The organism is Planococcus maitriensis, from assembly GCF_003289925.1.
GTDB lineage: Bacteria > Bacillota > Bacilli > Bacillales_A > Planococcaceae > Planococcus > Planococcus maitriensis.
In genome coordinates, this window is the sequence record NZ_QLZQ01000001.1 from 1,211,103 (window position 1) to 1,268,773 (window position 57,671).

Sequence of the window (57,671 nt, forward strand, 5' to 3'; positions counted from 1 at the left end):
GCTTTGGAAACGGCAACCAGACGTTTCAGTTCAGAGAAGATCCTAGCCGAATACGAAACGCTTTACGCGCGCTTGCTGGAAAAGGCCGATAAGCAATGAAACGGGCCAAGTACATCATCGCGCGTTTAAAAGAAGCGGGTTTTGAAGCCTATATGGTCGGGGGGGCGGTACGGGATTATTTGCGCGGAGCCGTGCCCCATGATATCGATGTAGCGACATCCGCGTCGCCCGAGCAAGTGAAAGCCCTGTTCGAACGGTCGATCGACACAGGAATTGAACACGGGACGGTCATGATCCTCATTGAAGGGCAAGGAACTGAAGTCACGACATTCCGCACAGAAAGCGGCTATTCGGATAATCGGCGTCCGGATAAGGTGGAATTCGTCAAATCATTGCATGAAGATCTGAAACGCCGTGATTTCACCATCAATGCGATGGCAATGACTGAGCAAATGGAAATCATCGACCCTTTCGGAGGCAGGGATGATTTGAAAGCAGGCATCATCCGTGCAGTCGGAGTACCGGAAGAGCGTTTTTCGGAAGATGCTTTGCGCATGCTGCGGGCGATCCGTTTTTCGGGCCAGTTGAATTTCCAAATCGATTTAGCGACCAAACAAGCCATCAGCGATTACGCAAAGAACATACAGTCCGTCGCGATGGAGCGCGTCAAGGCGGAATTGGACAAAGTCATGGTTTCCGCAGCCCCGGGCATCAGCATGAAGTATTTGGTCGAGACCCGCTTGACCCGTTTTTTGCCATCCGGCGGCTTATTTGAGCTGGATTGGTCTGGATACACGGCAAGCTTCGATCCGCTATCTGGATGGTTTTACCTATTGCATAAACATGGCGAGGCTTTCAGCGCCATCCGTGACTACCGTTTTTCCAACCAGGACAAAAAAGACCTTCAGCGGGCACTGGAAGCGAGCCGGTTGCCACTGTGGGATGACTGGGTTTATTACAGCTTCACGGAACGCCAGTTGACGATCGCACAGGCCGCAACGCATAAAACGGAAGCGGTGAAAGAGCGGCAGCAGGCATTGCCAATCCAATCGAAATCGGAGCTAGCGGCCAATGGGCGCGACTTGATGGAATGGGCAGGGAAAAAAGCAGGTCCATGGCTGAAAGATTGGACCTTGCGTATTGAAAAAGCAGTGGTCGAACGCCGCTTGGCCAATGATAAAGAACGGATAAAGGACTGGTTTATAGATGAATATCACCGTCACACATAAATTGGCGACACGGCTATTGGAAGCAGGGGCGGAGCCGGTGTCCGGCCAGCAATTGGCAGAAGAATTCGGAGTTTCGAGAACGGCGATTTGGAAACATATGAAGGAACTCGAGGAAATGGGCTATGAAATCGAATCGGTGCGCAAAAAAGGCTACCGCATCCAAAAAAGCCCGGACAGCCTGGAAGCCTTTCTTGTCCAGGCCGGACTCAAGACGGAGAAAATCGGCCGGCGGATCGAATATCTGGAGCAATGCGCCTCGACTCAAATCGTTGCGCATCAATTGGCACAAGAAGGCGCTCCGGATGGAACGGTCGTCATTGCGGAGCTTCAGACTGAAGGCAGGGGACGCTTGATGAGAAAATGGGATTCTGCCAAAGGCCAGGGAATCTGGATGAGCGTCATCCTGCGGCCAGACGTCCCGCCCCATAAAGCTCCCCAATTCACATTGGTCGCAGCGGTGGCGATTGTCCGTGCAATCCAGGCCGTCATCGGGCTGGAAGCATCGATCAAATGGCCGAACGATATCCTGTTCGGAACGAAAAAAGCGACAGGAATCCTGACCGAGCTGCAATCGGATGCAGATGGCATCCAAGCGCTGATCATCGGTATCGGGGTCAATGTCAATCAAGAGCGGGAAGATTTCGATGTTGAGGTCCAGGACATTGCGACATCTTTGCACCTTGAATCCGGGCAGCTAGTAAACCGCAGGAAGTTGGTGCAGGAAATCCTGCATTCCCTTGAAATCTATACACAGATGTATATTGAAGAGGGCTTTGCCCCATTAAAAGAATTATGGGAAGGGCATTCCGCAACAATCGGGAAAGCCGTCCGCGCCCGCATGTCACGCGAAACCTTAGAAGGCATTGCAGAAGGCATAACAGAAGATGGCGTCTTGCAGCTGCGGACGGCGGACGGCAGGCTCCACGGCATCTATTCGGCAGACATCGAGCTGAAGTAATGGATGTAGGCATATCACAGAAATTCTGCTATAGTGAAAATAACGGGCAGTATCCGATGCGAACTGCACCGTGGCACATGAACGGAAGCATTAAATGAATACGATTCTGCCTTGATCATTACATGACAGGGACGGAGGAAACCGAATTGGAATTTTCTGTCCTTCTGTCTTCTGACAGAAGGTTTTTTATATGGTTTTCTCCTAAAAAAGGAGAGGAAAACATGCAAGTCATAAACACGGTTAAGGATTTGAGAAATTGGGTCCGGAGTACAAAAGGCAGCGGGCAATCGATTGGATTGGTGCCGACGATGGGGTTTTTGCACGAAGGGCATCTATCGCTAGTTGAATCCGCAAAATCGGAAAACGGCCAGGTCGTCATTAGCATTTTCGTTAACCCTGCCCAATTCGGGCCGAATGAGGATTATGACCGCTATCCGCGCGATTTTGAACGGGACAGCAAACTCGCTGAAAAAGCGGGCGTCGACGTGGTATTTGCGCCATCGGCAGAAGAGATGTATCCGCGTGAATCGCAAATCACGATGGCAGCGGGAGCGCTTGCGAATGTCATGTGCGGAAAAAGCCGCCCCGGCCATTTCAATGGCGTATTGAAAGTGGTGACGAAATTATTCCATCTCGTCCAGCCCGACACGGCCTATTTCGGCCAGAAGGATGCACAGCAGCTGGCCATCATCGAATCGCTTGTGCGGGATTTCGATTTTCCGCTGGAAATCCGCCGCATCGACACAGTGCGTGAACAGGACGGTCTTGCCAAAAGCTCGCGCAATGTCTATTTGAGCGAAACGGAACGCGCCGAAGCGCCAAAACTTTATCAAGCCCTGCAAGTAGGGGTGACGGCCGCACGCGATGGCAAAGACCCGATCCCGGGTATGGCCCGGTTCATCGAGTCGGCAACATCCGGAACGATCGATTACATCGAGCTGCTGTCCTATCCGGACTTGACTGAAGAACCAAACGGGCAAGCGATCCTCGCACTCGCTGTCCAATTCCAGAAAGCGCGGCTCATCGACAATATCATTTTCAATTTAAAGGAGAACTGACCTATGCTTAGAATGATGCTCAATTCCAAAATCCACCGTGCGACGGTAACTGAAGCCGATTTGAATTATGTCGGCAGCATCACGATTGACCAGGATCTATTAGATGCAGTTGGCATGCTGCCGAATGAGAAAGTCCATATCGTCAATAATAATAATGGCGCCCGTTTCGAAACGTATATCATCGCCGGAGAACGCGGCAGCGGCGTCATCTGTGTCAATGGTGCAGCAGCGCGTCTCGTGCAGCGCGGGGACATCGTCATCATCTTATCGTACGGCTATGTCATGGATAAAGATGCGCGCAGCCATAAACCGACTGTGGCGATTATGGACGCAGACAATTCCATCAAGGAAATCATCCATTACGAACCGGAAGCGACGGTCATGTAGGGATCGATACTTGAACACTCCAAAAGGGGAAAGCTCCCCCTTTTGGAGTGTTTCTTTTTTTGGCGTGTTCCCGCCGGCGAACAGCTGGCGAATATGTTACAATTTTTCCTGAGAGAATCACCTGAGAAAGAGGGGTTATCATGAATTCCCAAAAATATGTCGTTGTCGATATCGAAACAACGGGCCATTCCCCTGCAAAAGGTGACCGGATCATCCAACTGGCGATGGTGGCGATCGAACAAGGAGAAATCGTTGATACATATACGAAATTTATTAATCCGCAACGGAAAATTCCGGCGTTTATACAGGATCTGACCAATATAACGGAGCGCGACGTGGAAGGTGCAGAGCCTTTTGAAGCGTACGCCGAGGAAATCTACAGGCAATTGGAAGGCGCTATTTTCATTGCCCATAACATCCATTTCGATTTACCGTTTTTGCAAGCGGAACTGAGCCGTGCCGGCATGCCGAAATGGCAGGGGCTGGCCATGGATACTGTGGAGCTTTCACGCCTTGTCTATCCGACGGCCTTCAGTTATAAATTGCAGGACATTGCGGCAGAACAAGGCATTCGCTTGAACAACGCGCATCGCGCTGATGATGATGCCTTGGCGACAGCTGAACTGTTTTTACGGGCGAAACATGAACTGGCTGAACTTCCTTATGATACGCTTGTCCTGTTGCATAAGCGGTCTTTCCAATTGAAATCGGACCTGTCGCGTTTGCTGTTTGAAATTACGCAGCAAAAACGCAACGGCCAAGCCGATCGATATGGCCGTTTCCGCGGCATTCCGATTGTCCCGAAAGCGGAGCGCGCGCAAGTCTCCGACGATTCGCCGCAGCAGTCCGCTTGGCGAAAAGGGCTGGAAATGGTCAAGCCGGAATACGAACAGCGGCCGAGCCAAGTCGCGATGATGCAAGCGGTGGAGCGGGCAATCCATGAGCGAAGTGAATTGGTAATTGAAGCATCGACAGGCATGGGCAAGACACTGGGCTACTTGCTGCCGGCTGCGGCTTATGCTAAGGAATCCGGCAAGCAAGTGGTCATCAGTACGTATACGACCCACCTGCAGGACCAGCTCGTCTCCAAGGAAGTCAAGCTCGCAGAAGAGTTTCTCGGAGCAAACATCCACGTCGCGCTCATTAAAGGGTTGTCGCATTATATCGATTTGGGACGCTTTTTCGAGTTGCTTCACGGGGAAGATGAGTCTTATGATGAAACGTTCACGATCATGCAGATCATGGTCTGGCTGGCTTCAACACGGACCGGAGACTTAAACGAATTGAACGTGTCGAGCGGCGGCCAATTGCTGGTCGACAAAGTGCGCCGTTCGCATTTGAGGAAATTGACAAAGCTTGAAAAAACCGTCGATTTCTATGAACATGCATTGACTGAAGCCGAACATGCCCATGTCATTGTGACCAACCATGCATTCCTGTTGAACCCGCATAACCAAAAACGGGCAATATTGAAGAACGTCGAGGCCTATATATGGGATGAAGCGCATCAAGTCGTGCAGGCGGCTGTTGCCCATAAAGAGAAAACTTTCGTCTACACGCAATGGCGCTATGTATTCGGCCAATTGGGCAGTTTTGATGAAAACCAGCTGTTTTCAAAATTCTACCGCGTCGCTGAATCGCACGGCTTTGCCAGGGTACCCGAGCTATTGCAAATGGAATCTTTGTATTTGAAGTACACCAGTTTATTCGATGAAGTGACGCTCTATCTTGCGCAGGCTTTCCAGAACAAATTCCATAATAGCCGCACGCGGAAATGTGCATCTTTATTGGATGAATTGGATTTCGAACGGGAAAGTTTCATGGATTTCCTGAGATTCTTGAATAGTTGGATCGACATCGCCCAGACCATCCTGCAAAAAGCAGAACGCTACACGGAACTGACGATGAATGAACGGCTTGTGCTCGCAGATTTCCGTTATTGGACTGAAGAGCTGATGCTGAAATCGGTGGAGTTCAGTGAGATTTTCCTGTTCCCGAAAGAAGATGAAGTTTCCTGGATCGAAGGTGACCTGCGCAGCATGCCGACGAGCTTGTCCCTTTACAAACGCCCCTATGAAGTCGCGTCGCTTGTCGATAAATTCATCGGCCAGGCGAGAGGCGAAAAAGCGGTCATTTGGCTGTCGGGCACGATGAGCGTTCCGTCGAATGAACGCTTTATCGTCAACCAGCTCGGCATACCGAATCAGGTGCCGATCGAAAAGTTTGAACCTGCCGATCAATTTTACAGCGGCGCAAAAGTCTATATCGTTGAAGACATGCCGGACATCCAGCAAGTGTCCCAACAGGAATACATCGAATCCGTGGCGGACGCGGTCACCCAGACGGTGCTTGTCACCGAAGGGCGCTGTTTTGTCTTGTTCACGTCACAGGACATGCTGAGGAAAACGGTTGATTTGATCCAGGATTCCCAGCTGCTCGATGATTATATGCTGTTTGCGCAAGGCATGTCTTCAGGCAGCCGCATGAAATTATTGAAGTCGTTCCAGCGGTTCCAGAAATCGGTGCTGTTCGGGACGAATAGTTTCTGGGAAGGTGTCGATGTGCCAGGTGATGCGCTGCGCGCCGTCGTCGTCGTGAGGCTGCCCTTTACATCTCCTGAAGAGCCGGTTTTCAAAGCGAAATCACGGATCATCTCCAAGGAAGGCTTCAATCCGTTCATGCATTACGCCTTGCCGGAAGCAGTGCTGCGCTTACGCCAGGGATTCGGGCGGCTGATCCGCTCGAAAAAGGACAAGGGCTTATTTATCGTGCTGGACCGCCGCATTGAAACCAAATCATACGGTGAGGAATTCCTGCATGCTTTGCCTGAGGTACCGGTCGCCAAAGTGTCTTTGGAAAAGATGGTAACCGATATTGAACATTGGTATAATAGGCAAGGATAAAGAGGCGGGAATTGCCCCCCCTCAACCGAAAGGAAGTGCCGAACAATGGAATCCAAGATCGAAGTATTAAACACGGTGCAAGTCGAATATCAATCCGACCTGTACAAAGTGGTCGATGCATTGAACCGGACATTGAAAGATCGCGATTTGATGTTTGGCCTGGCGCTCGATAAAGACGACCAGTCAAAAGCGGTTTTCACAATTTATAAAACCTAGGTGATCATATGAAAGAGTGGATGAAGTTCATCATCGTTTTTCTGTCTTTTTTGGCTGTAGCCATAGTGCTGGTCATTTTATTCCTCGGCAATAAACCGTTCTCGGAAGCGGAACAAGCGGCAGTTGAAAAAGTGGAGGCAGAAGGGCTGCTTGATGAAGTGGAGCGGGCCTATGTCTATTCCAGTTCAACACAATCCGTGACGGTTCTAGGCACGGACGGGGAAGGGCAGATAAAGGCCGCCTTCGTTCCTGATGAAGGGGATATGGAAGTATTGATGCTTGAAGGCCAAGTGACTGCCCAACAAGCGCGCGAGATCGTTCAGGAAGATATGGAAGTCGAGGAAATCCTCCACACGAAGCTCGGCATGGAAGAGGCCGGTGCCGTATGGGAAATCGCCTTTTTGAACGAAGCTGGGCGCTTGAACTACGTCTATCTCCTGGCGGAAGACGGCACTTGGTGGAAACGCATATTGAATTTGTGAAAGGGTTGATCAATTTGTTGAAATTAGCGAACCGCGTACAGACCTTGACGCCATCCACGACTTTGGCGATCACGGCAAAAGCGAATGAACTGAAAGCCCAAGGCGTCGACGTCATAGGGCTCGGGGCAGGGGAGCCGGATTATAATACGCCTCAAAACATCCTCGACGCAGCCGGGCACTCCATGGAACAAGGCAAGACAAAATATACACCTGCCGGCGGTTTGCCTGCATTGAAACAAGCCATCCAGGACAAATTGCAGCGAGATCAGGGACTAAGCTATGACAAAAGTGAAATCATGGTCGGGGTCGGGGCAAAACATGTACTTTATACGCTATTCCAAGTATTGTTGAACGAAGGCGACGAAGTCATCATCCCGATCCCTTACTGGGTCAGCTATCCGGAACAGGTGAAATTGGCTGGGGGCGTGCCGGTATACATAGAGGCAACGGCCGGCCAGTCCTATAAAGCCACCCCGCAACAATTGCGCGAAGCGATCACGGACCGCACGAAAGCCGTCATCATCAACTCACCGAGCAATCCGACGGGCATGCTATATTCGAAGGAAGAACTCGAAGCACTCGCTGAAGTATGCCGCGAAGCGGATATACTCATCGTTTCCGATGAAATCTATGAAAAGTTGATTTATGGCGATGCTGTCCATACTTCCGTGGCTGAACTGTCAGAAGATGCCAAAAACCGCACAGTCATCATCAATGGGGTTTCGAAATCACATTCGATGACCGGATGGCGGATCGGCTATGCGGCAGGCGATAAGGAATTGATCAAGGCCATGACCGACCTGGCGAGCCACTCGACTTCAAATCCGACCACCACTTCGCAATATGCAGCGATTGAAGCATACAATGGGCCGCAGGATGCAGTGGAAGAAATGCGGCAGGCGTTTGAAAGCCGGCTGGAAGCTATTTTCCCGAAACTGGAAGAAATTCCGGGATTCACCGTATTGCGTCCGCAAGGTGCGTTCTACTTATTGCCGGACGTTTCGGAAGCTGTAGCGAAGACCGGGTTTACTTCAGTCGATGACTTTGCGAAAGCATTGCTCGAGGAAGCGAATGTGGCGGTGATTCCAGGGTCTGGATTCGGCGCCCATTCGACTATCCGATTGTCGTATGCGACATCGCTCGAATTATTGGAGCAGGCGGTCGAACGCATCAGCCACTTCGTGCATAAACACTGGAAAGAATAAGCAATATACTTTTGGAGGCTATTTGACAGATGAAAAAAATCACTATCGCCGAAATGGCAAAATATAACGGACAAACCATCAAACTAGGCGCATGGGTCGCCAATAAACGCTCGAGCGGAAAAATCGCCTTTCTTCAATTGCGCGACGGTTCCGGCTTCGTACAGGGCGTTGTTGTCAAAGCGGAAGCGGGCGAAGAGATCTTTGCGAAAGCCAAAGCATTGACGCAAGAAACCTCATTGTATGTGACGGGTGAAGTGAAAGAAGATGAGCGCTCTGCCTTCGGCTATGAGCTGGCGATTTCGGATATCGAAGTGATCCAGGAAGCGAAAGATTTCCCGATTACGCCGAAAGAGCACGGCACGGAGTTCTTGATGGACAACCGCCACCTATGGCTGCGTTCTAGAAAACAGCATGCCATCATGAAAATCCGCAATGAAATCATCCGCGCGACGTATGAATTCTTCAATGACAACGGCTTTGTCAAAGTGGACCCGCCGATCTTGACGGGATCATCGCCGGAAGGCACATCGGAACTGTTTGCAACGAAATACTTCGATGAAGATGCCTATCTGTCACAGTCCGGCCAGCTTTATATGGAAGCGGCTGCGATGGCACTCGGGAAAGTATTCTCATTCGGGCCGACTTTCCGTGCCGAAAAATCGAAAACCCGCCGCCACTTGATCGAATTCTGGATGATCGAACCGGAAATGGCATTCGTGGAACACGCCGAGAGCCTGGAAGTGCAAGAACAATACGTGGCACATATCGTGCAATCCGTCTTGAAGAATTGCAAGCTTGAACTCGAGCGCCTTGGCCGCGACACAACGAAGCTGGAGAAAATCCAGGCGCCATTCCCGCGCGTCACATACGATGAAGCCATCAAATGGCTGAACGATAATGGCTACGATGACATTACATGGGGAGAAGATTTCGGGGCGCCTCACGAAACGGCTTTGGCTGAAAACTACGATCAGCCGATCTTCATCACGCATTACCCGACCGGCATCAAACCGTTCTATATGCAGCCACATCCGGATCGTGACGATGTCGTGCTGTGCGCTGACATGATCGCGCCGGAAGGCTACGGTGAAATCATCGGCGGATCTGAACGCATCCATGATTATGATTTGATGAAACAGCGTATCCAAGAACATAATCTGGATGAAGCTGCATACGAATGGTATTTGGATCTCAGCAAATACGGGGCGGTGCCGCATTCAGGATTCGGTTTAGGGCTTGAGCGCACTGTCGCTTGGATTAGCGGGGCGGAACATGTCCGCGAATCGATTCCATTCCCGCGTTTGTTGAACCGTCTATACCCTTAAAAAGGTTAAACAAGACGATAAGAAGCTGCCTGGCAGAAATCCCTTCAACAGAATTTTGCCGCGGCTGATGAAAAATCGGAGTGTTGAAGAAGCCTGTAATTTGCTGTAGATCAAAAAGAGAATCATCTTTTCTATAATCAAAAATCAGTGTTCTCTCCAAGGATTTGGAGCAGCTTATCGCCCGCTTCCCACCCGCGGGAAGCGAGCGATAAGCTTCGGAAATACAACTTCTTAAATTTCTCGACAAGCTGAAATATCCTGATAGATTTAGACAGCTAGAAATTCGCATATAGAAAGGTGGTTGGGATATGAAACAGTCTGACCGATTGCAGCAATGGATTGAGCAGGGAAATGTGACCATTTCCCAGCTTTTTTTTCAGTTTTACCGGCGCTTGAAAATCAGTGATGAAGAAGCGATCATGCTATTGCAGATCCACTCCTTCCAACAGGCGGGAAATGCATTTCCGACACCCGATGAAATCGCCTCCCGCATGTCTGCAAGCCAGAACGGCGTAACGACGATGCTGCAGAAATTGATGCAGCAAGGCTATTTATCGATACGCCAGGAGACGGCTGATGGCATGCTGACAGAGACGATTTCTCTGCAGCCTTTATGGGACAAGCTCGTGGACTGCCTGGAATTACAAGCGCATACCGAAAAAGAGCATACACAAAAAGAACAGGAAGGCGAGATCTTCCAGCTCTTTGAACAAGAATTCGGGCGCTTTTTATCGCCGATGGAGATCGAGACGATTTCCATGTGGATGGACCAGGACGGCCATACGCCGGAAATCATCCGCATGGCCTTGAAAGAAGCCGTCATTGCGCAGAAGATCAGCTTGCGCTATGTGGACCGCATCTTGTTTGAATGGAAGAAAAAGAACATCCGGACGTCGAGCCAAGTATCGCGGCATGCAAATTCGTTCCGGGAAAAAAACATCCGCATCCAGCCGCAGGAAAGCACAGCGAAAAAAGTGCAATTCTATAATTGGCTGGAAGAACGGAATTAGCAGGTGATAGGATGATGACGAAAAAAGAATGGCTCGCTTGCCTGGAAGAAATGGACCGCATGTTTCCGGATGCCCATTGTGAATTGATCCACCGCAACCCGTTCGATTTGGTCATTGCGGTCTTGCTGTCCGCACAATGCACCGACAAGCTCGTCAACAAAGTGACAGCGGATCTTTTCGAGAAATACCATACGCCGGAAGATTACTTGTCGGTGCCTTTGGAAGAATTGCAAGAAGACATCCGCTCGATCGGCCTGTTCCGCAATAAAGCGAAAAACATCCAGGCGCTCAGCCGCATGCTGATCGAGCAATTCAACGGCCGTGTACCGGAAGACCGCGATGTATTGATGACCTTGCCGGGCGTCGGGAGAAAGACCGCCAATGTGGTCGTTTCCGTGGCATTCAACAAGCCTGCCTTGGCAGTCGACACCCATGTCGAGCGTGTATCAAAACGCCTCGGCCTTTGCCGCTGGAAAGATTCTCCGCTCCAGGTGGAAGAGACGATCATGAAAAAAACGCCCGCAGAGGATTGGTCGAAAACCCATCACCAAATCATTTTCTTCGGCCGCTACCATTGCAAGGCGCAAAATCCCGGCTGTCATGTCTGCCCGCTGTTCGACCGATGCCGGGAAGGGAAAAAACGCGATAAAAAAGGGCTTGTGAAACATGACGCTGTCACGGAAATCAATTGACCAAGCCGTTTCGCCATTTTATGAGGACTGGTCAGCCTTATCGCAAAAGATAGAATCCTGTTTTGTCCAGGAAGCTAGTGGCTGCAGCACGCTCATTGCCGAAGGCTGGCAGCTTTACGAAGCATTGAAGACAGCGCTCTATGGCTTGTTCGGGAACTCTGCGCCATGTCCATTGAATGAAAGCGAGCGGCTGGAGTTTATCAGGAATTCCAGAAGCGCCCATGCAGCTTCAAGCCAGCTAACGCAATTATTCGCAGAGTTGAAGAAAAAGATTGCACGCATAAAAATCGGCTATCCGGCTGAATGAACGAACCCCGGACAGAAAATCCTTCTGTCCGGGGTTTTTTGCGCAATAAAAAAGGCCTGTCCCATAATCGGGGACAGGCCTTTAAAGACTAGGACAGGAAGTCAAGGTTGATCTTCATTGCTTTCCTCGTCTTCGTCATTTGAATTGTTGCCATTGCCGTTCCCATTACCGTTCCCATTACCATTGGACGAGGCATTGCTGCCTGATCCTTCCTCCGGTACTTCCGGCTGCTCTGGAGTGTCTACGGGTTCATCTGGGGTCTCGGCTGGTTCTTCCTCAGCCGGTTCTTCCTCGGCTGGTTCCTCCTCAGCTGGCTCCTCCTCAGCTGGCTCTTCCTCAGCGGGTTCTTCCTCAGCCGGTTCTTCTTCGGCTGGCTCTTCTTCAACCGGCTCTTCTTCAGCCGGTTCTTCTTCCGGTTCTTCCTCAGGCTCCTCTTCAGGAGGAGGCGAAATCTCGATAGTCGTGGAAGCAGGGTCGCTGCGTCTGCCATTTTGAGTGGCGACGACGCGGAAGGTATAAGTTACGCCTTCTTCGAGACCATCATAGGAATAGTTGGTATCGTCTGTCGTCGTCAGCACTTCGCCGTTGACGGAAACCTCGAATGATACATCATCCGAGCCGTGGCTCCAGCTCAAGTTAGCCGTGTTGTCGCTGACGTCTGCCCTCAATCCAGAAGGTCGGTCAGGGTCTGCCACAAATCGCTCTGATACTGTACTGGGCTCCGTCCCCCTAGCGAACAATTCTTCACTGCGCATGCTCCACGGGGTGAACGGGCTTGCCAAGCGAAGCGGTTCAGTGCCGACTTCGATGACTTCCTGTGTCACCGAATCCGGCTGCTGGAAGCTTGCCGTTTCCGGTGAAGAAATCTGGCTCATCACTTGCTTGTACAAGCGCTGTGCAAGCAAGCGTTCATCAGATGCCGTGTCGATCGGTGTTGAAATGGATGGGTATCCACTCCAGACCGAAATGGAATAATCGGTCGTGTAGCCTGCAAACCAGACATCAGGTGCAGAGCTGGAATCGAGGCCGAATTCTTCAAGTTTGTCTTCCGTATAGTTGGATGTACCGGTCTTGCCTGCCATATCCAATCCGCTGATCGCAGCTTCTTTTCCGGTCGATCCGGAAATGCTGGTATCAACGACATCGCGGAGCATGTCGGTCACCATATAAGCGGTACTGTCTTTCATTGCTGTCACCGGTTCAGGGGCGACGACTTCTTCCGTAGAACCGTCACGGAAGACGATTTTCTTGATCGTGTGCGGTTCAGTGAATACGCCGTTATTGCCAAACGCTGCGAAAGCACCGGCCAGTTCGACAGTGGAAATGTTGAATTCCGGAGTACCAAGTGCTGCGGATTCATAAATGCTGCCAAAATCCAATCCGAGTTTTTGAGTGAACTCACTGGCATTATCGGATCCGACTTCCGCTAGCGTCTTGACCGCCGGGATATTGCGCGAGCGGTACAAAGCTTCGCGTGCTGTCATCGGCCCGAGGAATTGGCCGTCGACATTGCGGATTTCCTGGCCGCTGCTATAGGAGTATTCCTCATCGACCAGTGTCTGGCCGGTTGACCAGTCTAAATATTCGATGGCGGGGCCATAGCTGACAAGCGGCTTGATCGTAGAGCCGATCACACGGTCTCTTGACGTGGCGAAGTTCCTGCGCACATCGCCTTCGTATTCACGGGCGGCACCGACTGCGCTGATGCCGCCTGTTTTTGTATCAACGACAGTCATGGCGGATTCGACTTCATCATCGAAGAAGAGATCCGATTCCATCGTTTCATTGACGCGTTCTTGGACATATGGTTCAAGTGTCGTGTAGATCGTCAAGCCTTCATCGAGCGAATAATCGCCTTCAAGCGATTCAAGTTCATCGACAACCATTTCCATGAATGCCGTGTATTCTGTGCTTTCTTCCGGGGAGGTGCGCTCTTCTTCAGGAAGAAGCGTCGATTCGACTGGCGTATTCCACGCTTCTTCTTTTTGCGCTGCATCGATTTTCCCGTGCTGTTCCATCAAATTCAAGACGACATCGCGGCGCTCTTCAGCTGCCTGCGGGTTCTTGAACGGGTTGTAACGGTTCGGGCTCTGCGGCATGCCGGCAAGAAGGGCAGCTTCGTGAAGTTCCAGTTCAGCAGGCGCCTTGCCGAAGAATTGCTCTGCTGCAGTACCGAACCCGTAAGTATTGCCTGACATCAGGATTTTATTGAAATACATCTCGAAAATTTCTTCTTTCGAATATTCCTGCTCCAGCTTGAAAGCCAAATAAGCTTCCTGTGCTTTCCGCTTCAGCGTTTTTTCATTGGAGAGGAACGAGTTCTTGATGACCTGCTGCGTGATGGTACTGGCTCCTTGAGACCCAAAGCCGCCCGTGACGTTGGCGACGACCGCACCGCCAAGGCGGATCAAGTCGATTCCCGAGTGGTCATAGAAACGGTTATCCTCTGTGGCGAGGATTGCATCTTCCATCATTTGGGGAATGTCTTCGTATTCCACGTATTCACGGTTTTGGGCAGTGAAATATGGAATTTCGGTTTCACCGTCGTTGGCCAGGAAAACAGGGCTGATCGGGTCTCTCAACAATTCTTCGTCGAGCTCAGGCGCGCTGGACGCATAGACAGCGAATAGGATGACCCCGAATAGAAAACCGGCGACAGCTAAGGCTGCTATAGCCAGAAGCCCTCTTATGATCCACGTTTTAGCTCCGGCTTTCTTTTGTTTGTTCGAGTTTTTCCGTTGCCGTTCAATTGATTTTCTGCGTTCTTCACGCGATATTTTCTTATCACTCACATGCGCTTCCTCACTTTCATGTATATGCTATTTCATTAGCTGATGGAGCACGGATAAATAGTCGATTCTCGGGAAAGCGCCTGGCTTTACTTCAACCGAAGATTCCTCTACCTCCGCTAAAGTCATTGATTTCCTGCCGCCTGTAACCATTCGTTTCCAATAGGTTTCCAATGTTTCGAATGGCAAGACGAAATAACGGTCGAGCGAAGAAAATCGGATGATCAGAAAGGCCAGGCCCCCGTGGCGGATGATGTCTGCCATATGGTGGACTTGGTGTTCGTGGATGTTCTTCAGCGGGAAAGAAGTCCGGATTTCAGTTTCTTTCGCTTCGAAGTCGATATAGCGGCCTTGCCAGATGCCGTTATAATCGGTCGTAGACGGGGCTTGGAAATAAGCTTCCCGGATGACCGCAGCGCTTCGTGACGGGTATTCGACACGCACGATCTGCACCGGCACGGGCTTTTTATGGATAACGGCTAGCCCGCGCTGCAAATAAAAGCTATTCGTTTCGTTCAGTTCATCTTCCAAGGTTTTCCCTCGATTGCTGAACGAAATATCTTTTTTCTTTTTCTGCACCGGCTGCACCGGCTGATTCTTCGGCGGAGAAAATTTCTTACCGTTTGGGTAATTGATCGCCATTTGTGATACACCTCGCTTACTTTATCATATCACACGCACCTAGACGACAAATATGATGAAAGGTTTCCGAACTTTATCCCTAATGATAGCGGATTTTCGAGCCAGCTCCAACTGAAAAGAATGCCTGTTCGGCAAACTGTATATGGCTTGCCGGATTGTGATAAACTAATGGCTATGGAGGGGAAGAAAATGGACCTCAAACAATTATCAAACAATCTTTACCAGGAATGCGATAGGTGTCTCGCACGCTTCAAGGAAATGCGCGAGCTGGATGCAGATCCTGATTTTTTCCAAGATGTAAAACCGTATGCCGATGAATGGCATGCTGCCATAGATGAATGGAAAGAAGCTTCACTTGCTTTTATCCGGAACGAACGCCCGAAATACGTTCATAAATTGCAAATCGACAATGCAGCGGACGGAATGGGGCAAGTGTTCGTACAAAGTTTCTATAAAGATACGAGCAAAAAACGTTTTGTCCAAACGATACAAGCGGCTCAGTACACGATACAGACCTTGCTTACAGCGATAGAGGAAAAGGGCGATGAGAAACAATGAGAATCAAAAAGACGATACCGGAAATCCTTAAAGAGTGGAAAGTGGAGCCGGAGATGATGGAACGCATTTACCATTGGCATACAAAGCCTGAAAAACCGGCTATCTATGCCGATTTCCCGGAAGCGATGCACGATAGCCTGAAACAGGCTTTGCGCAAAAAAGGCATCGATCAGTTGTATACCCATCAGCGGCAGGCGTTCGATTTGGCGCAAGCGGGTCATTCGTTCACGGCCGTGACGCCGACCGCATCCGGCAAATCGTACTGCTATCACTTGCCGGTGCTGCACAAAATATTGAATGACCCGAATGCGCGGGCCTTGTACTTGTTCCCGACGAAAGCTTTGGCGCAGGACCAGAAAAGCGATTTGCATGATCTGATCGAAAAGACCGAGCAGTCGATCCTGTCCTATACCTATGATGGCGACACGTCCCCGTCGATCCGGACCAAGGTAAGGAAAGCCGGACAAATCGTCATGACCAATCCTGACATGCTCCATTCCGGCATTTTGCCGCATCATACGAAATGGGTGTCTCTTTTTGAGAACCTTCATTATATAGTGATCGATGAGCTGCATACCTATAAAGGGGTCTTCGGTACCCATGTGGCGCACGTCATCCGCCGCCTGAAACGGATCTGCAACTTCTACGGCAGCGACCCGGTCTTTATCTGTACATCGGCGACCATTGCCAATCCGAAGCAGCTGGCCGAAAGCCTGACCAATACCGCCCATGAGTTGATCGACCAAAACGGCGCTCCGGCAGGGAAAAAACATATCCTGTTCTATAATCCGCCGATTGTCCATCCGACATTCGGCGTCCGGCGCAGTGCGGTGCTCGAAGTGCGGGACTTGGCGACGTATCTCGTCAAGCAAGGCGTCCAGACGATCGTTTTTGCTAAATCACGCGTGCGTGTGGAAATGCTGGTAACTTATTTAAACGAAATCACGAAATATAAGTTGCAGGACGAATCGATCAAAGGTTACCGCGGGGGCTATTTGCCGTCGGAGCGGCGAGCCATCGAAAAAGGTTTGCGCGATGGCTCGATCCAATGTGTCGTATCGACAAATGCACTGGAACTCGGCGTCGATATCGGCCAATTGCAGGCATGCATCATGACCGGCTATCCAGGCAATATCGCGAGCGCCTGGCAACAGGCGGGACGTGCGGGCAGGCGGCAGGATGAATCCCTTGTCGTCTATGTCGCGCAATCTACGGCACTTGACCAGTACATCATCAACCATCCGGAATATTTGCTCGACCAATCGCCGGAGGAAGCGCGCATCCATCCTGAGAACATCATCATCCTGATGGATCATTTGAAATGCGCATCATTCGAATTGCCGTTTTCAACGGAAGATATGTATGGGGAGTTCGATGTCCAGTCTTTGCTTGAATACCTTCAAGAAGAAGGGGTCCTTGTGCGGACATCGGACCGCTGGCATTGGATGAGCGACCGTTTTCCGGCGCACGATATTTCCTTGCGTTCGGCGACACAGGAAAACGTCGTCATCGTCGACCAATCGGTTCCGGCCGACACAAAAGTCATCGGCGAAATGGACCGCTTCAGTGCCATGACGCTCCTGCACGAAGAAGCGATCTACCTTCACCAAGGCACCCAGTTCCAAGTGGAGATCCTGGATTGGGAAGAGAAAAAAGCGTATGTGCGCGAAGTGGACGTCGATTATTTCACGGACGCGAACTTGGCGATCGAACTGAAAGTGATCAGCGAAGACAAGCATCGCAAGCTTCACCAGTCCAATGTGTATTACGGCGACGTGGCGGTTCTTGCCATGCCGACGATTTTCAAGAAAATCCGCTTTGATACACACGACAATATTGGCTCAGGGCCGATTTCACTTCCAGCTGAAGAATTGCATACCTCATCGACTTGGCTCAGCTTCGACAAGCCAGCCGATTTCAGCGATTCGGATTTGTCGGATATGATGACCGGTGCGGCTTATGCAATCGAAAGCTTTATCCCGATATTCGTGCAATGTGACCGGAGGGACGTCCACGTCGTACCGCAAGTGAAATCGCCGCATAACGACCAGCCATCGTTTTTCATTCATGATTCCTACCCGGGTGGCATCGGTATCAGCGAACGCATCTATGAGTTATGGCAGCCATTGCTTGAAAAAGCGCGCCAGCACGTCACGGAATGCCCATGCTTTGACGGTTGCCCGTCGTGCATAGGGGCTCAGGATGCGGCGATGGACATGAAAGGGCGCGTCATCGAATTGCTCATGGAATTGGAAAAAGAGGAGTGAGCGTATGTCTTTTGAAAATAAGCTGATGCAGATGAAGGGCATGCTGAACAAAAAACCGGCAGCCCGAAAAGCCCCATCGGCACCTGCACGGCCGCCTCATGAAAAGCAATGGAAAGAAATCGGCTTGACCTTGAAGGAAAATAAATTCGGCTTTGTCTATGAGAAGAAAATCGAGTATCCGCTCAATTACCGTCACGGCAACGTCGTGCTTGGCGAACTGGGCCGGGTGCTTGAGGCTTGGCAGAAAACCGATTACGACCATCCGTTCAAACTGGTTGAAGACACCCCTTTGGTATTTTTCGATACGGAAACGACGGGCCTCGGGGGAACGGGGGCTTATATTTTCCTGCTTGGCATATTGGAGAGGAAACAAGGCCGCTTCGAGATGACCCAATGGATCATGCCGGATCCCTCGCAAGAAGCAGCCTTTCTTTATGAGTCGAATTTATGGCAAGCGGGGGAGTCGGTCATTTTCTCCTATAATGGCAAAAGCTTCGACTGGCCACAGCTTCATTCGCGCTGGATGATGCACCGCGGGACCTTGCCGAAACTGCCGGATCCCAAACAGATCGATTTATTCCACGGCACGAAACGGATCTGGAAAAACGAATTGCAGCGGCTCAAGCTCAGCGTGATCGAGGAAGAGAAGCTCGGCTTTGCCCGCAGCGGGGACGTGCCGGGGTATTTGATTCCCGCGATCTATCTCGATGCCGTCAAGAGCGGATTTCCTGAAGGCTTGGCGAAAGTGCTGTATCATAATGAACTGGACATCCTGTCACTCGTGTCGCTTTATATCCGCTCATCCGATTTGCTGATGGAGGATCTTTCGAGCGAATCGAGCGGCGCCTATACGAATATCGGCAAATGGTATGCGGATTTGAAGCAATTCGACCAAAGCGCTGCCTACCTCGAACATGTGACGCTTGAACGCGGCGACGCCGGGGCGCTAGCGAGATTTCTGCTAGCAGTACAAAAAAAGCGCAAAGGCGATTATGGAGAAGCGCTTCAATTGTTCAAGGAAGCGGCACCCCATCTGAGAGGCCCCGTGGAAGTGGAGGCTTGGGTGCATTTAGCGAAACTCCACGAGCATCAATTCAAGGATCCGGCGCAGGCACTTGTCATGACAGGGTTTGCAAAAGAAGCAGCCAGCCATACGAAAGTCAGGAAGTCCATCTCGGATGACTTAGCCAAGCGCGAAACGCGGCTCGAGGAGAAAAAACGAAAAAAAGCCGCGGAATCCACGGTTGACGGAACACGATAAATAGCGCTTATGCTATACTAGCCGTAAGGAAATAGACATATTTCACGAAGTTTCTTTTAATGGAAGGACGATTCGAATGGATATCAAATATGCAGCAAAAGACATTCTAGAAAAAGACTTTAAAACAGCCATGCGCGGCTACAACCAGGACGAAGTGGATCATTTCCTGGATGAAATCATTCAAGACTATGAACTGTACAACAAAAAAATCGAGCAATTGCAAAATGAAAACCGCCGTTTGCGTGCGGAACTGGAGGAATCGCCAAAAAAGCAAGCGACTCCCGCCCCTGGAACGACCAATTTTGATATTTTGCGCAGATTGTCCCATCTGGAGAATCACGTGTTCGGCAATAAACTCGACAATAGGTAACAAGCTTGTCAACAGCCGCCGAATAGCGTATACTTAGTTAGCCATTTGAAATTCTGGCAATCGCTCCCGCACTCGATGCGGGAGAGGAAAGTCCATGCTCACACGGATCTGCGATGACCGTAGTGATCGCGCCCAGCGAAACAATAAGCTGGGGCAGCAGTTATGCTGACGGCGGGTAGAACGCCTAAGTCTTCGGATATGGCCGAAATACCCTGAAGGTGCCACAGTGACGGAGCTGTATAGGAAACTATGCAGGTGGAACGAGGTAAACCCCGCGAGTGAGAAACCCAAATTATGGTAGGGGCACTTTTCCAAGGGAAATGAACCGACGGAAGAGGCGGAGTGAATCCGCAGATAGATGATTGCCATCCGCCAGTACGAGGCTTCGGCTGTTTGAGTACGCGGAGACAAAACATGGCTTATAGAATTTTGAATGGTCTTAACTTATCTTTTTTGAAAGGCTCTCCTGTCGGGGAGCCTTTCTTCATATGGACGAAGGTGAATGGGAAGCGATCAAATTCCGGAATGAAGCCACCAGCTGCATGTCGGAAGCCGGCCATGCCAGCAAATTGCTTCCATGATGACTAAACAGATGCAAGCAAGACGGAAAGGAAGTTGTTATGACTAGCTATAAATTACTGGCCACAGCAGCGATGGGGCTGGAATCCATCGTGGCGAACGAAGTGAAGGAACTTGGATATGAAACGACGACGGACAATGGCAAAGTGTTTTTCGAAGGCACCGTCCGGGATATCGCAAAAGCGAATCTTTGGCTGCGCACCGCCGACCGTGTGAAATTGATTGCCGGCGAATTCGAAGCGACGACATTCGATGATCTGTTCGAACAGACAAAAGCGATCGAATGGGAGAAATACTTGCCGGTCGATGCGGAGTTCCCCGTACAAGGGAAATCGGTCAAATCGAAACTCCATAGCGTGCCGACCTGCCAGTCGATCGTCAAAAAGGCGATTGTCGAGCGCATGAAAAAAGCGTATCACCGCAATGCCTTCTTGGATGAGTCGGGCCCGCGCTTCAAGATTGAAGTATCGATCCTGAAAGATAAAGTACAATTATCGATCGACACGAGCGGAGCCGGACTCCATAAACGTGGCTATCGCGTTGGGCAAGGCGAAGCGCCGCTCAAGGAAACATTGGCAGCCGCGCTCGTCAAATTATCGCGCTGGACGCCAGACCGCCCGTTCGTCGACCCGTTCTGCGGTTCAGGGACGATCGTCATCGAAGCGGCAATGATCGGGCAGAACATCGCGCCGGGCTATAACCGTGAATTCGATAGCGAACAATGGCCATGGGTCGGCTCCAAGATTTGGGATGAAGTACGCGCTGAAGCGGAAGAACAAGCCGATTACGACCAGCCACTCAATATTCTCGGCACGGACATCGACCATCGCATGATCCAAATTGCCGAAGAAAATGTCATCGAAGCCGGGTTTGCAGGGCTAGTCCGCTTGCAGCAGCGCCAAGTGAAGGATTTCACGACGGCTGAAGAAAACGGTGTTGTCATCGGGAACCCGCCATACGGCGAGCGGATCGGTGAAGTGGAAGTCATCGAAGAAATGATCGGGGATATGGGACAGATATTCTCCAAATACCCGACATGGTCCGTTTATATGCTGTCTTCCATGGAAGGCTTTGAAAAGCTCTACGGGCAGAAAGCGACGAAAAAACGCAAACTGTATAACGGCTTTATCCGCACGGACCTGTTCCAATTCTGGGGAGAACGCCCAAAAAATAAATGAGGAAAACGGAAGGGCGCCAGCCCTTCCGTTTCTCTGTGAGGGGTTTTATATGAGACAAGCTTTGCCATTTCCGTTATCCAAAGACAAAACGTTCTTTGACTCATTGAACGACTGGATCGGGGATATCTTCTACGATATTCTGCCGGAAAAAGGGTATGAACTTCGAGATGAACAGATTTTCATGTCGTTTCAATTGGAAAAAGCGCTGAAAGAACGACAAGTGCTATTTGCAGAAGCCGGTGTCGGGACAGGCAAGACCATGGCCTATTTATTGCCGGCGATTGCATATGCGCGCTACACCGGCAAGCCCGCGCTCATCTCTTGTGCGGATGAGGCATTGATCGAGCAATTGGTGAAAAAAGGCGGGGATATCGACCGTCTGGATGAGTTGTTCAATTTGAACCTGGATGTCCGACTCGCGAAATCGCGCGACCAGTATTTATGCCTGCAGCGCTTCGAAGGGGCGAAAAAACGCAGCGAAGCGGATTTTCTCGACCATATCGAAGATACGCTTCCTGAATTCGTCAACAAAACCTATTCGATGCAGCAAATGTATCCTTATGGCGAACGTTCGAGCTATCCGGAATTGACGGATGACCAGTGGCAGCAAGTCAACTACCATCCGATCCAAAATTGCAATGCCTGCGATATGCGCAATAAATGCGGACAGACACTGCACCGCAACCATTACCGGGAAGCGACCGACCTCGTCATCTGCTCGCATGATTTCCTGATGGAGCATATTTGGACGAAAGAAAACCGCAAGCATGAAGGCCAGGCGCCCTTGCTTCCGGAAGTCTCCCAAATCGTGCTTGATGAAGGGCATTTACTCGAATTCGCAGCCCAGCGTGCCCTCACTTATGAAGTGCAGGAAAGCTCACTGTATGATGTGACGGAAAAAATCATGGTCGACGGCGTCCGCGAAAAGACGCTTGCTCTCATCGAACGTACCATCGACCTGCACACCGAATTTTTCAGCGTATTGCGAAGCAATCTGATCCCGAGCGAGGAAGACCGCAAAGCGATCCAGGAAGACCCGTTGCTGAAACGCATCGGGACGGAATTGATCCGCACTGTCGACAGCCTGTTGGAAGAATTCGTCTTTGAAGGGGAATTGTTCAGCATTCCGGAATATGAACTGAATTTGGCCGAGGAGTATTTCGAGCAGTATAACTTCTCCATGGGCTTGTTTGTCGAAAACGGCGACGCCATCAGCTGGCTCGAAGAAAAAGATGAAATTGAAACATTGGTCATCATGCCGCGCCTTGTGACGGATATTCTCGAGGAGAAATTATTCGATGGCAAACTGCCGATCGTCTTTTCTTCCGCGACATTATCCGTCGCGAAAGATTTCACTTATTTGGCGGATACTTTGGGGATCGACAATTTCGAATCGTTCTCTGTGCCGTCTCCGTTTGAATACGAAGAAGTGATGGAGATCTTCAAGCATCCGGTTCCACAGGACGCAAAAGCGCAAAAAGTACTGGAGTTGGCAGCGGAAGGCGGACAAACCTTGGTGTTGTTCAAATCAAAAGCTGCTATGCAATCTTTCAAACGCGCAGTGCCGACAGACTCTCCACTTGCCATCGAGTTCGAAGGCGACCGTGAGCTATCGTCCGTCGTGCGCAATTTCCAGGAAGGCAAATTCCAAGTGCTGTGTTCCCATCATCTATGGGAAGGGATGGATTTGCCTGGCGATGCCTTGACGAAAGTCATCATCGTCGACTTGCCGATGCCGCCGAGTGATCCGGTATTCGACGCGAAACGTAAATTCAGCGAACATCCGCTAGAAGAGATCGACTTGCCGTTCATGCAGCTGCGCCTGCAGCAAGGCGTCGGACGGCTCATCCGTTCTTCTTCCGACCATGGAGAAATCCACTTGCTATTGACCGAAGAGGAATTGCGCATTGAACACCTCTGGCAGAATGTCTTGCCAGTGCCGGCGAAAAATCGCTAAATAGAATACGTGACGAATCAGCGGGGAAGTTCCCCGCTGATTTTTTGTCTTTTTCCGAAAAGCTGCCTATAGAACTGAAATTTTCAAAAGCTGATGGGGCAGGGAAAAGACTCCTTATGATACAATAGACCGGTAAAGAAGGAGGAATATTGTGTCAATGGAACAACAATTCAGGGAACTACATCAGAAAATGACAAGCTATAACGAAGCCATCTCCTTGCTGTATTGGGATATGCGGACAGGCGCACCGAAAAAAGGCCAAGACTTGCGTTCAGAGACAATCGGGACCTTGTCTTCAGAACTGTTTGCGATGTCGACATCTGAGGAATATGGCAAGCTAATCGCTGAGCTGAAAAAACAGGACGGTTTATCAATTGCAATGCAGCGTTCTGTGGAAGAAGCCGACCGTGAATACCAATTGAACGCCAAAATTCCGCCAAAAGAATACCGCGATTTCGTCATCTTGACGAGCAAAGCGGAATCCGTATGGGAAGAGGCGAAAGAGCAGGAAGATTTCGCCATGTTCCAACCATACCTTGAGCAGCTCGTGGAAACGACTAGACGCTTTGTCGGCTATTGGGGAATGAAAAACGGCAGTGTCTATAATACTTTGCTCGACCAGTATGAGCCAGGCGTCACGACCGAACAACTGGATGAGGTATTCGGGCAATTGAGAGAGCGCATCGTGCCGCTCGTCAAACAAATCCAGGAGTCTGGAAACCAGCCGAACACCGAATTCTTATATGGGCATTTCCCGAAACAAGCCCAGCAGGATTTCAGCTTGGATGTGCTGAACCAATTGGGCTATGACTTCGAAGCCGGACGACTGGATGAAACAGTCCATCCATTCATGATCGCAGTGAACCGTGGCGATGTCCGGGTAACGACGAAATACGATGAAGAGGATTTCCGCACGGCCGTCTTTGGCACGATCCACGAAGCGGGCCATGCTTTATACGAACAAAATATCAGCAGTGATCTGAGCGGATTGCCGGTCGACGGTGGCTCATCGATGGGCATCCATGAATCACAGTCATTGTTCTTTGAAAACTTTGTCGGGCGCAACGAATCATTCTGGCGCCATAATTACGAAAAATTCCTGGCGTATGCACCCGATTCATTCCAGGAAGTAATGCTTGAAGAATTCCTTGAAGCCATCAATGAATCAAAGCCTTCACTGATCCGTATCGAAGCTGATGAATTGACTTATGCACTGCATATCATGATTCGTTATGAATTGGAAAAAGGGCTGTTCGACGGCGATTATGAAGTGAAAGATCTTCCAGCTTTATGGAACGATAAATATGAGGAGTATCTAGGCGTCCGTCCGGCACACGACGGCGAAGGCGTGCTTCAGGACGTCCACTGGGCAGGCGGCAGCTTCGGATATTTCCCATCATATGCACTAGGGCTCCTGTATGCAGCGCAGTTCAAGAATGCCATGAAAAAAGACATCCCGAATTTCGATGAATTGCTGGCAAATGGAGAGATCGGACCGGTCACCGAATGGCTGAATGATAAAGTCCACCGGTACGGAGCTGTCAAGAAGCCGCTTGAGCTTTTGGAAGAAGCGACAGGCGAAGGCTTGAATGGAAATCATTTGGCCGAATACTTGGAATCGAAATACGCCAAAATCTATCAATTGGATTGAAGCAGAAGAAATCTTCTTGCTTGGCAAAAAGATGAATGGAGAATGACTGAAGGAGGAATTGCTTGTGTTGGCATCCTTTCGTTTAGAAGGCAAGACCGCTATCGTTACCGGAGCGGGAAAAGGCATCGGGCGTGCGATTGCATTGGCACTCGGTGAAGCAGGGGCGAATGTACTGCTTGTCGCACGGACCGAAAGCGACCTCGTGCAAGTGATGCAGGAAATGGAGAGCGAGCGCACGTCCTATGCAGTCGCGGATGTGACCGACCGAAACGATATCCAATCAGCGGTCCAAAAGGCAATCGAGCGGTTCGGCGGCGTCGACATCCTGGTCAATAATGCCGGGATGAATATCCGTTCAAAACTGGAGGATGCGACCGACAATGAGTGGCACAAAATCATGGATACCAATGCGCAAAGCGTATTCATGTTTTCCCAGGAAGCGGCAAAATATATGAATAAAGGGGCGTCGATCATCAATGTCAGTTCCGTCGGCGGCGACCGGGCGCTGAAAACAGGCGTCGTCTATGCCGCTTCCAAAGCGGCGATTATTCAAATGACCAAAGTGATGGCGATGGAATGGGGCGGGCGGGGCATCCGCGTCAATGCGATCGGCCCTTGGTATTTCCGCACGCCGCTAACGGAAAACTTGCTGTCGGATCAAGAATACCTGGATTCGATCCTTGCGGTGACGCCGCTCAAACGCGTCGGAGAATTGCCGGAAGTGGCCTCTCCTGTCGTGTTCCTCGCATCCGACGCAGCGGGTTATATCACAGGGCAGACCTTGTTCATCGACGGCGGCATGTCGATCCACGGGTTTTCCTGAGGAAACATCCTTCCAGTGATGGAAGGATGTTTTTCGTTCTGCTGAAAAAATGATATGATGAATGGAAGTAACGGTGAAGGAGATATACATATGACAGCGACAGACCATAAACAGGAATTAATCGAAACAGCGCATCTTTACCGGATTTTCAAGGACAATGAAGACACGGAACGGGAAGAAAAAGCGGAATTATTCGTGCGCAAAATCTTGAAAGACCAATTCATCATCGGGTTTGCCGGCCATTTCTCCTCCGGAAAGTCATCGATGATCAACGCTTTGACGGGCGAGACGCTATTGCCATCGAGCCCGATCCCGACAAGCGCGAACATCGTCAATGTCCACAAGGCAGAAAAAGATTATGCCACCGTCAACCGCAGGGGAGACCGTCCTGTGTATTTTCCGGAGAACTATGATTTCCAGGCCGTAAAGGATTTCTGCAAGAGCGGCGACGTGACTCAAATCGACATCGGACATTCGGGTTCCGTGTTGCCAGAAGGCATTACCGTAATGGATACGCCAGGCGTGGATTCGACGGACGACGCCCATAGGATGTCGACGGAATCAGCTTTGCATGTGGCTGACATGGTGTTCTATGTCATGGATTACAACCATGTGCAATCCGAGCTCAATTTCAATTTCACACGTGAATTGCAGAAGTACACGGATCTTTATTTGATCGTCAACCAGATCGATAAGCATCAGGAAAGCGAAATGCCGTTTGCGGAATTCCAGCAATCGGTCGCGGACAGTTTTGCGGCTTGGGGCGTTGAACCGAAAGGCATCTTTTTCACTTCATTGAAGGTCCATGACTTCCCGGGCAATGAATTTCCCGAAGTGAAACAGCTCGTCTCCTCAGTCATGGACAATTGGCAAGGACACATCGGCGAAGCTTCGGCTTCTGCACTTCGTCAATTGAAAGATGAGCACATCGGCTTTTTGGAAGACGAAAAAGCGGAGCGGCTCGAAGCCTTCGCGAATGTATTGTCTGAAGAAGAATGGGCTGCACGCGAAGACCTGAAAAAAGAACACGAACTGATCAAGCGCCGCAGTTCTGTCCAGGATTACGACAATTGGCGGTCGAATTTCGAGAAAAAGCGCAAAGAGCTGCTTGAAAATGCCAATATCATGCCTTATGAAGTGAGGGATGCGCTGAGTGCTTACATCGAAGCGCGTCAACCTGGATTCAAGGTGGGCTTGTTGTTCAGCGGCAAGAAAACCGAAGAAGAGCGCGAAAACCGTAAAAAAGACCTTCAAGACAAGCTTTCGAAGACGATCGATTCGCAAATGACCGGCCACTTGAAGAAATTGATGAAAACCTCCTTGCGGGAAGCAGGCTTGCTGACGGATACCGAGTCGCTTGAAATCGACAAGATGGAATTCGACTTGCCGTTTGAAGTTGTCGAGAAGAATGTTCCCGAGACTGCTGCGATGACTGCGGATACCGTACTCAATGTCAGCAAAAGCCTGACCTCGCAAGTGCAGCGCTGGCTCATCCAGGAAACCGACCCATGGAAATCCCGGCAGCAGGAAGGCTTCGAAGGGCTTCCGGACGATGCCGGTGTGGAAATCGACATGAAATCCGAGTCGCTCGAACAAAAAGTGCTGGCGATACGCACGCTCGAGGAAATGGACGAAGCAATCGAGAAAGTGAAAAAGTCATTCACTGCCATTTTGCCGAAGCAAATGGAAGCTGCAGAAAAGCAAGTGGCCGACTGGCAAGACGCGTTTCATTTGTCCGCTGAAGACATGGTGGAATTCACGCCATCGATGCTCGAAGAAACAGAAGAACAGCAAGGGGAAGAAGGCGAAAGCGCTCCGAAGCATGATCTGGCATCGTTTGATGAACAGGAAGTGCTGTCGCGCGTGAAGAAAACCGCCGATATTTTAGAGCCCGTGCGAGGGTTTTCGGAAACGGTAGAGTACTTGAAGCGCAAAGCGAAGCGTTTGGAAGGCCAGGAATTCACCATTGCGTTATTCGGCGCGTTCAGTGCCGGGAAATCCTCGTTCTCGAATGCATTGATGGGCGAGACGGTGCTGCCGGTATCACCGAACCCGACGACTGCGACCATCAACCGCATCCGCCCGGTGACTGATGCCCATCCGCATGAAACTGCCGACGTACGTTTAAAAACCGTGTCGGCGATGACAGAGGATGTTAAAAACTCGTTTGCTGTCTTTGGCATGAATGTAGAGACGCTGGAAGAGGCCTATGCGAAAACGGAAATCCTTCCGGAAGATGCAACGTCAGAACAGCAAATCCATAAATCGTTCTTGCTGGCATTCAAAAGCGGTTATGAATCCTTTGCGGGCCATCTCGGGGAAACCCCGCGCGTTGACCGGGAAGAGTTCGGCTTGTATGTCGCCAAAGAAGAACGCAGTTGTTTTGTCGAGGAAATCGATTTTTATTTTGACTGTGAACTGACAAGAAACGGCGTCACCTTGGTGGACACCCCAGGAGCGGATTCCATTAATGCGCGCCACACGAATGTCGCATTCGAATACATCCGCAACGCAGACGCCGTATTATTCATCACGTATTACAACCATGCATTTGCCCGAGCGGACCGCGAATTCCTCATCCAGCTCGGACGCGTAAAAGACGCTTTCGAAATGGATAAGATGTTCTTTGTCGTCAACGCCATCGACTTAGCGAATGATGAGGAAGAAAAGCAGGCAGTCATCGAGTACGTCGGCAATGAATTGCAGCGTTTCGGGATCCGTTTCCCGCGCCTATTCGGGGTTTCGAGCCTGCAAGCCTTGAAAGATCGCGACATTTCAGGGATGCCCGAGTTCGAAGAGAATTTCCAGCATTTCCTGAAAGAAGAGCTGAAAGGGATGGCGGTCCAGTCATTGTCGGAAGAAGAGCAGAAAACGGTTGACCGTTTCCGCAATTTAATCCAGTCGACTGAAAAGAACCTAGAGCGCAAAGATGAACGATTGGAAGAATTAAAGCAATTGGAACAGAAAGTGCGCAAACGCTATAGCGACACGATGGCTCCGGTATTGGAGCGTGAAGCGAGCCAGGAGCTTGGCGAATTGCTGTACTATGTGAAACAGCGGGTATTCTACCGCTTCAACGATTTCTTCAAGGAAGCGTTCAACCCGTCCCTGTTTTCAAGGGAATCCTCGAAGCAAGCGCTCGATGCCGCATTGCGCGATTTGCGCGATATGACGGCTTTTGATTTCCAGCAGGAGATGAGAGTGACCAATCTGCGCCTGGCACGTTTCATCGAGAAGAAGTTGACGGAACGCTTCAAAGATGACGCTGCCAAACTGAAGGACTGGAATCCCGAGTTTTCGTTCCTTCCATATGAAGTGAAGGAAGCGCAGCTGCTCGAAGCGGATCAGCCGTTTGGCGATGCGGATTATTCCACAGCTAAGTCGTATTATAAAAACAATAAGAGCTTTTTCGAGAAAAACGAAAAAGAAGCGATGCGCGACGCCTTGCAGGGAATGATGGAACCGGACGCAAACCGTTACTTGGAGCAGGAAAAAGCGGCAATGATCGAATGGGCGGAATTCTGGATCGAACAGGAAGCGGAAGGGCTTCGCCAGCATCTTTTGCGCCAGGCAATCGAACAGATCGAATCCGAGCGCAGCTTGCTGCAGCAAAGCGAAATTTTGGCGCAATGGAAGCAATTGCATGAAAAATTGATGGAAGGCAGGGGATAATATGACTGTTTTTATTGAAACGATAGATACGGAGAATTACCGTTGGATCGATGCGCGTTTTGACTTGAAGGATCCAGCATGGGGAAGCGAAAGCTTTGCTGCCGAACATGTGGCAGGGGCCATTCACTGGGATTTGGAGAACGATTTATCCGATATGGCGTCCGCGAATGGACGCCATCCGATGCCAAGTAAAGAACAGCTGGCGCAATTGTTCCAAGCAGCAGGGTTGGAATTGACCGATTCGATTGTCATCTATGACCAGGGCGGCTCTCCTTTTGCCGCACGGGCATGGTGGCTGCTTTGCTATGCCGGATTCGAGCAGGCATATATCAGCCGTGTCGGTTTTGAGGAGCTGAAACGCCAGGGCATTGCCACTTCGACAGAAGCAACGCCCTATCCGGCTTCAACCATTACGCCCGAGTTCAACGGTGGCTTGCTTGCGACGCGTAAAGACGTCCAGCAAATCGTCGACGGCAAGGAATTGGGCGTCTTGATCGATGCCCGTTCTCCTGAACGCTACGCTGGCATCAACGAACCGATCGATGCGGTCGCCGGGCGGATTCCGGGCGCACGCAATTACGATTGGTCGCAACTTGTGTCGAATGGAGCATTCCGGACAGATGAAGAGTTCGGCGGCTTGCTGCAGCCGAAAGAGCCGGCGGTCGTCTACTGCGGCAGCGGCGTAACGGCGGCTGCATTATACGCCATGCTTGCCGAAAAACAGCATGAAGGCTTGAAGCTGTATGTCGGCAGCTATTCCGACTGGATCTCCGATGAGGACAATGTCGTCGAAATAGACCGTGACGAGCATCCGGAAGCGGCTGATGACCAGACCAAAGCAGTACTGGCGAAATTGATCGAAGAAGGCTACACTGGCGAGATGCTGATGAAGAAATTCGAATACGAAAAATCGCTCCTGGAAGATAAAAAGTAAATAGAAAAACGGCATTGCTTATGTAGCAATGCCGTTTTTTTATGATTTGTTTTTCTTGTTCAATTGGACAGTGATGATTTGATGGTTTTCCATCTCGCGTACGATAAAGCGGAAATCGGTCAAGTCGATGACGCCGCCTTCTGCGATGTCTGTATCCATCATCTGGACCCAGCCCCCGACAGTGTCGATGTCTTCACTTTCCTCGAATTCGATCGGGAAGCGGGCTTCGAGTTCTGACAGCAGAACCCGGCCGTTAACAAGGAAATTGTGGTGGTCCAGCCGCTTGATATCATCGGTTTCGTCTTGGTCGAATTCGTCGCGGATTTCGCCGACAATTTCTTCAAGAATATCTTCCATGGTGATGACGCCGGCTGTCCCGCCGTATTCATCGACGACAATCGCCATATGGACGTGCTGGCTTTGCATGCGCAGCAATACATCCTGGATCGGCGCCTGGTCATGGACGAACGGCAAATCATGGATCGTCAGGCTTTTCGAGAGATCCCCAGCCGTCGTGTAGCTCGTCAGCAATTCCTTGATATTGACAAAGCCGATGATGGCGTCTTTATCGCCGTCTTCGGTTACCGGATAGCGTGTATATTGATGTTCTTTAATAATCTCCATTAATTCAGCGTGATCCATTTCCAGTGAAATGGTAATCATTTGCGTTCTTGGTAGCATAATGTCTTTGGCGAGCCGTTCATCAAACGAGAAGATATTTTGCATATACGCCAATTCATTCTGGTTGATTTCGCCGCTCTGGTAACTCTCATGCATCAAATGCTTCAAGTCTTCTTCGGAATGGCCGTATTCGGGCTGCAAAGTGCGGATGCCCAGCGGCCGCAGTAGGAGGCGGGCCGCTGCATTGAGCAACCAAAGTACAGGTGCGAATAGACTGCCGGCAAGGCTCAGCGCCGGGGCGAGGCGGAAGGCCGCGCGTTCTGCGTACTGGGCCGCCAATGCTTTCGGCGCCAGTTCCCCGATGATGGCCCGGATGAAAAAGACCAGCAGGAGCACTGTGATATAAGCGATCGGCCCTGCCGCATCCGATCCGGCATTGTCCGCCACTGCCTGTACAGAAGGCAGCTCGGCGATGTTTTTCGACAGCCAGCCCAGTCCGATTGCCGTCACTGCGATGCCAAAGCGTGAAACGGATAAATAATAATCCAGATTATTGCTGATTTTTTCCAGCCAATTGGCATTTCTACGGCCTTCCGATAAAGCTTGTTCGATGCGCGACAAGCGCACACGGATGATGGAAAATTCCGCCCCGACAAAAAAAGCGGTAAAAAATAAAAGAATACTTGCGGTTGCGATATAAAGGTAAAATATACTGTCCAATTCGTCCCCCATGTCCGGGAGCTCACCTCAGCTTTCTAAAGTTGTGCATAGTATATCATAAATGGGGAAGCTTGTATCTGCGGGGAGGCGCAGAAAAATTTAGCCCTTTCCAGCCAAACTTATTGAATGCACTGAAAAATATATTTATGATGAACAAAGAGAAAAGGAGTGGTTCTAGATGAAGGTGCTTATTTATGGGGGACAGATTTATACGATGGCAACAGAAGGAGAGACTGTAGAAGCGGTGCTCGTTTCTGATGACTGCATAGAAAAAACAGGGTCTTACGAAGAATTGCGGCAATTGGCCGATAAGGAAATCGATTTGGCCGGCCGTACCATGTACCCGGGGCTTGTCGACAGCCACCTGCATCTGATCCAGCACGGAGAAAAGCTGATGCGTGTCGATTTATCGAAAATCGACAGTTCAGAAGACATGAAACAGCAATTGATCCGCTCGACGGAAGGCCACTCAGGGGATGAGTGGTTTATCGGTGAAGGATGGAATGAAAACAATTTCCCGGACCGGAAAATCTTCCACCGCAGCGAACTCGATGCCATCTGCGAATCGCCGATGATGCTAAAACGTGTTTGCCGCCATGCGGTACTCGCCAATTCGCGTGCGCTTGAACTGGCAGGCATCACGAAAGAAACCGAAGATCCGGAAGGCGGCGTCATCGTGCGCGATACAAACGGCGAACCGACGGGGTATTTGCTCGATGCAGCACAGGAACTCGTCGCGAATGTCGTGCCGGAAGTGAGCGTCGGCTATTTGACGAAAGCGCTGAAGACTTCTGTCGACGATTTGCTCAAGCTAGGCCTGACAGGAGCACACACGGAAGACATGGGATATTACGGCCATTACTCGCGGCCGCTGCAGGCTTTCCACAATGTGATCGGCAAGGAAACGAAATTCCGCGCCCATTTGCTGCGTGCCCATATCGCCTTTGAGGAAATGATGGAGAACGCCGAGTATTTGGAGCCGTTCATCGATCCAGGCCCGATGAAATTATTCGCGGACGGTTCGATCGGCGGAAGGACGGCTTTGCTTAGCCACCCTTACACAGACGACCCGTCGACTAGCGGCGTGGCGATCCATTCCGATGAAGAACTGAAGCGCCTCGTATCCGTGGCGAGAAAATACGGGGAAGCGGTCGCGATCCACGTCATCGGGGATTTTGCGATGGAAAAAGCGCTTGATGCGATCGAAGCTCATCCAACCCCTCAAGGCAAACGGGACCGGCTCATCCATGCGATGGTGCTGAGAGAAGACTTGCTCGAACGCTTGAAGCGCCTCGATGTTGCACTAGATTTACAGCCGAGTTTCGTGCCTTCGGATTTCCCTTGGGTAGTGGAGCGGCTCGGCGACGACCGTCTCGCGCTATCTTACGCCTGGAAGACACTATTGGATGAAGGCATCATCTGTGCCGGCGGGTCCGATGCGCCGATCGAGGAAGTCGACCCGCGCGAAGGATTGTTTGCGGCTGTCGCGCGCAGGAAGCCTGAAGATACGCATGATGGTTATTTACCTGAACAAAAGCTTAGCCGTTTTGAAGCGATCCGCCTGTACACTTACGGCAGTGCCCAAGCCATATGCATGGAGCATCGCCGGGGATTGATCAAAGAAGGATTCGATGCGGATTTCACCGTGTTCGACCGTGACTTGTTTGAAGGGCCTGAGGAGCAATTGCTTAACGCCGAAGTGGAAATGACGGTCGTCGCAGGCGAAGTCATGTATGAGAAAAATGGAGAGGGGGTGTGAAGATGGAAACGTTTATCATCACCGGTGCTTCAAAAGGCATCGGCCTTGCACTCAGCAAACAATTGGCAGCGTCCGGCCATCAAGTAATCGGCATCGCGCGCTCGAAACCTGAAGACTGGACTGGTGCACGGTTCATCACCCACGATCTGACCGATATCGCAGGGATTTCCCAGGTCATGTCGCAAGCGGCAATAGAAATTTCAGCGGAGGCCAAAGCGGTCACGTTGGTCAATAACGCTGGAACGGTCGAACCGATCGGGTTTGCCGCCGTGAATGATGGACAGGACATCGTGAAGAGCATTACCTTGAATCTGACGGCACCGATGGCTTTGTCTTCCGCTTTCTTGCGCGGAACAGAGTCCTTAAAGACGCGCCGCATCGTCAATATCTCATCAGGTGCCGGCAGAAAACAGGTCAAAGGCTGGAGCGCTTATTGCGCAGGCAAGGCGGGCCTCGATCATTACACGACATGCCTGGATGCTGAATATGAAAACCTTAAAGCGGTTTCGGTTGCGCCGGGCATCATCGATACCGGCATGCAAGAGAAAATCCGGGAAAGCGGGGAAGAGGATTTTCCGCAGATCGAGCATTTCCGCGATTATAAGCGCAGCGGCAAACTCAGCAGCCCGGAAGACACGGCTTCCGGCTTGATCCAGTTGATGCAACGCCCGGATTTCAATGAACTGCCGGTGTTGCTCGATTTAAGGGAGCTGCCGCAATAAAAAGGGGGAAGCCCAATTGGCTACGAAACAGGAAAAGCTGGCAAAATTGCGTGAAGCGGACCAAGCAGGCGTCGATGTGTCGAGCCCAAAAGCCGTTATAACGCATATGCTCGCACAAGGCGATAAAGATGCTGTGCTGTGGTTTTATAAAAAAGGAAGCGTCGAATTCGATTTCGATACTTACCACAAGCTTGTGGCAGAACTGAAAGCGAATTAAGCAAAAACCCCCATTTCACGGCATGTGGATTGGGGGTTTTTAGCTGTCGATTCAGCCGAAAGCAAGGCACTTTCCGGATTGGAATTATGCTATAGTAGCTATAGTTAATTTTAAGAAATGAGTTAATCTTTCAAAAAAAGGATGGAATTCAATGGATACGTTGTTATTTATCGCAATAATTGGGGTGGCGGTTTTTGTCGGGATCGCGTCAAAGAAATACTACGATAAACCCTATATCGTCAATTTCGGAATCGCGGCTTTGATGCTATTGCTTGTCGTTCAGTCGATTTTGATGCAGCCGATTACGATACTTGGCTATATCGCCATTGTGGTCTGTTCGATCGCATTCGTTTTCCAAATGGTGATTGGCTACCGCAATTGGAAAGGCCAGGAATATACAAAAGCATGAAAAAAAGCAGGTGAAGAGAAAGTCTTCACCTGCTTTTTCGTTTCATTAAATTTGTTTTAAGGCGTCTTCGATTTGGCTGTCGCCTGCGGTCAGCTCGAATACTTTGTCTGTAAGATCTGTGGATTCAAGGCACGCGACGATGACAGCTGCGACGTCTTCTCTCGGAATGCTGCCGGGATCGAGTTTCCCGGCTGCAGCAATTTGCCCTGTTCCCGGATCGTCTGTCAATAAGCCGGGCCGGACAATCGTATACGCCAAGCTGCTCGATTGCAAGATGCGATCAGCGTGGTGTTTGGCGATATAGTACGGCGTCATTTCCTTAGTCCAATGGGAGCGGTCATCGGCATGGATGGCGCTGACCATGATGAAGCGCCCGATTCCGGCGCGTTCTGCGGCTTCGACAGCTTTTGCCGCCCCGTCCAAATCGACCGTCAAAGTTTTGTCCGCGCCAGTGGAGGCGCCGCTGCCGGCTGTGAAAACCACTGCATCGCAGCCATCCATCGCTTGCTGCAGTTCCTCGACGCTCCCTTCCAAACTCGCGATCACCGTTTCCGCTTGAAGCCCATCGAAGAACGGGCGCTGTTCTGGGTCGCGGATCATCGCTTTCACCTTATGATCCGGATGTTTCGCAAGCAAGCGTACCAAGTGCTGTCCAATTTTTCCGTTTGCTCCGATGACTAGTGTTTTCATTTCATTAGCCTCCTCGAAAATAAGAATACGTACTTGCTATACCCGAAAAAATGAACGATAGCCAAAATATAGGATATGATGCAAAAAACTAGCATGTTTTCTTTGTGCTGTTTTTAGTATAATTGTAAAAGTAAAATAATTTAAAAATGTTAAATTATAGGAGTGTTAATAGATGAGCAAACAATTCGAGGAAAATGATTTGACCATGCAGGGAAACAATCTAAAAGAAACGCCCCCGGATTTTTCCCAGTTCAAAGGCAAGCGTCTCGACAAGCGGCCGAATCTGTTAGTCGACGGCTTGGTCCATGTCGTATTGACCGGGCTTGGGGCTGCTTTACTGCTGAGCATCGTTTATGTGTTGTTCAATTATATCAATTGGTAAGGAGGAGAGACAATGATCCGCTATCCCGATCGAGCGTTAAGAACCATCGGCGTCACGGCACCTTCTTCAGGGGTGTCCGAAGAACTTCATCATTTGCTTGAAGGAGCTACAGCCCAGTTGGAGAAACAAGGATTTGCTGTCAAAACTACGGCGAATGCCTGGACTCAAAAAGAAGCGAAGTCGTCACCTGCAGCGGTTCGCGCTAAAGAGCTGATCAGCATCTGGCGCGACTCCAAAGTCGATGCGATCATCCCGCCGTGGGGAGGGGAGCTGTTATTGGAAATCCTGGAACATCTGGATTTCCGGAAACTCACCCCGAAATGGCTGCTCGGGTATTCGGATATCAGCTTGCTGTCTTTGGCCGTCACCTTGAACACCGGAATTGCAACAGCGCACGGCACCAATATAATCGACTTGCGCGGCAGTGAAACTGATCCGACTACTGCATGCTGGATAGATGTACTGTCCTCGACAAAAACCTCGGTTATCAAGCAAGTCTCTTCCGAGAAATACCAAAAAAGTTGGGACCATGACAAGCCCACTCCGGCGGTTTTCAATTTGACAGAACCGACCGTGTGGAAGACCGTGTCCGGAAATGCCGAACGGCTGGAAGGCCGTCTTCTCGGCGGATGCATCGATGTAATCCGCCACCTGGTCGGTACTCCATACGGCAATGTCGAAGCTTTCCGGAAGAAATCCATACCGGATGAACCGGTCATCTGGTTTTTGGAAAACTGCGAGATGAACACGGCGGATTTGAAACGCAGCCTGCTGCAGATGAAATATGCAGGCTGGTTCGACAATTGTTCCGGCATCGTATTCGGCAGAAGCGAAGCGAACGAGCCGGTGCAAGGGTATACCGCGGAGATGGTTTATCAGGAACTTGCGGAGCAATTAAAAGTTCCCATTGTTTATGATGCCGATATCGGCCATCAGCCGCCGCAAGTGATTCTGGTCAACGGGGCGCACGCCCTTTTCCACGTTGACGATGGAAAAGGGCGTGTCGTCCAGGAATTCCGTTAAAGAAAGGAAGGGTGTCGTATGGAATATCGCCGATTAACGCCAGAAGACGCCGAGCAGTACAGGGAACTTCGCTTGATGGCGTTGCGGACGGATGCCGATGCTTTTTCAACCGATTTTAACGAAGCAAGACAAAGGCCGGTGAGTGCGACAGCTAAAAACCTGGCCAATCCTGCGGCTGTAACATTCGGTGCGTACGGCGAAGGCCGTCTGCTCGCGATAATGACACTGTTCCGGCTGTCTGGGAAAAAAACCAGCCACCGAGCTGAAGTACTCGCCGTCTATGCAAGGGAAGAATCGAGAGGGGCGGGAATTGCGTCAACGCTTTTTGGTCATTTGCTGGCGTTTGCGGGGGAGTGGGAAGGGCTCGAGCAGCTCGAACTGGCCGTCAATTCGGAAAACTCGCGCGCAATCGATTTTTACGATAGGTTCGGCTTTACGCGCATCGGCATCTTGCCGAATGCACAGCAGACGGACGGACGTTACATCGACGAATTGATGATGGTGCTGAAGCTGGGAAATGAATGAACCAGAAAAAGCGGAGACAAGGGTCTCCGCTTTTTTATTGTTCATTTAAAATATACAATTTGTCGTCGCCTTCTGTTGGGGTGCCCCGGCCATCGGTATTGTTCGTGATGAAATACAAATCGTTGCCGTCAGAATAAACGTCGCGGATGCGGCCGTATCCTTCGATGGAATCGGTGATTTCTGCCGACTCCGGATCCATTACTTTGATCGCTGTCCCACGAAGTGCTGCGATATACAGCGCACCGTCGTGAAAGTCGATCCCGCTAGGTGCCCACGTATCATCTGCGCCACTCGTGACAAACGGCGCTTCTAACCCATCAGCCGTTTCTTCCCCTTCAATTTCGGGCCAGCCGTAATTGGCATCCTGTTTGATGATATTGATTTCGTCGTTCGCCGATTGGCCGTGTTCGGAGGCGTACATCGTGCCCCCGTCCCAGGCTATGCCTTGAGGGTTCCGGTGGCCGTGTGAATAGATTTCAAATTCATTGAATTCGTTAAGGCGGAGAATTTTCCCGTTGACTGAAGCGGGATCCTGCGCAAGGTCCGGTTCGGATGCGTCTCCGATGGTCGCATAAAGCGTGCCGTCTTCACTGAATTCTAACCTGCCGCCGTGATGGACATTGCCTGTCGGAATGCCTGACAAGAGAACGGCCGTTTCCGACCAGCTTCCGCCGTCTAAATGAAACTCCGCAATTTTGTTATAAGAATTGCCATTGTCTTCATAAACATAATAGCCGTAAGCTTCCTGTGAGTCATCGAAATCCGGCTTCAGCACGAATCCGAGAAATCCTGCTTCAGAAGCCGAAGACAAGGGCGAAGAGAAATTGACGTCTTGGCGTTCCAACTTTCCTTCAGCATCAATGTAAGCGACTGTGCCTGGGCGTTCTGATATATAGAAAGCGTCATCTTGCTTGTTGATTGACCAAGGGGCTTCAAGGTCCGTGGCGATCACATCTGCAGGTGCGGTCGCTTCATCGGGATTCGCGGGCCCATTGCTGCATCCGGCAAGAGCTGCTGCAAGAATCCCGGGGAAAATCCATTTTTTCAACTTGAAAACCTCCTTTTTATTCATCATAATCTAAGCAGGAAGCGATGGGAAATGTAAAACAGCAAGGAGGACGAAAAATGCCGCTGCTAAAAGACGTCAAAGAACAAGAAGAGTTGCGCAAAAAACGCAATTTGGTCCGCATCATCACATGGATCAGCATCGCAGTCGTGCTGTTCATCCTATGGTATGTAAATTAAAAGGGAATGCAAAGGAAAACGCGAAGCCAGTAGTCTAGGCTTCGCGGTTTTGCAGTTATGCATTTGTTTTTTGCTGTGGTTTGGCGATAATCCATTCGACGATGACAAACACTGCTACGAGGACAATCATTAAATTGATCAGCCCGGCGTCCAAATACTTATCGCGGAAAATGATGGCGACCGTCAAAACGTAAAAGACGGCCTGTGTTACTTTTGCAGCAGGCGGCACTTCGTTTTTCGGATAGCGCAGCCGGCCGAGCTGGAACGCCAGAAAAGCGAATAACAGAATTAAGTATTGTGGCCAAGTAAAGCTGTCGTTGACCAGATTATTCATCAATGCGTAAACGATTAATGGAACGAGATACAATAAAAGCGTTTTCAAGGGAGATCCTCATTTCTGCTATTTTTTGCGCGGAGTGCTATTTTGCCGTTCTTTCAATAGCTGGATCAAATTGTAGACAGCGAAAGCGAGTGCAAGCCCGACGATGATCACCGATAATAAGGGATAGAGCGATACGCCGTTTTGCATGATGTCCACGATGCGTGCATAGATGATGAATGGGCCGATCAGGATGATGAAAATATCGAGTGCGGTTCCTAGTTTCGATCTCATAAATAGCCTCCAGTAAATCAGTATGTCACCATCATATCAGAATCGCATGTGCCTGGCATGCCCAAAGCAAAAAGCAGCCGCTCAAAGTTGAACGGCTGCTTTCTTTATTTATGCTCTTTTAGTTTGTCGTTGGCAAGTGCATGGGCTGCCTTGTTCTGGGAATCCGGAATCCATTTGATGAAGCAATAATCGAATCCATCCGCAATCGCCAAGGATTCATCGAGCAGTTTTCTGTAGACCGGATTTTTCACGAAGCGTTTTTCGAAGGCATCGACGACGAGCTTCGAGTCCGATTTGATGGACACCATTCCTGTCGCGAGCGGACGAGCGAGCTCCAGCCCTTTTAACAGCGCCGTGAATTCGGCCTGGTGATTATCCATTTTGCCGACATACTGGCTCCATTTGATGGAATGCCCTTCGCCTCTTAAAAACACGCCGACCGCGCTGACGTTGACACCGCCGGCAGTCGATGCGTCCACGAACAATTCGATCATCGCGCGGCCTCCTGTTCATCGAGCGGCCGGATTTTCTTCGCGATATAGCCAAACGGCGTATCCAGTACCGACACGATAAATTTCAGGACATAGGTCGAGATGAAGATCTGGATCCAGACATCGAACGGAAAGACGCCGAAAAAAGCGATCGATGTGAAGATCAAGGTGTCGATCAATTGGCTAAGCAGGGTCGAGCCGTTATTGCGGATCCAGAACTGGCTGTCTTTCGGAAAAACTTTCCGCAAAGCTGAAAAGACGATGACGTCGATATGCTGCGCAAGCAGATAGGCGATCATGCTGGCAATGGCGATTTGCGGCACCAGGCCGAATACGGTTTCGAGTGCTCCGTGGGCAAAATCACTGTCCGCGGGAATGAACTGAAGGCCGAATTGCATCGTCACGACCATGATCAAAAGCGAGGAAAAGCCGAGCCATACTGCTTTTTTCGCTTCTTTTCTGCCGTATTTTTCATTGAGGATATCGGTTGCAAGAAAAGTCGAGGCATACAAGCTATTGCCGAGCGTTGCGGTCAATCCGATGATTTCAATCGTCTTTGTCACTTGGATATTCGCCAGGATGGTGGCGAAAGCGACCCAGGCGAACAGCCCGGTCTTGCCAAACACTTTATACATGATGAGCAATAACACAAAATTGAACAGGGCGAAGCCGAGCCCTAAGAATTCATTAAACAAACTGCTTCCTCCTTAGTTTTGGTAGAGCGGGAAGTTTCGAACCGCTGAAGGACGAAAATGTCCCAAGCCAGTATACCGATTGTTGCGGAAAAAAACAAATTCATAGTAGAATAATAGAATGACATTTTGCGGAGGGACCCGAATGAAAAAAGTATCCATTATCAACGAAATCGATGAAATGCTCAATACGTATTGTGAAGGCTGCTTTGTCAAAGCCCAACTCCGCAAGGACGAAGGAAAAACAGCGGCGCACCGCTTTTGCATCAGCGAATGCACAGTCGGCACCCAATTGCAGTTTTTGGGCCAGGAATTGAATAAAATCGGCACGGGCGGTAAGTGAACCCTTGAGCCGCTGCAGGGCGTTTTCATGAGCATAGCAATCCAGTATGCACGGATTTGCCTGAATAAAAAGAAGACCCAGGAAAAATTCCTGGGTCTTTTTGTTTCAATTTTTATGGTTGGTCCTGCGCGACGTTCGCTGCTTGCGGCCCGCGATTGCCGTCAATGATATCGAACGAGACAGCTGCGCCTTCTTGCAGCGATCGGAAACCATCACCTTGGATGCCGGTAAAATGGACAAAAACATCATCACCGTTGTCACATTCGATAAAGCCATAGCCTTTTTCTGAATTGAACCATTTCACAATTCCGTGGTGCATGGACCTTCCCCCTAATATTCAGATTGTCGGACCCTCAGCTTTAGAGCCAATGGATGGCTTAACTATACATGATGGTGCATATAAGGTCAATACGGCGATGGGGCGCCGTTTCAGTCCATTACACGTTATAATGGGGCCAGAACAATTTAAAGGAGAGAACCCATGAATCACCAAGCCATAGCGGACTGCCGCATGAAAGTGAAAAGTATCTATGAACAATTTGACGCCAGCCACGACTGGCAGCACATCGAACGGGTGCTGGAAAATGCGCGCCATATTGCAAAGGCGGAAGGCGGCGATCAGGCACTGATCGAGCTTGCCGTATTATTGCATGACGTCTCCGACCCGAAATACAAAAAGGCGGGAGAAGACCCGGAACAAGAAATCCTCCAGCAGCTTGAGCTGACGGACGCTGAGCGCAGCGAGATTCGCTCGATTATCCGGACCGTCTCTTTTAAAGGCGGGACGAACGAAGAACCTGCAACGCTTGAAGGCAGAATCGTCCGCGATGCCGACCGCCTCGATGCGATCGGTGCGATCGGCATTGCACGCGCCTTTGCATACGGCGGCGCAAAAGGCCGTAAATTATATGACCATGATGAACAGGCGCGCACCGCGATGACCGAAAGCGAATACCGGAACGGCGATACGAGCACCGTGACGCATTTTTACGAGAAGCTTTTGCTGTTGAAAGAACTCATGTTGACGGATAGCGGAAAGCAAATGGCTGAAGAACGCCACCGATTTATGCTATCCTTTCTAGAGCAACTACAAAACGAAACGGATGGGAAAAAATGAGCCACTTACACGTAACAAACCTAAGCAAATCAGTGGGGGTCAAAACCCTCTTCACCAATGTCGAATTCTCGCTTTACCCGGGAGAACGTGCCGGCTTGATCGGCGTCAACGGCACCGGCAAGTCGACTCTTTTGTCGATCCTTGCTGGCGAGCTCGAATCCGACACCATGGAAATGGACCATCCAAAAAAATACCGGATTACCTATTTGATGCAGGAGCCTGAATTCGACGAATCGCTGACTGTCCTGGAAACGGTCTTCTCCGGCGACTCGCCGTTGCTTGCGCTCAACCGTTCCTATGAAAAGGCGCTGCAAAATATGATCGCTGACTCGGGGTCTGAACAATTGCAGGAAGAATTGATGAAAATCCAGGAAGGCATGGAACGCGAAAACGCCTGGGATATCAACGCCTTGGCCAAAACGGCATTGACCAAACTTGGCATCGATATGTACGACCAGCAAGTCAGCGAATTGTCCGGCGGCCAGCGCAAACGCGTAGCGCTCGCCAAAGCCTTGATCGAACCGGCCGACTTGATCCTCTTGGACGAGCCGACCAACCATTTGGACGCAGGCTCTACGGAATGGCTGCAGGAAACGCTTCTGCGCATGAACAGCGCCATGCTGTTCGTAACGCATGACCGTTACTTCCTCGACGCTGTCTCGACGCATATCTTTGAACTGGCCGACCAGACGATGTATACGCATAAAGGAAACTACGGCGACTACCTGGAAGCAAAAGCCGTGCGCGAAGAAATGGCCGAAGCGACGAAACAAAAGATGCACAACCGTTTCCGCTCGGAGCTGAAATGGATCCGCCGCGGCGCGAAAGCCCGCAGCACAAAGCAAAAAGCGCGCATCCAGCGTTTTGACCAATTATCGGAAGACCTGCAATCAACGTCCGATAACACGAGCCTTGAACTATCGATGCAGAGCCAGCGACTCGGCAAGAAAATCATCGAAGGGGAAGACTTGGCCGTTTCATACGGCGACCATCAAATTTTCCATTCCTTCGACTTCTTACTGCAAGGCGGCGACCGCATCGGTATCGTCGGGCCGAATGGTGCCGGGAAATCGACGCTCATGAAATTGATCGCCGGCGACCTGGAAGCGACAAGCGGCACGTTGGACTACGGAAGTACCGTCAAGATCGCGCATTTCACGCAGCGTTTACCGGAAATGGACGAATCCCAGCGCATGATCGAATACATCCAGGAAGTATCGAGCGATTTCGAAGCGGAAAAAGGCGTACGTTTGTCCGCGACTCAAATGCTCGAACGATTCCTGTTCCCGTCGAATGCCCACGGCACCTTGATCGGCAAATTGTCAGGAGGCGAACGCAAGCGCTTGTACTTGCTGAAATTGTTGATGGAAAAACCGAATATCCTGTTGCTCGATGAGCCGACGAATGATCTGGATATCCAGACTTTATCCGTCCTTGAAGACTTTTTGGAGAATTTCCCAGGCGTCGTCTTGACCATTTCCCACGACCGCTTTTTCCTTGACCGGATCGCGAAAAAGCTATGGACGCTCGGAAGCGGCACGGTCGAAGAGTATCAAGGATTGTACACGGACTGGCTGAAAGAAAAGAAGCCGGTAGTTGAGCCGCAAGCTGCTATTGTGGCAAATGACATGCCGGCTGCAGACTCTGCATCGCGAGCACCGGAAAAAAAGAAGAAGATGAGTTTCCTCGAGAAAAAGGAATATGATGGCATACTCGACAAAATCGCGGAAGTGGAAGACAAAATCGAGCAGACCGAGGCGGAAATGTCCAAAGCCGGGTCTGATTTTGATAAATTGCAGGAATTGACCGACCAAATCGATGCTTACACCGTCGAGTACGATGAATTGATCGAACGGTGGAGCTATCTGCAGGAACTGGCAGAAGCGTAATACACACAGGAGGGATTATCTTGAAAATAGTAGCTATTGAACCGACTCCAAGCCCGAATACGATGAAAGTGATCATCGACCAGGAATTGCCGTTCGGGAAAAGCCATAATTACAAGAAAGACCAGACGGAAGGCGCGCCGAAAGAAGTGCAGGAAATCTTAGAGATCGATGGCGTCAAAGGCGTCTACCATGTGGCGGATTTCCTTGCCGTCGAACGCAACGCAAAATCCGACTGGGAAGGCATTCTTGCTGATGTCCGGCGCGTCTTCGGCGAAGGCAATGGCTCCGAGGAAGAACTCGAGATCGATGAGCATTTCGGTGAAGTGTATGTCCATGTCCAGGAATTCAAAGGCATTCCGTTGCAAGTAAAAGTGTTCGATTCGCAATCGGAAGAGCGCTTTGCGATGCCGAACCGTTTTGTGCAGGCGATGAACAAAGTCATGGACCCGACTGATGAAAACTTCATTTTCCAGCGCAAATGGGCAGATTACGGCGTCCGCTACGGCGAAAAAGAGGAAATCGGCAAAAGCATCGTCGAAGAAATCGAAGCGGCTTACCCTGACGACCGTTTGGAATCCTTGACCAGCAAAACCGAATCAAATGAATCGGCTGGCAAAATCGACAAACGCAGAGTATCGCTGGAAGAATTCGACGCACCGGATTGGGAAACGCGCTTTCAATTGCTCGGCCAATTGGTTGAAGCGGATCTTGAGGATTTGCAGCTGTTAGGAAAGGCATTGGAAGACGACAAAATGTCGATCCGCCGCCAAGCAGCCATCTATCTCGGCGACATCGACGACGAAGCGGTCGTACCGTACGCAGAACAGGCGATGAGAGACAAGTCATGGGCGGTCCGCCGCACAGCTGGTGACACCATCAGCGACCTTGGCTTCGAAGCGTTCGAACCGATCATGATCGAAACATTGCAAGACAAGAACAAGCTCGTGCGCTGGCGTGCCGCGATGTTCTTGTACGAAACTGGAACAGAACAAGCGCTTCCGGCACTGAAGGAAGCGGAAAATGACCCTGAGTTCGAAGTGAAGCTCCAGATCAAGATGGCGATCGCCCGCATCGAACAAGGCGAAGAAGCGCGCGGTTCGGTATGGAAGCAAATGACCGAAGCCCGCCAGACGATGAAAGACAATAAGTAAGAGGCAAATGTTTCCCGCCTCCTTCCTTGAGGTAAAGAGCAATACGACGCTTTACTTGGAGGAGATAGAAAATGGCTGAAAAACAAGTGTATTCGATAGAAGTGCTTTGCCGAGGCAAGTACGAATCGTGGGAATTCGAGCAGGAAGACGAACGCGACAGGTTTTATGAGTCGGTGAAGAAAGAATTCGCCGATCATGCGTTCGAAGAAGAGCCGACGGATGTGGAAGATACGGAAATCCTGCAGTTGAGCGCCAATTCCATGCATATCGATGAGGAAGGCGAAGTGGACCAGAAAATGCGCTATGACTGGTTCCATTACGATAGTTTCGGGGATATGCTGGCGTATATTAATGAACATTATAAAGAAAAACATTAGTTGGATCCCAAAAATGAAAATGGCAGCAAACTGCATGTATGCAGTTTGCTGCCATTTTTTTACTGGGATTAGTTAGCGATGACCAATGCTGAGAAAAATCACAATGATTTTTATTCACAGCCGACACCGTCACCGTCTCGATCGAGATGCTTACCGTATCCGGGGTCGCCACGGTAAACAGGGGCGGCCCCGTCTTCCCGGGCCGCAGTGCAATTGTCATACTCTACCGAAGCAGTTGATGAAGCCGGGGCTGCGGCAGCTGTTGATGGTTCATTAGAAACTTGAGGAGTCGAGTCTTCAGCCTGTGCTGTTAAACCTGAAATGGTGTCATTTAACGCGTCATTTTCAGCTTGAGCATCAGCGAGCTGTTTTTCGAGAGCGCTTATATTTTCCGTCAAACCTTCTTTTTCTTGATTGAATGTTTCTTTTTGTTTTTTCAATTCGTCAGCTGCATTTTCATTTTCCGCCATTTTTACGGTCATCTCTTCAATCAGTTCTTTATTCGTAGTGTTTTCTTCACTCAATAAAGCCAATTCATTTTTTTTGTCGTTCCAATCGCTCTGTAATTCATTGTATTTAGTTTCTATGTCGTTTTTTTCAGCGGCAATTTCCCTGTTCTCGAATTCAAGTTCATCGTTTAACACCAGTAAATTATCACGCTCGGCTTCCATTTGCCTTGTCCCTAGAAAATCAAAAATGAGTATGGAAAGCGCCAATACAGCAAAAGCGATAAAAGCATTTCGCCCATAGCCCTGTGGCCCATGGGCTTTTTTAGTTGATTTGACCATTAACCATTGAATACCAAAAACAGCAAAAAGGATTCCAGCAGCCACAGCCAGTAGGATGAAAAACGCTTGCATTAAACTCCCCCCTTAACCTTTTTTGTGAGTTTATAACAGCGGAAGAGAGAGACTATGGTAAACCAATTTTTGAAACACTGAAAATTGATATCATCAATGGTAAATTATTATAAAAGTTAAATTAATTATAACATATAAGTAAATTTTTTATGTTAAAAAAATGATAATAAATAACTTTTTTGATATTTCGTGGAGTCTGAAGAAAACGCAAGAAGATTTTATGGATGTCCAATTTTGGAAAGATGATTTCAGTCCAGGATATGTGATTAAAATCATTTACATGTCAACAAATGAAATTAACCTTCAAGTAAGTTAGAATAAAGAGTGGAGAAGTAAAACCATTCTTATAAAAAATTAAAGAAAGCAGGGATATATATGAACGCATACGATGAATACATGAAGGGCATTGTCGTCCCGATGCGCAAAGAATTGACGGAATCCGGATTCACGGAGCTGACGACGGCTGAAGATGTCAATGAACATATGAGCACGGCACAAGGCGTGAGCCTCGTGATCATCAACTCAATCTGCGGATGTGCCGCAGGGCTTGCACGCCCGGCAGTACGCGAAGCGGTTGAACTGTCTGAGCATAAGCCGGATCATTTGGTGACAGTATTTGCTGGGCAAGACAAGGAAGCGACAGCGCAGATGCGCCAGTATTTTGAGGAAGTGCCGCCATCGTCTCCTTCAATCGCAGTCTTGAAAGACGGGCAGCTTGCGCATTTCATTCCGCGCGAAGAAATCGAAGGCTTTGAGATGGAACAAGTGCGTGATGCCGTGAAACAAGCGATCGAGGAAGCAGCGCAGTGAAGACGGTCGTCACGACCGCTTACCGGCCGACTGATGCGACTAAGCGCTGTGCACAAGAGACCGCACAGCTCCTTGGTCTGCAGGCAGTCGAGCGCAATAAGCGGCCGATCTACAAACTGCACGAAGAACTGGCTGCGGACATCATCGTCTGCAAAAAAGAACGGCTCGAGCTTTATCCAGTCGGACAAAGCGAGCCGTTCTTTTTTCATCCCAATTCGGCGGCATTTCGCTCGAAGCGGCCATTAGAAAACGATCCACTTGTTGAAGTGTCCGGACTCGGGCCAGGAGATGCCTATCTGGATTGCACGCTCGGCATGGCAAGTGATGCGCTCATTGCTTCGCTTGTCGTTGGTGGCACAGGAAAAGTCGTTGGTTGTGAAAGCGACCCGGTCATCGCCCATGTCATCCGGGAAGGCTTGAAAAATTATCAGAACATGCCAAAGCTGCACGAATCGATGAGGCGCATCCAAGTCGTCCCGCAAAATGCGGTCGATTATTTGAAGGGCCTTGATGATGATGCCTTCGATGTCGTTTACATGGATCCGATGTTCACGGAACAGATTGCCGAAGCGTCGAACTTCGCGCCGCTCCGGAACAATGCGGACCACGGGCAATTGACGGAGGAATGGGTAGAGGAAGCGAAGCGCGTCGCTAGGAAAAGCGTCGTCTTGAAAGCGCATTTCCGCTCGACTGATTTTGAGGCGTTCGGCTTCAAGCGGCGCGTGCGCCCAAATACGAAATTCCATTTCGGTGTCATCCAAATGAATAAGACCCAATAAAAAATCTCCCAAAAGCGGGAGATTTTTTTCGGAGTGTTGAAGAAGTCTGAAATTCATTATAAATTAAACGAAGATTATCTTTTCCGCATTCAAAAATCAATGATATGGTTTAGTGTTTAAAGAAGCGTTCGTTCGTAAACCCTTCTGCTCAATAATGCTGCGCATTACTTCGCAAAGATAAGCTCTCACGTAGTTCGATATTATTTTTCCTGCGGGAGCAGCGAAGCGACGGGTTTGAGAGACCCCGCAGGGAATGATTAAGCGAAGCTTCGCTGAGCCTAATCATTTGCGACGCATCTGCCACGCAGATGTGGGAGCAGCGGTTTTCGTAGTGAACGAGGAGGCTCGATTCCCGCCCGCGGAAAGCGAGCGATAAGCTTCGGAAAATACGGCTTCTTACCTTTCTCGACACAATAAAAAAATCTCCCAAAGCGGGAGATTTTTTTAGTCTGTAAAGGATAGCGAAGTCAAATACACAAGCATAAACAATAGACCCAATCCAATCAATAATGACGCGTCCATGAAAATTCCTCCTTTTTGAAAAAAACAAGGCGTGCTTACTCGCTTTATTGTACAATGAATTGGAAGAAGATGAAACCTTTCCACATAAAAATCGTTTATTACAATAGTAAGCTTGACAAAATGTTCAAAATTGAAGGTGATGAATGTGAAAAGCTGGTGGCAAAAATCCTTGATGGTCGTAGTGGCGGTCCTAACATTGGGCGCAATTACACCGAACCATATGATTTGGGAGTCCTTGCTCGATGAAAAAGGGGAACCGAAATCACATGCAAGCCAAGGGGATACGAAACAATATACGATAGAATGGATCGACCCGGAAGAGTATTATGTGACGGCCGACTCGATTTTGGCCGATTTCCGCCAGGCCGCTGAAGAGCAGTCCTATATAAAATTCGGTTCACGCATCGGCCCGGTGATCGACTCGGAATTCCGCACGCGCATTTTGCCGGCGATCCAGGGCGTCATCGACACGGAACTGGCCGCATACGGCAAAGACAGATTGCGCAATTTGGCGATTTCCGAAAAACCGTCCGGCGACCATGCCGAGAAAATTTTCCACGTCTATGACAAAGACAGCGGGCAAGATGAAATCCGTTTCCATGTCCGGACCGAGAAAAAACCGCTCGAAGGCTATTCGTTCAATTTCCATTACCATTTGGCAAGTGACCAGTACCAGCGCCACATCAGCATCGGGGACATCTACTGGTCCAAAGACACCCCGCCTAAATGGCTTTCCTGAAACCGTTATCACCATAACGGTTTTTTTTGATGTCCTCATTTTTTTCTGAAATCATGGTATTCTTAAAGTTTTTCTTATTCGAGTTGTTTTTGTTATGATGATACTAATAATGGAGGGAATTGCATGAAACAATATTTAGCGTTATGTGAACACATTCTGGACAAGGGGGCAAAAAAAGAAGACCGTACGGGAACCGGGACGCTCAGCGTATTCGGCCACCAAATGCGCTTTGACCTGGCAGAGGGCTTCCCGCTCATGACCACCAAGAAAACGGCGTTCCGCCTCATTGTCTCCGAACTTCTCTGGTTCATTAAAGGCGATACGAATGTCCAGACTTTATTGAAGGATAATAACCACATCTGGGATGAGTGGGCGTTTGCGCAATGGGTCGAAAGCGATGAATACGACGGGCCGGACATGTTTGATTTCGGCCGGCGGGCACAGCGCGATCCGGAATTTGCGGAACTGTACAAACAGCAGATGACGCTGTTCCAGGAAAAAGTGCTGGCAGATGACGGGTTTGCGAAAAAATACGGAGATTTGGGTCCGGTCTACGGCAAGCAATGGCGATCGTGGGCAGCGACTGACGGCGGGCAGATCGACCAGCTGAAAAATGTCGTCGAGTCGATCAAGAACAACCCGGACTCGCGCCGTCATTTGGTGACAGCATGGAATCCGGAATTCATCGATGACATGGCGCTTCCGCCTTGCCACATCATGTTCCAGTTTTACGTGGCGGATGGCAAATTATCGTGCCAGCTATACCAAAGAAGCGCAGACGTCTTCCTCGGCGTGCCGTTCAATATCGCCTCCTATGCGCTTTTGACGCATCTGGTGGCCAAGGAATGCGGGCTTGAGCCTGGTGAATTCATCCACACAACTGGCGATACGCATCTCTATGTGAACCATTTAGATCAAGTGCAGGAGCAATTGGGCAGAGAACCGAAAGCTTTGCCGTCATTGAAATTAACAGACGGCAAATCGATGTTCGAGATGGAAATGGAAGACATTCAAATCGAGGGCTATGACCCGCATCCGCGGATCAAAGCGCCTGTCGCTGTATAACGGCCAAGGAGGAAAACTTATGATTTCATTAATGGTGGCACATGACCCGGAATACGTAATCGGCAAGGATAATCAATTGCCATGGCACATTCCGGAAGATTTGGCCTATTTTAAAAAACATACAATCGGGAAAGGCATGGTAATGGGGCGCAATACGTTCGAATCGATCGGGCGTCCCTTGCCGAAACGGCGCAATATTGTCGTCACGCGCAACACCGGGTACACGGCTCAAGGCGTCGACATCACCCACAACCTGGCTGATGCAATCGAATTGGCCAAACAGCAACACGAGGAAGTGATGGTCATCGGCGGCGAGCAAATTTTCCGCGAAGCCTTGCCGATCGCTGACAGGCTCTATATTACACTGGTCCACCAGCCGTTTGAGGGGGATACGTTTTTCCCTGAATACGGAAGGGAATGGAAGTTAGTATCCGAGTCTGAGCGCCATCTTTCAAACGGCATCCCGTATTCCTATTTGGTGTTTGAACGCGATGCGGGAGGAGAAACGCTTGCTTAAGTCTGCCCGAACATTCTCCTACCTATTTGGCTATTTGCCGATTGCCGCCAAAAATCTGGCGAAGTTCAAAAAGCGCAAAGTGCAATTGGGCCAACCGGAATATTCCCGGCTAATCCATAGCGAGCCCCAGAAATGGGCGTCCGGCATCATGAAGCGCACCGGCAGTGAAGTGGAAGTGAGCGGGCTCGATTATTTGCCGGAAGGGCCGGTGCTGTTTGTCAGCAACCACGAAGGCAATTTCGACATTCCGGTGCTGTTGTCGTCGATCCCGAAACCGTTCGGCTTTATTTCCAAAGAAGAAGTGAGGAAATTCCCGATCATCCCGTCTTATATGGAAGAGATGAATTGCGTATTCCTTGACCGTACCGACCGGCGCAGCGCATTCAAGTCCATTACCGATACTATCGGCAAGCTTCAGGAAGGCCATTCCATCCTGATCTTTCCGGAAGGCACGAGAAGCAAAGGGCAGGGCCTCAAGGAATTCAAAGCCGGATTCATGCGCATCGCAAAAGAAGCCCAAGTGCCGGTCGTGCCGATTGCGATCGAAGGGACATCGCGCATCATGGAAAACAACAATAACCAAATCCGCCCGGCCCATGTGACCGTCCAGGTGCTCAAGCCGATCACCCCCGAAGAGCTGGACGCTGCGGGCGTAAAAGCGGCGCAATTGGTCAAGAGCCGCATCGAACAGGCGCTGGCAGAAGTCCAGTGACTTTTTGTATGCAAAGCAAAACCCTTAACACCTATCAGAAGATGAAATGGAAGTGATCGAATGTCGAAAATTCATATCGTAACGGATTCGACTGCTGATTTGAAAGCAGAAGAAATAGAAGCATACGGGCTTCACGTCGTTCCTTTATCGATCCAGATCGGGGGCAAGACCTATCTCGACCGCGTCGATTTGGAACCGGAGGCTTTTCTTGAACTGATGGAAAATTCGGATGAGTTCCCGAAGAGCTCACAGCCTGCGCCAGGCGTCTTCAAAGAACTGTATGATGAACTCGGCAAGGATGGAAGCCAAATCATTTCCATCCATATGACGGGCGGCATGAGCGGCACCGTGGAATCTGCCCGCACAGCAGCGGAATTGACGGATTCCGATGTCACGGTCATCGATTCCCGCTACATCTCCCATGCTTTGACATTCCAGGTATTCGAAGCTGCAGACATGGCAAAACAAGGGAAAACGGTCCAGGAAATTGTCGAGCGCGTGGAGCAGGTGCGCCGCAATACGAAGCTGTATGTCGTGGTCGATACGCTCGATAATTTAGTCAAAGGCGGCCGCATCGGCAAAGGCCGTGCGATGATCGGATCGTTCCTGAAGATCAAGCCGATTGCCTCGCTCGACGATGGCGAATACACCCCTGTCGCGAAAATGCGCAGCCATAAGCAAGTCGTGGACTATCTAGTGAAAGATTTTGCCGAACGCACGAAAGGCAAAGTAATCAAAGGCGTCGGCATCGCCCAGGCGAACGGGCAGTCGATGGCTGAGCCGCTGCGTGAAAAAATCAAGGAACTTGGCTTCACCGATATCCGCTACGATTTCACGACTCCGGTCATTTCCACGCATACGGGAATCGGCGCCATCGGTTTCATGTATTATACGGGGCAGGCCTAAGTAATCGTAAAGGAGAGACGGACGTGAAACACATCCTGTATATTGTCATCGCCTTATCGATTGTGCTTGCGGGATGTGCTTCGACGTTCAATTTCGGCAAAGAAGAAGCGGCGCCGCGCCTGCCTGTGGAATTCGCCCCGTATACAATCCCGCCGAACTTCATCCCTCAAACCGTCATCATCACCGCCCTTGGCGATTCTTTGTCACAAGGGGTGGGCGATACCGAAAACCGCGGAGGCTATGCCGGCCGCCTTGCGCTCGAAATGGCGGAATGGCCGGGGGTGGAAGGCATCGCCCTCGAAAATACAGCGAAACGCGGCAGGAGAAGCGATCAATTATTGGCGTTGTTCCAGCAAGGCAAGCTGTCGGGGCCGCTCCTTGCTTCCGATTATATCTTCATGACAATCGGCGGCAACGACGTCATGCGCATCGTCAAACGCGATTTGTTTTCGCTTAACATCGAAGCGTTCAGCGAAGAACTCGTTCTATACCAGAACCGCTTCGAGACCATCTACGCATCGATACGCGCATTGAACCCGTCGGCGCCGCTTATCGTCGTCGGCCTGTACAACCCGTTTTCTCTGGTGACGGATGAAGTGGAAGAATTCGATCAGATCATCGCTTCCTATAATGGGGTCATGCAAGAAACATTGGAAGGCGACCCGCATGCCTGTTTCGTGCCCGTCAGCGATTTATTCGTCGGTAACGAGAACTTGGTTTACCATACCGATTTCTTCCATCCGAACAGCAAAGGTTATGACCTGATGGCTGAGCGGGTCTCGGACAGAATGGGTCAATGCGGAATCAGCTTCCAAGGATAGGAGGTGGAAAGATGAAGAAATGGCGTTTTGCATTCTTCGTGCTATTGGTGCTGAACTTGATTGCTGTCATTGGATTTTTCCTGTTCATAACGGCACCATCCGATAATTTCAAAGACTATCAAGCGGAAAGCGTTCCGCCGCCTAAAGGCAATACCGTCGTCGTCAATACGACGAAAGCCGATTTCGAAGGCATTGCGAACACCTATATCGCCGATGCGATGGAGGGGCAGCCGATGCCTTTGCGCCTCGCGGTGGCCGACAATGTCAGTTTGTCTACCGAATTGACGGTGTTCGGGGTGACCTTGCCGATCCTGTTGACGTTTGACCCGGCCGTGCTGCCGGATGGCAATTTGCTCCTGGAGCAGCGTTCGGTTGAAGTCGGACAGCTCGACATTCCACCGGAGTCAGCGTTAAAATTACTTCGGGACTCTGTAGATCTTCCGGATTTTATGGAAGTGATGCCGAAAGAAGAGGAAGTCTTGCTGAATCTCACGGAAATCCCGATCAATGGCGGGGTTTCGGTGCGCGCAACATCGTTCGACCTTGAAGAAGATGATATCCGTCTTTTAGTGACGATCCAGCCATAATGTGAGGAGGGGTAAGATGAGAACGGAAAAAGCGACATTTGCAGGCGGCTGTTTTTGGTGCATGGTACAGCCTTTTGATTCCTTGGAAGGCATAGAGGCAGTCGTCAGCGGCTATACAGGCGGCGATTTGCCGAATCCCACGTATGAACAAGTTTGCACAAATTTGACCGGCCACCGGGAAGCTGTTGAAATCACGTTCCAGCCTGAGCTTTACCCGTATGAGCGCTTGCTTGAAGTATATTGGTCGCAGATTGACCCGACCGATGCCGGCGGGCAGTTTTTCGACCGCGGCGATTCCTATAAAACCGCTATTTATTACCATACGGAAGAACAGCGGATCGCGGCTGAAAAATCTAAATATCAATTGGATAAATCTGGAAAATTTAACAAGCCGATCGCTACGGATATTTTGCCGGCGAAGGAATTCTATCCGGCAGAAACCTATCACCAAGATTATTACCAGAAGAACCCGGCACATTATAACCGCTATGCAACAGGGTCCGGCCGCAAGGCATTTATCCAAAACCATTGGGGGGAATCGAAATGAAAGAAGATTTGAAAGCGAAATTGACACCGATGCAATATCACGTTACGCAGGAAAACGGCACTGAACCGCCGTTCCAAGGTGAATTCGACCAACATTTCGAAGAAGGCATCTATGTCGATATCGTTTCGGGTAAACCGTTGTTCAGCTCGAAAGATAAATTCGATGCCCATTGCGGCTGGCCAAGTTTTGCCAAGCCGATTGAAGGCGGGGAAATCAAGGAAAGCTTTGACACAAGCCACGGCATGAGACGGACGGAAGTGCGCTCTGCTTCTGCTGATTCGCATCTCGGCCATCTGTTTCCGGACGGGCCTTCTGAACTCGGCGGCTTGCGCTATTGCATCAACTCGGCGGCGTTGCGTTTCGTTCCGAAAGACCAATTGGAAGAGCAAGGCTATAGTGAGTACCTGCAACTATTCGAATAATATGGCAGCCTGGACTCCGGTCCGGGCTTTTTGCTGAAAGGAGGAGCCTCTCATGGAGCGCTCGTTTTATCAATTTGCTCTGAAATACCGCGGTAAAATCGTGCAAGACGAATACTCCCGGTTTGCCGAGGCGATGTTTTTGGATCACAGCTTCCCGAAAACGAGCACGGATTTTCATGAAATCTCCCAATATGTCGAAGAGAAGGCGCATCCCGTTCTCCAAGCTTCCACATTCGACCGGATATGGGAAGAATACGAAGCCGGTTGAGGCTCTTCATTGCACTTGGCATGAAAAAACAGTATGATTAAATCGACTAAAATAAAGTGAGGTTTTATGATGAGTGTCCACATTAATGCTAAAAAAGGCGATATCGCCGATACTATTCTGCTGCCGGGAGACCCGCTTCGCGCGAAGTACATCGCGGAAACGTTCCTAGAAGACGTTACATTGTATAACGAAGTCCGCAATATGTTCGGCTACACAGGTACATATAAAGGCAAACGCATTTCCGTTCAAGGAACGGGCATGGGCGTACCGTCCATCTCGATCTATGTGACGGAATTGATGCAAGAGTATGATGTGCAGAAATTGATCCGTGTCGGGACATGCGGTTCGATCCATAAAGACGTCAAAGTGCGTGATGTCATCCTTGCACAAGCAGCTTCTACGGATTCGAAAATGAACGATATCATCTTCAATGGCATCTCGTATGCGCCGATCGCCAACTTCGACCTTCTGCAAAAAGCGTATGCAGCCGGCCAGGAAAAAGGCTTGAACTTGCGTGTCGGGAATGTTTTCACGGAAGATGTCTTCTACAACGAGCATGCAGAGCATGAAAAATGGGCGCAGTACGGAATTCTAGGCCTTGAAATGGAGTCTTCCGCATTGTACACGCTGGCAGCGAAATTCGGCCGCAAAGCGCTATCGATCCTGACGGTCAGCGACCATCTATTGACTGGCGAAGTGACTTCCGCCGAAGAACGCCAAACGACTTTCAATGATATGATCGTTGTGGCATTGGACGCTGCGATCCAAGACTAACAGGAAAAAAGACTGTCGAGGCAGTCTTTTTCTTTTAACCCCGCCAAGTTTCAGGAGGATTTATGAAATTTGCTGTCAGGTGAATTAAGAAAGTGGTGAACCAAATGGACGAAAAGCGACCGGGAGAAGAACAGCAACCCGAAGCGCAAGCGGCAGAGGAACCGAAGTCGCATTTTATTCGAATGAAAACATTCTATTTCATTATGCTCGTCTTTTCCTTGATTATTGCGACAGCGGGCATCACCGTTTTCGCATTGACTTTTGGAGACGAAAAGGCGGTCGAAGTGAACAGCCCCGAACGCCAGGAATTCCAGAAGCTTTATTCGGCTTATGACCAAATCGAGCAGGAATACTTCGAGGAAGTGGAACAGGAAGATTTAATCAACGGTGCCATCAACGGCATGGTGGATGCCCTTGGCGACCCGTATTCCGATTATATGGATGAAAAAGAAGCTGCCCAGTTCATGGAAGGCATTTCTTCAAGCTTTGAAGGAATCGGGGCAGAAGTCCAAGAGCGCAATGGGTACGTAACGGTTGTTTCGCCGATCAAGAACTCGCCGGCTGAAAAAGCGGGGGTTTTGCCAAATGACCAGATTTTAGAAGTTGACGGCGAAAGCATTCAAGGGTTTTCTACGACCGAAGCGGTCATGTTGATCCGCGGGGAAAAAGGGACCGAAGTGACCTTGACGATCCAGCGCGGCGAGAATGCTGACCCGATCGAAATCACGATCGTCCGCGATGAGATTCCGATCGAAACGGTGTATGCGGAAATGGTCAATGACCAAGTCGCCCATATCAATATCACCAGTTTCTCTGAGAACACTTATGATGAATTGCAGGAAGCCATTGCTGAAATGGAAGAACAAGGCATGGAAGCGGCAGTCCTTGATGTGCGCCAGAATCCAGGCGGCTTGTTGAATACGGCGCTCGATATTTCCAACCTCTTCATCGAAGAAGGCAAGGAAATGTTCGAAGTGCAGGCAAAAGGCGAAGAGCCGGAAGTGTACTTGGCTACAGGCGGCGATAAACTGGATATCCCGGTCACTTTACTGATCGACGGAGGCAGTGCATCGGCTTCTGAGATTTTGGCAGGAGCGATGAGTGAATCCGCGGATGTGACATTGGTCGGCGAAAAAACCTTCGGGAAAGGGACCGTCCAAACAGCGAACGACCTGTCGGATGGCTCAAACCTGAAGTTCACGACCGCTAAATGGCTGACTCCGGATGGCAATTGGATCCACGAAGAAGGCATCGAGCCGGATGAAGTGGTCCCATATCCGGAATACGCATCCCTGCCGTTTCTTGATCCGTCAGTCGAATTGAAGGATGGCAGCATTTCCGAACAAGTGCAGACTGCTGAGAAAATGCTGGATGCACTCGGTTATGAAGTCGGTGAAATCGACGGCGTGTTCGAAGAAGAAATGGAGCAGGCAGTCATCGAATTCCAGGAAGCGAACGATCTGGAAGCGGACGGTGTATTGACCGAAGATACAACGTATGCGGTCATGGACCAATTGCGCGAAAAGATCAATACGGAAGACCCGCAGCTTCAAGAAGCAACAACGATCTTGATGGAACAAGCTGGATTAACAACGGAAGAACCGGCTGATGAAGAAGCGGGCACAGAAGAATAAGATAGTGGAAAAGGCCCGCTTCCGGCGGGCCTTTTCTTGCACATGGAAGAAAGGGTGAGTCGATGGTTGATGTTTATTTATTCAGTGGTTTTCTCGGGAGCGGGAAGACGACTTTACTGAAGAAAATGATCATGGAGTTTAAAGAAAAAGGCTTGAAACCGGCGGTGTTCATGAACGAACTCGGCTCGATGAATTTCGATTCGGAAGAAGTGGGGGACGGGGTGCCGCTCAAGGAAATCCTGGATGGCTGCATTTGCTGCAGCGGCTCG

The 57,671-nt window shown here is 50.1% G+C and carries 61 protein-coding genes and 1 other RNA gene (2 of these 62 cut by a window edge); 51 read left to right on the forward strand and 11 right to left on the reverse strand.

Annotated features, from left to right (window positions below):
• From bshA to DP119_RS05950, 13 genes are all read left to right on the forward strand, one after another.
• A protein-coding gene (bshA, locus tag DP119_RS05890; protein ID WP_205853838.1) for an N-acetyl-alpha-D-glucosaminyl L-malate synthase BshA crosses the window boundary here: on the forward strand, positions 1-99 show its 3' portion. Its footprint begins 1,044 nt before the window's first position; 99 of the gene's 1,143 nt are visible here — the last part of the coding sequence; the start codon falls outside the window, past its left edge; the stop codon is at positions 97-99.
• On the forward strand, positions 96-1,229 hold the full coding sequence (locus DP119_RS05895; RefSeq protein WP_112231694.1) for a CCA tRNA nucleotidyltransferase: 1,134 nt from the start codon (positions 96-98) through the stop codon (positions 1,227-1,229). The genes bshA and DP119_RS05895 overlap by 4 nt, the downstream gene beginning before the upstream one ends.
• On the forward strand, positions 1,207-2,187 hold the full coding sequence (locus DP119_RS05900; protein WP_112231696.1) for a biotin--[acetyl-CoA-carboxylase] ligase: 981 nt from the start codon (positions 1,207-1,209) through the stop codon (positions 2,185-2,187). The genes DP119_RS05895 and DP119_RS05900 overlap by 23 nt, the downstream gene beginning before the upstream one ends.
• A gap of 221 nt (positions 2,188-2,408) precedes the next feature.
• Positions 2,409-3,245 (forward strand): pantoate--beta-alanine ligase, encoded by an 837-nt coding sequence (panC, locus tag DP119_RS05905; protein ID WP_112231698.1) that lies wholly within the window; start codon positions 2,409-2,411, stop codon positions 3,243-3,245.
• A gap of 3 nt (positions 3,246-3,248) precedes the next feature.
• On the forward strand, positions 3,249-3,632 hold the full coding sequence (gene panD / locus DP119_RS05910; protein WP_058380581.1) for an aspartate 1-decarboxylase: 384 nt from the start codon (positions 3,249-3,251) through the stop codon (positions 3,630-3,632).
• Between the two features lie 140 nt (positions 3,633-3,772).
• Positions 3,773-6,535 carry an ATP-dependent DNA helicase DinG gene (gene dinG / locus DP119_RS05915; protein WP_205853839.1) on the forward strand — a complete coding sequence of 921 codons (2,763 nt, stop codon included), beginning with the start codon at positions 3,773-3,775 and terminating at the stop codon, positions 6,533-6,535.
• A gap of 45 nt (positions 6,536-6,580) precedes the next feature.
• Positions 6,581-6,751: a YpmA family protein gene (locus DP119_RS05920; RefSeq protein WP_068869277.1), complete on the forward strand. Its 171-nt coding sequence runs from the start codon at positions 6,581-6,583 to the stop codon at positions 6,749-6,751.
• A gap of 8 nt (positions 6,752-6,759) precedes the next feature.
• Positions 6,760-7,233, forward strand: a complete 474-nt coding sequence (locus tag DP119_RS05925; protein ID WP_112231702.1) for a cell wall elongation regulator TseB-like domain-containing protein — start codon at positions 6,760-6,762, stop codon at positions 7,231-7,233.
• 14 nt (positions 7,234-7,247) lie between these two features.
• Positions 7,248-8,438: a pyridoxal phosphate-dependent aminotransferase gene (locus DP119_RS05930; protein ID WP_112231964.1), complete on the forward strand. Its 1,191-nt coding sequence runs from the start codon at positions 7,248-7,250 to the stop codon at positions 8,436-8,438.
• Between the two features lie 29 nt (positions 8,439-8,467).
• Positions 8,468-9,763 carry an asparagine--tRNA ligase gene (gene asnS / locus DP119_RS05935; RefSeq protein ID WP_112231704.1) on the forward strand — a complete coding sequence of 432 codons (1,296 nt, stop codon included), beginning with the start codon at positions 8,468-8,470 and terminating at the stop codon, positions 9,761-9,763.
• A gap of 308 nt (positions 9,764-10,071) precedes the next feature.
• Positions 10,072-10,773, forward strand: coding sequence for a DnaD domain-containing protein (locus DP119_RS05940; RefSeq protein WP_112231706.1), 702 nt, complete (start codon positions 10,072-10,074; stop codon positions 10,771-10,773).
• Between the two features lie 11 nt (positions 10,774-10,784).
• On the forward strand, positions 10,785-11,465 hold the full coding sequence (nth, locus tag DP119_RS05945) for an endonuclease III (RefSeq protein WP_112231708.1): 681 nt from the start codon (positions 10,785-10,787) through the stop codon (positions 11,463-11,465).
• Complete coding sequence (locus DP119_RS05950) at positions 11,440-11,772, forward strand: YpoC family protein (protein WP_112231710.1); 333 nt, start codon at positions 11,440-11,442, stop codon at positions 11,770-11,772. Before nth ends, DP119_RS05950 begins: the two co-directional genes overlap by 26 nt.
• 101 nt (positions 11,773-11,873) lie before the next feature.
• Here DP119_RS05950 and DP119_RS05955 read toward each other — a convergent pair whose 3' ends face one another.
• Both DP119_RS05955 and recU read right to left on the reverse strand, forming a co-directional pair.
• A complete protein-coding gene (locus DP119_RS05955) occupies positions 11,874-14,564 on the reverse strand; it encodes a penicillin-binding protein 1A (protein ID WP_112231712.1) in 2,691 nt (896 codons plus the stop codon).
• 27 nt (positions 14,565-14,591) lie between these two features.
• Positions 14,592-15,203: a Holliday junction resolvase RecU gene (gene recU, locus DP119_RS05960; protein ID WP_112231714.1), complete on the reverse strand. Its 612-nt coding sequence runs from the start codon at positions 15,201-15,203 to the stop codon at positions 14,592-14,594.
• Between the two features lie 189 nt (positions 15,204-15,392).
• Between recU and DP119_RS05965 the strand changes: the two genes are divergently transcribed.
• The 11 genes from DP119_RS05965 to DP119_RS06015 all read left to right on the forward strand — a co-directional run bounded on the left by DP119_RS05965 (position 15,393) and on the right by DP119_RS06015 (position 30,453).
• A complete protein-coding gene (locus DP119_RS05965; protein WP_112231716.1) occupies positions 15,393-15,761 on the forward strand; it encodes a YppE family protein in 369 nt (122 codons plus the stop codon).
• Positions 15,758-18,028 carry a DEAD/DEAH box helicase gene (locus tag DP119_RS05970; protein WP_112231718.1) on the forward strand — a complete coding sequence of 757 codons (2,271 nt, stop codon included), beginning with the start codon at positions 15,758-15,760 and terminating at the stop codon, positions 18,026-18,028. Before DP119_RS05965 ends, DP119_RS05970 begins: the two co-directional genes overlap by 4 nt.
• A gap of 4 nt (positions 18,029-18,032) precedes the next feature.
• Positions 18,033-19,289 (forward strand): ribonuclease H-like domain-containing protein, encoded by a 1,257-nt coding sequence (locus DP119_RS05975; protein ID WP_112231720.1) that lies wholly within the window; start codon positions 18,033-18,035, stop codon positions 19,287-19,289.
• Between the two features lie 76 nt (positions 19,290-19,365).
• Positions 19,366-19,659: a cell division regulator GpsB gene (gpsB, locus tag DP119_RS05980; protein ID WP_068869266.1), complete on the forward strand. Its 294-nt coding sequence runs from the start codon at positions 19,366-19,368 to the stop codon at positions 19,657-19,659.
• Between the two features lie 48 nt (positions 19,660-19,707).
• Positions 19,708-20,086: RNase P RNA component class B (gene rnpB / locus DP119_RS05985), an RNA gene on the forward strand.
• 193 nt (positions 20,087-20,279) lie between these two features.
• On the forward strand, positions 20,280-21,416 hold the full coding sequence (locus DP119_RS05990) for a THUMP domain-containing class I SAM-dependent RNA methyltransferase (protein ID WP_112231722.1): 1,137 nt from the start codon (positions 20,280-20,282) through the stop codon (positions 21,414-21,416).
• 49 nt (positions 21,417-21,465) lie between these two features.
• A complete protein-coding gene (locus DP119_RS05995) occupies positions 21,466-23,373 on the forward strand; it encodes an ATP-dependent DNA helicase (protein WP_112231724.1) in 1,908 nt (635 codons plus the stop codon).
• A gap of 157 nt (positions 23,374-23,530) precedes the next feature.
• On the forward strand, positions 23,531-25,024 hold the full coding sequence (locus tag DP119_RS06000) for a carboxypeptidase M32 (protein ID WP_112231726.1): 1,494 nt from the start codon (positions 23,531-23,533) through the stop codon (positions 25,022-25,024).
• A gap of 64 nt (positions 25,025-25,088) precedes the next feature.
• Positions 25,089-25,847 (forward strand): SDR family NAD(P)-dependent oxidoreductase, encoded by a 759-nt coding sequence (locus tag DP119_RS06005; RefSeq protein ID WP_112231728.1) that lies wholly within the window; start codon positions 25,089-25,091, stop codon positions 25,845-25,847.
• A 90-nt stretch (positions 25,848-25,937) separates the two neighbouring features.
• Positions 25,938-29,519: a dynamin family protein gene (locus DP119_RS06010; protein ID WP_112231730.1), complete on the forward strand. Its 3,582-nt coding sequence runs from the start codon at positions 25,938-25,940 to the stop codon at positions 29,517-29,519.
• A 1-nt stretch (position 29,520) separates the two neighbouring features.
• On the forward strand, positions 29,521-30,453 hold the full coding sequence (locus DP119_RS06015; RefSeq protein ID WP_112231732.1) for a sulfurtransferase: 933 nt from the start codon (positions 29,521-29,523) through the stop codon (positions 30,451-30,453).
• Between the two features lie 39 nt (positions 30,454-30,492).
• Here DP119_RS06015 and DP119_RS06020 read toward each other — a convergent pair whose 3' ends face one another.
• Positions 30,493-31,806 carry a hemolysin family protein gene (locus DP119_RS06020; RefSeq protein WP_167399195.1) on the reverse strand — a complete coding sequence of 438 codons (1,314 nt, stop codon included), beginning with the start codon at positions 31,804-31,806 and terminating at the stop codon, positions 30,493-30,495.
• Between the two features lie 166 nt (positions 31,807-31,972).
• Here DP119_RS06020 and DP119_RS06025 point away from each other — a divergent pair, with 166 nt between their 5' ends.
• From DP119_RS06025 to DP119_RS06040, 4 genes are all read left to right on the forward strand, one after another.
• A complete protein-coding gene (locus DP119_RS06025; protein WP_112231734.1) occupies positions 31,973-33,553 on the forward strand; it encodes an amidohydrolase in 1,581 nt (526 codons plus the stop codon).
• Positions 33,554-33,555: 2 nt separating this feature from the next.
• Complete coding sequence (locus DP119_RS06030) at positions 33,556-34,275, forward strand: SDR family NAD(P)-dependent oxidoreductase (RefSeq protein WP_240616372.1); 720 nt, start codon at positions 33,556-33,558, stop codon at positions 34,273-34,275.
• A gap of 16 nt (positions 34,276-34,291) precedes the next feature.
• Positions 34,292-34,492, forward strand: a complete 201-nt coding sequence (locus tag DP119_RS06035) for a hypothetical protein (RefSeq protein WP_112231738.1) — start codon at positions 34,292-34,294, stop codon at positions 34,490-34,492.
• Positions 34,493-34,643: 151 nt separating this feature from the next.
• A complete protein-coding gene (locus DP119_RS06040) occupies positions 34,644-34,901 on the forward strand; it encodes a hypothetical protein (RefSeq protein WP_112231740.1) in 258 nt (85 codons plus the stop codon).
• Between the two features lie 45 nt (positions 34,902-34,946).
• Here the strand turns inward: DP119_RS06040 and DP119_RS06045 are convergent, their stop codons facing one another.
• A complete protein-coding gene (locus DP119_RS06045) occupies positions 34,947-35,591 on the reverse strand; it encodes an SDR family oxidoreductase (RefSeq protein WP_112231742.1) in 645 nt (214 codons plus the stop codon).
• Positions 35,592-35,763: 172 nt separating this feature from the next.
• On the opposite strand from DP119_RS06045, the gene DP119_RS06050 reads away from it, so the two are divergent.
• Genes DP119_RS06050 through DP119_RS06060 form a run of 3 tightly spaced genes read left to right on the forward strand, consistent with a single transcriptional unit; the run spans position 35,764 to position 37,521 of the window.
• Positions 35,764-35,973 carry a hypothetical protein gene (locus DP119_RS06050; protein ID WP_112231744.1) on the forward strand — a complete coding sequence of 70 codons (210 nt, stop codon included), beginning with the start codon at positions 35,764-35,766 and terminating at the stop codon, positions 35,971-35,973.
• A 12-nt stretch (positions 35,974-35,985) separates the two neighbouring features.
• Positions 35,986-36,996 carry a S66 family peptidase gene (locus DP119_RS06055; protein ID WP_112231746.1) on the forward strand — a complete coding sequence of 337 codons (1,011 nt, stop codon included), beginning with the start codon at positions 35,986-35,988 and terminating at the stop codon, positions 36,994-36,996.
• A gap of 18 nt (positions 36,997-37,014) precedes the next feature.
• Positions 37,015-37,521: a GNAT family N-acetyltransferase gene (locus tag DP119_RS06060; RefSeq protein ID WP_112231748.1), complete on the forward strand. Its 507-nt coding sequence runs from the start codon at positions 37,015-37,017 to the stop codon at positions 37,519-37,521.
• Between the two features lie 34 nt (positions 37,522-37,555).
• On the opposite strand, the gene DP119_RS06065 is transcribed toward DP119_RS06060, so the two are convergent.
• From DP119_RS06065 to DP119_RS06085, 5 genes are all read right to left on the reverse strand, one after another.
• Positions 37,556-38,569, reverse strand: a complete 1,014-nt coding sequence (locus DP119_RS06065) for a PQQ-dependent sugar dehydrogenase (RefSeq protein ID WP_240616373.1) — start codon at positions 38,567-38,569, stop codon at positions 37,556-37,558.
• Between the two features lie 252 nt (positions 38,570-38,821).
• Positions 38,822-39,148: a hypothetical protein gene (locus DP119_RS06070; RefSeq protein ID WP_058380608.1), complete on the reverse strand. Its 327-nt coding sequence runs from the start codon at positions 39,146-39,148 to the stop codon at positions 38,822-38,824.
• A gap of 18 nt (positions 39,149-39,166) precedes the next feature.
• The gene (locus DP119_RS06075; RefSeq protein ID WP_068869249.1) at positions 39,167-39,379 is read right to left on the reverse strand and encodes a hypothetical protein; all 213 of its coding nucleotides are present in this window, start codon (positions 39,377-39,379) and stop codon (positions 39,167-39,169) included.
• A 104-nt stretch (positions 39,380-39,483) separates the two neighbouring features.
• Positions 39,484-39,873 (reverse strand): ribonuclease HI family protein, encoded by a 390-nt coding sequence (locus tag DP119_RS06080; RefSeq protein ID WP_112231752.1) that lies wholly within the window; start codon positions 39,871-39,873, stop codon positions 39,484-39,486.
• Entirely contained in the window at positions 39,870-40,565 is a 696-nt protein-coding gene (locus DP119_RS06085; RefSeq protein ID WP_112231754.1) for a queuosine precursor transporter, read from the reverse strand. The genes DP119_RS06080 and DP119_RS06085 overlap by 4 nt, the downstream gene beginning before the upstream one ends.
• Before the next feature lie 142 nt (positions 40,566-40,707).
• Here DP119_RS06085 and DP119_RS06090 point away from each other — a divergent pair, with 142 nt between their 5' ends.
• Complete coding sequence (locus DP119_RS06090) at positions 40,708-40,905, forward strand: zinc-finger domain-containing protein (protein WP_058380612.1); 198 nt, start codon at positions 40,708-40,710, stop codon at positions 40,903-40,905.
• Positions 40,906-41,017: 112 nt separating this feature from the next.
• Here DP119_RS06090 and DP119_RS06095 read toward each other — a convergent pair whose 3' ends face one another.
• Positions 41,018-41,224: a cold-shock protein gene (locus tag DP119_RS06095; protein WP_112231757.1), complete on the reverse strand. Its 207-nt coding sequence runs from the start codon at positions 41,222-41,224 to the stop codon at positions 41,018-41,020.
• Positions 41,225-41,386: 162 nt separating this feature from the next.
• On the opposite strand from DP119_RS06095, the gene DP119_RS06100 reads away from it, so the two are divergent.
• The 4 genes from DP119_RS06100 (at position 41,387) to DP119_RS06115 (ending at position 45,439) form a co-directional block, all read left to right on the forward strand.
• The gene (locus DP119_RS06100; RefSeq protein ID WP_112231758.1) at positions 41,387-42,022 is read left to right on the forward strand and encodes an HD domain-containing protein; all 636 of its coding nucleotides are present in this window, start codon (positions 41,387-41,389) and stop codon (positions 42,020-42,022) included.
• Positions 42,019-43,911, forward strand: coding sequence for an ABC-F family ATP-binding cassette domain-containing protein (locus DP119_RS06105; RefSeq protein WP_112231759.1), 1,893 nt, complete (start codon positions 42,019-42,021; stop codon positions 43,909-43,911). Before DP119_RS06100 ends, DP119_RS06105 begins: the two co-directional genes overlap by 4 nt.
• Before the next feature lie 20 nt (positions 43,912-43,931).
• Complete coding sequence (locus tag DP119_RS06110; RefSeq protein ID WP_112231761.1) at positions 43,932-45,062, forward strand: conserved virulence factor C family protein; 1,131 nt, start codon at positions 43,932-43,934, stop codon at positions 45,060-45,062.
• Positions 45,063-45,133: 71 nt separating this feature from the next.
• Positions 45,134-45,439 carry a hypothetical protein gene (locus tag DP119_RS06115; RefSeq protein WP_112231763.1) on the forward strand — a complete coding sequence of 102 codons (306 nt, stop codon included), beginning with the start codon at positions 45,134-45,136 and terminating at the stop codon, positions 45,437-45,439.
• Between the two features lie 110 nt (positions 45,440-45,549).
• Here DP119_RS06115 and DP119_RS06120 read toward each other — a convergent pair whose 3' ends face one another.
• On the reverse strand, positions 45,550-46,299 hold the full coding sequence (locus tag DP119_RS06120) for an excalibur calcium-binding domain-containing protein (RefSeq protein ID WP_112231765.1): 750 nt from the start codon (positions 46,297-46,299) through the stop codon (positions 45,550-45,552).
• A gap of 375 nt (positions 46,300-46,674) precedes the next feature.
• On the opposite strand from DP119_RS06120, the gene DP119_RS06125 reads away from it, so the two are divergent.
• The 15 genes from DP119_RS06125 to DP119_RS06195 all read left to right on the forward strand — a co-directional run.
• Positions 46,675-47,109, forward strand: a complete 435-nt coding sequence (locus tag DP119_RS06125) for a BrxA/BrxB family bacilliredoxin (protein WP_112231767.1) — start codon at positions 46,675-46,677, stop codon at positions 47,107-47,109.
• Positions 47,106-47,888 (forward strand): class I SAM-dependent methyltransferase, encoded by a 783-nt coding sequence (locus DP119_RS06130; protein ID WP_112231769.1) that lies wholly within the window; start codon positions 47,106-47,108, stop codon positions 47,886-47,888. The genes DP119_RS06125 and DP119_RS06130 overlap by 4 nt, the downstream gene beginning before the upstream one ends.
• 667 nt (positions 47,889-48,555) lie before the next feature.
• Positions 48,556-49,149, forward strand: a complete 594-nt coding sequence (locus DP119_RS06135) for a YpjP family protein (protein ID WP_112231771.1) — start codon at positions 48,556-48,558, stop codon at positions 49,147-49,149.
• A 123-nt stretch (positions 49,150-49,272) separates the two neighbouring features.
• Entirely contained in the window at positions 49,273-50,214 is a 942-nt protein-coding gene (locus DP119_RS06140) for a thymidylate synthase (protein WP_112231773.1), read from the forward strand.
• Between the two features lie 19 nt (positions 50,215-50,233).
• Positions 50,234-50,731: a dihydrofolate reductase gene (locus DP119_RS06145; protein ID WP_112231775.1), complete on the forward strand. Its 498-nt coding sequence runs from the start codon at positions 50,234-50,236 to the stop codon at positions 50,729-50,731.
• Entirely contained in the window at positions 50,724-51,443 is a 720-nt protein-coding gene (locus DP119_RS06150) for a lysophospholipid acyltransferase family protein (RefSeq protein ID WP_240616374.1), read from the forward strand. Before DP119_RS06145 ends, DP119_RS06150 begins: the two co-directional genes overlap by 8 nt.
• A gap of 60 nt (positions 51,444-51,503) precedes the next feature.
• Positions 51,504-52,349 (forward strand): DegV family protein, encoded by an 846-nt coding sequence (locus tag DP119_RS06155; protein WP_112231779.1) that lies wholly within the window; start codon positions 51,504-51,506, stop codon positions 52,347-52,349.
• Between the two features lie 23 nt (positions 52,350-52,372).
• The gene (locus tag DP119_RS06160) at positions 52,373-53,170 is read left to right on the forward strand and encodes a GDSL-type esterase/lipase family protein (protein ID WP_112231782.1); all 798 of its coding nucleotides are present in this window, start codon (positions 52,373-52,375) and stop codon (positions 53,168-53,170) included.
• An 11-nt stretch (positions 53,171-53,181) separates the two neighbouring features.
• Positions 53,182-53,757: a YpmS family protein gene (locus DP119_RS06165; RefSeq protein WP_112231784.1), complete on the forward strand. Its 576-nt coding sequence runs from the start codon at positions 53,182-53,184 to the stop codon at positions 53,755-53,757.
• A gap of 16 nt (positions 53,758-53,773) precedes the next feature.
• Entirely contained in the window at positions 53,774-54,304 is a 531-nt protein-coding gene (msrA, locus tag DP119_RS06170) for a peptide-methionine (S)-S-oxide reductase MsrA (protein WP_112231786.1), read from the forward strand.
• Positions 54,301-54,726, forward strand: a complete 426-nt coding sequence (gene msrB / locus DP119_RS06175; protein WP_112231788.1) for a peptide-methionine (R)-S-oxide reductase MsrB — start codon at positions 54,301-54,303, stop codon at positions 54,724-54,726. Before msrA ends, msrB begins: the two co-directional genes overlap by 4 nt.
• Positions 54,727-54,778: 52 nt before the next feature.
• Positions 54,779-54,994, forward strand: a complete 216-nt coding sequence (locus DP119_RS06180; RefSeq protein ID WP_112231790.1) for a YozE family protein — start codon at positions 54,779-54,781, stop codon at positions 54,992-54,994.
• A 69-nt stretch (positions 54,995-55,063) separates the two neighbouring features.
• Positions 55,064-55,768 carry a purine-nucleoside phosphorylase gene (gene deoD, locus DP119_RS06185; protein WP_058380644.1) on the forward strand — a complete coding sequence of 235 codons (705 nt, stop codon included), beginning with the start codon at positions 55,064-55,066 and terminating at the stop codon, positions 55,766-55,768.
• A 104-nt stretch (positions 55,769-55,872) separates the two neighbouring features.
• Entirely contained in the window at positions 55,873-57,402 is a 1,530-nt protein-coding gene (locus DP119_RS06190; RefSeq protein ID WP_112231968.1) for a lmo1851 family serine protease, read from the forward strand.
• A 62-nt stretch (positions 57,403-57,464) separates the two neighbouring features.
• Positions 57,465-57,671, forward strand: the start of a protein-coding gene (locus DP119_RS06195; protein WP_112231792.1) for a CobW family GTP-binding protein. It continues 675 nt past the right edge of the window; only the first 207 of its 882 coding nucleotides appear in the window; the start codon lies at positions 57,465-57,467; its stop codon lies beyond the right edge, outside the window.

Excerpts from the sequence above, each read along its gene's own strand:
- DP119_RS05895 (WP_112231694.1), top strand. The coding sequence starts at position 96 with ATGAAACGGGCCAAGTACATCATCGCGCGTTTAAAAGAAGCGGGTTTT.
- DP119_RS05900 (WP_112231696.1), top strand. The coding sequence starts at position 1,207 with ATGAATATCACCGTCACACATAAATTGGCGACACGGCTATTGGAAGCA.
- panC (WP_112231698.1), top strand. The coding sequence starts at position 2,409 with ATGCAAGTCATAAACACGGTTAAGGATTTGAGAAATTGGGTCCGGAGT.
- panD (WP_058380581.1), top strand. The coding sequence starts at position 3,249 with ATGCTTAGAATGATGCTCAATTCCAAAATCCACCGTGCGACGGTAACT.
- dinG (WP_205853839.1), top strand. The coding sequence starts at position 3,773 with ATGAATTCCCAAAAATATGTCGTTGTCGATATCGAAACAACGGGCCAT.
- DP119_RS05920 (WP_068869277.1), top strand. The coding sequence starts at position 6,581 with ATGGAATCCAAGATCGAAGTATTAAACACGGTGCAAGTCGAATATCAA.
- DP119_RS05925 (WP_112231702.1), top strand. The coding sequence starts at position 6,760 with ATGAAAGAGTGGATGAAGTTCATCATCGTTTTTCTGTCTTTTTTGGCT.
- asnS (WP_112231704.1), top strand. The coding sequence starts at position 8,468 with ATGAAAAAAATCACTATCGCCGAAATGGCAAAATATAACGGACAAACC.
- DP119_RS05940 (WP_112231706.1), top strand. The coding sequence starts at position 10,072 with ATGAAACAGTCTGACCGATTGCAGCAATGGATTGAGCAGGGAAATGTG.
- nth (WP_112231708.1), top strand. The coding sequence starts at position 10,785 with ATGATGACGAAAAAAGAATGGCTCGCTTGCCTGGAAGAAATGGACCGC.
- DP119_RS05950 (WP_112231710.1), top strand. The coding sequence starts at position 11,440 with ATGACGCTGTCACGGAAATCAATTGACCAAGCCGTTTCGCCATTTTAT.
- recU (WP_112231714.1), bottom strand. The coding sequence starts at position 15,203 with ATGGCGATCAATTACCCAAACGGTAAGAAATTTTCTCCGCCGAAGAAT.
- DP119_RS05965 (WP_112231716.1), top strand. The coding sequence starts at position 15,393 with ATGGACCTCAAACAATTATCAAACAATCTTTACCAGGAATGCGATAGG.
- DP119_RS05970 (WP_112231718.1), top strand. The coding sequence starts at position 15,758 with ATGAGAATCAAAAAGACGATACCGGAAATCCTTAAAGAGTGGAAAGTG.
- DP119_RS05975 (WP_112231720.1), top strand. The coding sequence starts at position 18,033 with ATGTCTTTTGAAAATAAGCTGATGCAGATGAAGGGCATGCTGAACAAA.
- gpsB (WP_068869266.1), top strand. The coding sequence starts at position 19,366 with ATGGATATCAAATATGCAGCAAAAGACATTCTAGAAAAAGACTTTAAA.
- DP119_RS05990 (WP_112231722.1), top strand. The coding sequence starts at position 20,280 with ATGACTAGCTATAAATTACTGGCCACAGCAGCGATGGGGCTGGAATCC.
- DP119_RS05995 (WP_112231724.1), top strand. The coding sequence starts at position 21,466 with ATGAGACAAGCTTTGCCATTTCCGTTATCCAAAGACAAAACGTTCTTT.
- DP119_RS06000 (WP_112231726.1), top strand. The coding sequence starts at position 23,531 with ATGGAACAACAATTCAGGGAACTACATCAGAAAATGACAAGCTATAAC.
- DP119_RS06010 (WP_112231730.1), top strand. The coding sequence starts at position 25,938 with ATGACAGCGACAGACCATAAACAGGAATTAATCGAAACAGCGCATCTT.
- DP119_RS06015 (WP_112231732.1), top strand. The coding sequence starts at position 29,521 with ATGACTGTTTTTATTGAAACGATAGATACGGAGAATTACCGTTGGATC.
- DP119_RS06020 (WP_167399195.1), bottom strand. The coding sequence starts at position 31,806 with ATGGGGGACGAATTGGACAGTATATTTTACCTTTATATCGCAACCGCA.
- DP119_RS06025 (WP_112231734.1), top strand. The coding sequence starts at position 31,973 with ATGAAGGTGCTTATTTATGGGGGACAGATTTATACGATGGCAACAGAA.
- DP119_RS06030 (WP_240616372.1), top strand. The coding sequence starts at position 33,556 with ATGGAAACGTTTATCATCACCGGTGCTTCAAAAGGCATCGGCCTTGCA.
- DP119_RS06040 (WP_112231740.1), top strand. The coding sequence starts at position 34,644 with ATGGATACGTTGTTATTTATCGCAATAATTGGGGTGGCGGTTTTTGTC.
- DP119_RS06045 (WP_112231742.1), bottom strand. The coding sequence starts at position 35,591 with ATGAAAACACTAGTCATCGGAGCAAACGGAAAAATTGGACAGCACTTG.
- DP119_RS06050 (WP_112231744.1), top strand. The coding sequence starts at position 35,764 with ATGAGCAAACAATTCGAGGAAAATGATTTGACCATGCAGGGAAACAAT.
- DP119_RS06055 (WP_112231746.1), top strand. The coding sequence starts at position 35,986 with ATGATCCGCTATCCCGATCGAGCGTTAAGAACCATCGGCGTCACGGCA.
- DP119_RS06060 (WP_112231748.1), top strand. The coding sequence starts at position 37,015 with ATGGAATATCGCCGATTAACGCCAGAAGACGCCGAGCAGTACAGGGAA.
- DP119_RS06075 (WP_068869249.1), bottom strand. The coding sequence starts at position 39,379 with ATGAGATCGAAACTAGGAACCGCACTCGATATTTTCATCATCCTGATC.
- DP119_RS06080 (WP_112231752.1), bottom strand. The coding sequence starts at position 39,873 with ATGATCGAATTGTTCGTGGACGCATCGACTGCCGGCGGTGTCAACGTC.
- DP119_RS06090 (WP_058380612.1), top strand. The coding sequence starts at position 40,708 with ATGAAAAAAGTATCCATTATCAACGAAATCGATGAAATGCTCAATACG.
- DP119_RS06095 (WP_112231757.1), bottom strand. The coding sequence starts at position 41,224 with ATGCACCACGGAATTGTGAAATGGTTCAATTCAGAAAAAGGCTATGGC.
- DP119_RS06100 (WP_112231758.1), top strand. The coding sequence starts at position 41,387 with ATGAATCACCAAGCCATAGCGGACTGCCGCATGAAAGTGAAAAGTATC.
- DP119_RS06105 (WP_112231759.1), top strand. The coding sequence starts at position 42,019 with ATGAGCCACTTACACGTAACAAACCTAAGCAAATCAGTGGGGGTCAAA.
- DP119_RS06115 (WP_112231763.1), top strand. The coding sequence starts at position 45,134 with ATGGCTGAAAAACAAGTGTATTCGATAGAAGTGCTTTGCCGAGGCAAG.
- DP119_RS06120 (WP_112231765.1), bottom strand. The coding sequence starts at position 46,299 with ATGCAAGCGTTTTTCATCCTACTGGCTGTGGCTGCTGGAATCCTTTTT.
- DP119_RS06125 (WP_112231767.1), top strand. The coding sequence starts at position 46,675 with ATGAACGCATACGATGAATACATGAAGGGCATTGTCGTCCCGATGCGC.
- DP119_RS06140 (WP_112231773.1), top strand. The coding sequence starts at position 49,273 with ATGAAACAATATTTAGCGTTATGTGAACACATTCTGGACAAGGGGGCA.
- DP119_RS06145 (WP_112231775.1), top strand. The coding sequence starts at position 50,234 with ATGATTTCATTAATGGTGGCACATGACCCGGAATACGTAATCGGCAAG.
- DP119_RS06155 (WP_112231779.1), top strand. The coding sequence starts at position 51,504 with ATGTCGAAAATTCATATCGTAACGGATTCGACTGCTGATTTGAAAGCA.
- DP119_RS06165 (WP_112231784.1), top strand. The coding sequence starts at position 53,182 with ATGAAGAAATGGCGTTTTGCATTCTTCGTGCTATTGGTGCTGAACTTG.
- msrA (WP_112231786.1), top strand. The coding sequence starts at position 53,774 with ATGAGAACGGAAAAAGCGACATTTGCAGGCGGCTGTTTTTGGTGCATG.
- msrB (WP_112231788.1), top strand. The coding sequence starts at position 54,301 with ATGAAAGAAGATTTGAAAGCGAAATTGACACCGATGCAATATCACGTT.
- DP119_RS06180 (WP_112231790.1), top strand. The coding sequence starts at position 54,779 with ATGGAGCGCTCGTTTTATCAATTTGCTCTGAAATACCGCGGTAAAATC.
- deoD (WP_058380644.1), top strand. The coding sequence starts at position 55,064 with ATGAGTGTCCACATTAATGCTAAAAAAGGCGATATCGCCGATACTATT.
- DP119_RS06190 (WP_112231968.1), top strand. The coding sequence starts at position 55,873 with ATGGACGAAAAGCGACCGGGAGAAGAACAGCAACCCGAAGCGCAAGCG.